This window comes from Citrobacter sp. Cf072, from assembly GCF_030334485.1.
In the GTDB taxonomy this organism is placed as follows: domain Bacteria; phylum Pseudomonadota; class Gammaproteobacteria; order Enterobacterales; family Enterobacteriaceae; genus Citrobacter; species Citrobacter freundii.
The window spans coordinates 57029-114699 of sequence record NZ_JAOWDX010000035.1; the positions used below are offsets into that span (position 1 = coordinate 57029).

General features: G+C 50.7%; 53 protein-coding genes, 1 tRNA gene and 1 pseudogene (2 of these 55 running past the window's edge). 19 read left to right on the top strand and 36 right to left on the bottom strand.

Features of this window, described 5'->3' with window-relative positions; all coding sequences use genetic code 11:
* Positions 1-676, bottom strand: the 5' portion of a protein-coding gene (gene gltS, locus OGX66_RS04310; protein WP_003024029.1) for a sodium/glutamate symporter. 530 nt of this gene lie to the left of the window's left edge; only the first 676 of its 1206 coding nucleotides appear in the window; its start codon is at positions 674-676; the stop codon falls past the left edge of the window.
* A 225-nt stretch (positions 677-901) separates the two neighbouring features.
* Between gltS and xanP the strand changes: the two genes are divergently transcribed.
* A complete protein-coding gene (xanP, locus tag OGX66_RS04315; protein ID WP_003024026.1) occupies positions 902-2293 on the top strand; it encodes a xanthine/proton symporter XanP in 1392 nt (463 codons plus the stop codon).
* Positions 2294-2414: 121 nt separating this feature from the next.
* Positions 2415-4124, top strand: coding sequence for an AsmA family protein (locus tag OGX66_RS04320; protein WP_136346023.1), 1710 nt, complete (start codon positions 2415-2417; stop codon positions 4122-4124).
* Positions 4125-4166: 42 nt separating this feature from the next.
* Here the strand turns inward: OGX66_RS04320 and OGX66_RS04325 are convergent, their stop codons facing one another.
* From OGX66_RS04325 to OGX66_RS04365, 9 genes are all read right to left on the bottom strand, one after another.
* The gene (locus OGX66_RS04325) at positions 4167-4844 is read right to left on the bottom strand and encodes a D-lyxose/D-mannose family sugar isomerase (RefSeq protein ID WP_003837587.1); all 678 of its coding nucleotides are present in this window, start codon (positions 4842-4844) and stop codon (positions 4167-4169) included.
* A 49-nt stretch (positions 4845-4893) separates the two neighbouring features.
* The gene (locus OGX66_RS04330; protein WP_003024018.1) at positions 4894-5754 is read right to left on the bottom strand and encodes a ketose-bisphosphate aldolase; all 861 of its coding nucleotides are present in this window, start codon (positions 5752-5754) and stop codon (positions 4894-4896) included.
* 80 nt (positions 5755-5834) lie between these two features.
* Positions 5835-6686: a class II fructose-bisphosphate aldolase gene (locus tag OGX66_RS04335; RefSeq protein ID WP_044714187.1), complete on the bottom strand. Its 852-nt coding sequence runs from the start codon at positions 6684-6686 to the stop codon at positions 5835-5837.
* A gap of 11 nt (positions 6687-6697) precedes the next feature.
* The gene (locus OGX66_RS04340; protein WP_003837581.1) at positions 6698-7789 is read right to left on the bottom strand and encodes a PTS fructose transporter subunit IIC; all 1092 of its coding nucleotides are present in this window, start codon (positions 7787-7789) and stop codon (positions 6698-6700) included.
* 26 nt (positions 7790-7815) lie between these two features.
* Positions 7816-8136, bottom strand: coding sequence for a PTS fructose transporter subunit IIB (locus OGX66_RS04345; RefSeq protein ID WP_003844521.1), 321 nt, complete (start codon positions 8134-8136; stop codon positions 7816-7818).
* Positions 8137-8155: 19 nt separating this feature from the next.
* Positions 8156-8626 (bottom strand): PTS sugar transporter subunit IIA, encoded by a 471-nt coding sequence (locus OGX66_RS04350; protein ID WP_008786490.1) that lies wholly within the window; start codon positions 8624-8626, stop codon positions 8156-8158.
* Between the two features lie 26 nt (positions 8627-8652).
* Complete coding sequence (locus OGX66_RS04355) at positions 8653-10206, bottom strand: BglG family transcription antiterminator (protein WP_270934148.1); 1554 nt, start codon at positions 10204-10206, stop codon at positions 8653-8655.
* A gap of 322 nt (positions 10207-10528) precedes the next feature.
* On the bottom strand, positions 10529-12847 hold the full coding sequence (yicI, locus tag OGX66_RS04360; RefSeq protein ID WP_088902940.1) for an alpha-xylosidase: 2319 nt from the start codon (positions 12845-12847) through the stop codon (positions 10529-10531).
* Between the two features lie 10 nt (positions 12848-12857).
* A complete protein-coding gene (locus tag OGX66_RS04365; RefSeq protein WP_286510948.1) occupies positions 12858-14240 on the bottom strand; it encodes a glycoside-pentoside-hexuronide family transporter in 1383 nt (460 codons plus the stop codon).
* A gap of 290 nt (positions 14241-14530) precedes the next feature.
* On the opposite strand from OGX66_RS04365, the gene OGX66_RS04370 reads away from it, so the two are divergent.
* Both OGX66_RS04370 and OGX66_RS04375 read left to right on the top strand, forming a co-directional pair.
* Positions 14531-14625, top strand: a tRNA-Sec gene (locus tag OGX66_RS04370).
* A gap of 118 nt (positions 14626-14743) precedes the next feature.
* Entirely contained in the window at positions 14744-16543 is a 1800-nt protein-coding gene (locus OGX66_RS04375; RefSeq protein ID WP_198682976.1) for a hypothetical protein, read from the top strand.
* 14 nt (positions 16544-16557) lie between these two features.
* Here the strand turns inward: OGX66_RS04375 and OGX66_RS04380 are convergent, their stop codons facing one another.
* Positions 16558-16749, bottom strand: coding sequence for a toxin-antitoxin system HicB family antitoxin (locus OGX66_RS04380; RefSeq protein WP_032937148.1), 192 nt, complete (start codon positions 16747-16749; stop codon positions 16558-16560).
* A 126-nt stretch (positions 16750-16875) separates the two neighbouring features.
* Between OGX66_RS04380 and OGX66_RS04385 the strand changes: the two genes are divergently transcribed.
* From OGX66_RS04385 to OGX66_RS04395, 3 genes are all read left to right on the top strand, one after another.
* A complete protein-coding gene (locus OGX66_RS04385; protein ID WP_044700468.1) occupies positions 16876-17166 on the top strand; it encodes a SymE family type I addiction module toxin in 291 nt (96 codons plus the stop codon).
* Positions 17167-17283: 117 nt separating this feature from the next.
* Positions 17284-17460: a hypothetical protein gene (locus OGX66_RS04390; RefSeq protein ID WP_003844487.1), complete on the top strand. Its 177-nt coding sequence runs from the start codon at positions 17284-17286 to the stop codon at positions 17458-17460.
* 476 nt (positions 17461-17936) lie between these two features.
* Entirely contained in the window at positions 17937-18239 is a 303-nt protein-coding gene (locus OGX66_RS04395; protein WP_225990927.1) for a Rap1a/Tai family immunity protein, read from the top strand.
* 115 nt (positions 18240-18354) lie between these two features.
* Here the strand turns inward: OGX66_RS04395 and misL are convergent, their stop codons facing one another.
* Both misL and OGX66_RS04405 read right to left on the bottom strand, forming a co-directional pair.
* Entirely contained in the window at positions 18355-21180 is a 2826-nt protein-coding gene (gene misL, locus OGX66_RS04400; RefSeq protein ID WP_136346024.1) for an intestinal colonization autotransporter adhesin MisL, read from the bottom strand.
* A gap of 74 nt (positions 21181-21254) precedes the next feature.
* Entirely contained in the window at positions 21255-21872 is a 618-nt protein-coding gene (locus OGX66_RS04405) for a helix-turn-helix transcriptional regulator (protein WP_003023988.1), read from the bottom strand.
* Between the two features lie 576 nt (positions 21873-22448).
* Between OGX66_RS04405 and OGX66_RS04410 the strand changes: the two genes are divergently transcribed.
* From OGX66_RS04410 to OGX66_RS04420, 3 genes are all read left to right on the top strand, one after another.
* A complete protein-coding gene (locus tag OGX66_RS04410; RefSeq protein ID WP_016151203.1) occupies positions 22449-23219 on the top strand; it encodes a winged helix-turn-helix domain-containing protein in 771 nt (256 codons plus the stop codon).
* The gene (locus OGX66_RS04415) at positions 23219-23683 is read left to right on the top strand and encodes a hypothetical protein (RefSeq protein ID WP_003840687.1); all 465 of its coding nucleotides are present in this window, start codon (positions 23219-23221) and stop codon (positions 23681-23683) included. Before OGX66_RS04410 ends, OGX66_RS04415 begins: the two co-directional genes overlap by 1 nt.
* 342 nt (positions 23684-24025) lie before the next feature.
* On the top strand, positions 24026-25522 hold the full coding sequence (locus OGX66_RS04420; protein ID WP_130715305.1) for a C69 family dipeptidase: 1497 nt from the start codon (positions 24026-24028) through the stop codon (positions 25520-25522).
* A 74-nt stretch (positions 25523-25596) separates the two neighbouring features.
* Here OGX66_RS04420 and OGX66_RS04425 read toward each other — a convergent pair whose 3' ends face one another.
* Complete coding sequence (locus OGX66_RS04425; protein ID WP_121572120.1) at positions 25597-26247, bottom strand: LuxR C-terminal-related transcriptional regulator; 651 nt, start codon at positions 26245-26247, stop codon at positions 25597-25599.
* A gap of 482 nt (positions 26248-26729) precedes the next feature.
* Here OGX66_RS04425 and OGX66_RS04430 point away from each other — a divergent pair, with 482 nt between their 5' ends.
* From OGX66_RS04430 to OGX66_RS04445, 4 genes are read left to right on the top strand one after another with little or no spacing between them, the layout of a single operon-like run.
* Positions 26730-27308 (top strand): fimbrial protein, encoded by a 579-nt coding sequence (locus OGX66_RS04430; protein ID WP_121540560.1) that lies wholly within the window; start codon positions 26730-26732, stop codon positions 27306-27308.
* Positions 27309-27361: 53 nt separating this feature from the next.
* Entirely contained in the window at positions 27362-28069 is a 708-nt protein-coding gene (locus OGX66_RS04435; RefSeq protein WP_049000705.1) for a fimbrial biogenesis chaperone, read from the top strand.
* Positions 28070-28087: 18 nt separating this feature from the next.
* Positions 28088-30550 (top strand): fimbria/pilus outer membrane usher protein, encoded by a 2463-nt coding sequence (locus tag OGX66_RS04440; RefSeq protein ID WP_270934135.1) that lies wholly within the window; start codon positions 28088-28090, stop codon positions 30548-30550.
* Positions 30541-31488, top strand: coding sequence for a fimbrial protein (locus OGX66_RS04445; RefSeq protein ID WP_044714215.1), 948 nt, complete (start codon positions 30541-30543; stop codon positions 31486-31488). Before OGX66_RS04440 ends, OGX66_RS04445 begins: the two co-directional genes overlap by 10 nt.
* A gap of 60 nt (positions 31489-31548) precedes the next feature.
* Here the strand turns inward: OGX66_RS04445 and OGX66_RS04450 are convergent, their stop codons facing one another.
* Together OGX66_RS04450 and OGX66_RS04455 are read right to left on the bottom strand one after the other, a co-directional pair.
* Positions 31549-32385 (bottom strand): helix-turn-helix domain-containing protein, encoded by an 837-nt coding sequence (locus tag OGX66_RS04450; RefSeq protein ID WP_057101848.1) that lies wholly within the window; start codon positions 32383-32385, stop codon positions 31549-31551.
* Between the two features lie 349 nt (positions 32386-32734).
* Positions 32735-33649 (bottom strand): LysR family transcriptional regulator, encoded by a 915-nt coding sequence (locus OGX66_RS04455; protein ID WP_057101849.1) that lies wholly within the window; start codon positions 33647-33649, stop codon positions 32735-32737.
* A 104-nt stretch (positions 33650-33753) separates the two neighbouring features.
* On the opposite strand from OGX66_RS04455, the gene OGX66_RS04460 reads away from it, so the two are divergent.
* The 3 genes from OGX66_RS04460 to OGX66_RS04470 all read left to right on the top strand — a co-directional run bounded on the left by OGX66_RS04460 (position 33754) and on the right by OGX66_RS04470 (position 36089).
* Complete coding sequence (locus OGX66_RS04460; RefSeq protein WP_032937145.1) at positions 33754-34761, top strand: zinc-binding alcohol dehydrogenase family protein; 1008 nt, start codon at positions 33754-33756, stop codon at positions 34759-34761.
* Position 34762: 1 nt separating this feature from the next.
* Positions 34763-35068 (top strand): putative quinol monooxygenase, encoded by a 306-nt coding sequence (locus tag OGX66_RS04465; RefSeq protein WP_044714222.1) that lies wholly within the window; start codon positions 34763-34765, stop codon positions 35066-35068.
* Positions 35069-35186: 118 nt separating this feature from the next.
* The gene (locus OGX66_RS04470) at positions 35187-36089 is read left to right on the top strand and encodes a carboxylate/amino acid/amine transporter (protein ID WP_003023973.1); all 903 of its coding nucleotides are present in this window, start codon (positions 35187-35189) and stop codon (positions 36087-36089) included.
* 28 nt (positions 36090-36117) lie between these two features.
* Here OGX66_RS04470 and nlpA read toward each other — a convergent pair whose 3' ends face one another.
* The 10 genes from nlpA to OGX66_RS04520 all read right to left on the bottom strand — a co-directional run bounded on the left by nlpA (position 36118) and on the right by OGX66_RS04520 (position 46125).
* Positions 36118-36936, bottom strand: a complete 819-nt coding sequence (gene nlpA / locus OGX66_RS04475) for a lipoprotein NlpA (RefSeq protein WP_044714225.1) — start codon at positions 36934-36936, stop codon at positions 36118-36120.
* Between the two features lie 124 nt (positions 36937-37060).
* Entirely contained in the window at positions 37061-37999 is a 939-nt protein-coding gene (locus OGX66_RS04480; protein WP_088902925.1) for an Rpn family recombination-promoting nuclease/putative transposase, read from the bottom strand.
* 210 nt (positions 38000-38209) lie between these two features.
* Positions 38210-38953, bottom strand: a complete 744-nt coding sequence (gene dagF / locus OGX66_RS04485) for a 2-dehydro-3-deoxy-phosphogluconate aldolase (RefSeq protein WP_032950565.1) — start codon at positions 38951-38953, stop codon at positions 38210-38212.
* A complete protein-coding gene (gene dgaE / locus OGX66_RS04490; RefSeq protein ID WP_088902924.1) occupies positions 38940-40049 on the bottom strand; it encodes a D-glucosaminate-6-phosphate ammonia lyase in 1110 nt (369 codons plus the stop codon). Before dgaE ends, dagF begins: the two co-directional genes overlap by 14 nt.
* Positions 40050-40052: 3 nt before the next feature.
* Positions 40053-40913, bottom strand: a complete 861-nt coding sequence (locus OGX66_RS04495) for a PTS system mannose/fructose/sorbose family transporter subunit IID (protein WP_005121522.1) — start codon at positions 40911-40913, stop codon at positions 40053-40055.
* A complete protein-coding gene (locus tag OGX66_RS04500) occupies positions 40910-41659 on the bottom strand; it encodes a PTS mannose/fructose/sorbose/N-acetylgalactosamine transporter subunit IIC (protein WP_003023960.1) in 750 nt (249 codons plus the stop codon). Before OGX66_RS04500 ends, OGX66_RS04495 begins: the two co-directional genes overlap by 4 nt.
* A gap of 25 nt (positions 41660-41684) precedes the next feature.
* The gene (locus OGX66_RS04505) at positions 41685-42170 is read right to left on the bottom strand and encodes a PTS sugar transporter subunit IIB (RefSeq protein WP_003023959.1); all 486 of its coding nucleotides are present in this window, start codon (positions 42168-42170) and stop codon (positions 41685-41687) included.
* Positions 42171-42182: 12 nt separating this feature from the next.
* A complete protein-coding gene (locus OGX66_RS04510; protein WP_003840671.1) occupies positions 42183-42608 on the bottom strand; it encodes a PTS sugar transporter subunit IIA in 426 nt (141 codons plus the stop codon).
* Between the two features lie 211 nt (positions 42609-42819).
* Positions 42820-45618 (bottom strand): transcriptional regulator DagR, encoded by a 2799-nt coding sequence (gene dagR, locus OGX66_RS04515; RefSeq protein WP_003840669.1) that lies wholly within the window; start codon positions 45616-45618, stop codon positions 42820-42822.
* Positions 45619-45708: 90 nt separating this feature from the next.
* Positions 45709-46125, bottom strand: a complete 417-nt coding sequence (locus tag OGX66_RS04520; RefSeq protein WP_003023951.1) for a GNAT family N-acetyltransferase — start codon at positions 46123-46125, stop codon at positions 45709-45711.
* Between the two features lie 130 nt (positions 46126-46255).
* Between OGX66_RS04520 and OGX66_RS04525 the strand changes: the two genes are divergently transcribed.
* Together OGX66_RS04525 and gmuD are read left to right on the top strand one after the other, a co-directional pair.
* Positions 46256-46549 carry a YicS family protein gene (locus OGX66_RS04525; RefSeq protein ID WP_003840665.1) on the top strand — a complete coding sequence of 98 codons (294 nt, stop codon included), beginning with the start codon at positions 46256-46258 and terminating at the stop codon, positions 46547-46549.
* A gap of 94 nt (positions 46550-46643) precedes the next feature.
* Positions 46644-48026, top strand: coding sequence for a 6-phospho-beta-glucosidase GmuD (gene gmuD / locus OGX66_RS04530; protein WP_103798235.1), 1383 nt, complete (start codon positions 46644-46646; stop codon positions 48024-48026).
* Between the two features lie 46 nt (positions 48027-48072).
* Here gmuD and nepI read toward each other — a convergent pair whose 3' ends face one another.
* The 10 genes and pseudogenes from nepI to fucP all read right to left on the bottom strand — a co-directional run.
* Positions 48073-49266 carry a purine ribonucleoside efflux pump NepI gene (gene nepI, locus OGX66_RS04535; protein WP_088902922.1) on the bottom strand — a complete coding sequence of 398 codons (1194 nt, stop codon included), beginning with the start codon at positions 49264-49266 and terminating at the stop codon, positions 48073-48075.
* A 118-nt stretch (positions 49267-49384) separates the two neighbouring features.
* Positions 49385-49684, bottom strand: a complete 300-nt coding sequence (locus tag OGX66_RS04540; RefSeq protein ID WP_003844470.1) for a helix-turn-helix domain-containing protein — start codon at positions 49682-49684, stop codon at positions 49385-49387.
* Positions 49671-50035 (bottom strand): annotated as a pseudogene (locus OGX66_RS04545) (type II toxin-antitoxin system RelE/ParE family toxin). Before OGX66_RS04545 ends, OGX66_RS04540 begins: the two are co-directional and overlap by 14 nt.
* Positions 50036-50135: 100 nt before the next feature.
* Complete coding sequence (locus OGX66_RS04550) at positions 50136-50588, bottom strand: DUF1198 family protein (RefSeq protein ID WP_003023933.1); 453 nt, start codon at positions 50586-50588, stop codon at positions 50136-50138.
* Between the two features lie 125 nt (positions 50589-50713).
* Entirely contained in the window at positions 50714-52105 is a 1392-nt protein-coding gene (uhpT, locus tag OGX66_RS04555) for a hexose-6-phosphate:phosphate antiporter UhpT (RefSeq protein WP_003023929.1), read from the bottom strand.
* Between the two features lie 142 nt (positions 52106-52247).
* Complete coding sequence (locus OGX66_RS04560; protein WP_270934119.1) at positions 52248-53576, bottom strand: MFS transporter; 1329 nt, start codon at positions 53574-53576, stop codon at positions 52248-52250.
* 9 nt (positions 53577-53585) lie between these two features.
* The gene (gene uhpB / locus OGX66_RS04565; RefSeq protein ID WP_003844466.1) at positions 53586-55088 is read right to left on the bottom strand and encodes a signal transduction histidine-protein kinase/phosphatase UhpB; all 1503 of its coding nucleotides are present in this window, start codon (positions 55086-55088) and stop codon (positions 53586-53588) included.
* Complete coding sequence (gene uhpA, locus OGX66_RS04570; protein ID WP_003023923.1) at positions 55085-55678, bottom strand: response regulator transcription factor UhpA; 594 nt, start codon at positions 55676-55678, stop codon at positions 55085-55087. Before uhpA ends, uhpB begins: the two co-directional genes overlap by 4 nt.
* Positions 55679-55831: 153 nt before the next feature.
* On the bottom strand, positions 55832-56845 hold the full coding sequence (locus OGX66_RS04575; RefSeq protein WP_088902921.1) for an aldose 1-epimerase family protein: 1014 nt from the start codon (positions 56843-56845) through the stop codon (positions 55832-55834).
* Positions 56846-56856: 11 nt separating this feature from the next.
* Positions 56857-57671, bottom strand: the 3' portion of a protein-coding gene (fucP, locus tag OGX66_RS04580) for an L-fucose:H+ symporter permease (RefSeq protein WP_003023919.1). It continues 502 nt past the right edge of the window; only the last 815 of its 1317 coding nucleotides appear in the window; its start codon lies beyond the right edge, outside the window; the stop codon is at positions 56857-56859.

The window sequence follows — 57671 nt, forward strand, 5'->3', positions numbered from 1 at the left end:
TAGCGATCAGCGCGATGGTTTCAATCAGCACCAGTGAGGTGATCATGCGTCCGACGTCCGGCTTTTCAAATGCGGTCGGAACAGCCTGATCGTCCGGCATACCGTCTGGCGTGGTGGAGTGTTTGACCAGATAGCGTGCCACCGGGCCGCCAATCAGCCCACCCAATACCAGACCAAACGTTGCGCAAGCCATCGCCACTTCAGTCGCATTGGTGAAGCCGTAACGTTCAATAAACAGCTTGCTCCATGCGGCCCCGGTTCCGTGTCCACCAGAGAGGGTGATCGAGCCAGCAATCAGGCCCATCAGCGGGTCCAGACCCAGCAGGGTCGCCATACCAATACCGATGGCGTTTTGCATCAGCAACAGGCCAACAACCACAATCAGAAAAATACCCACCACGCGGCCGCCAGCACGCAAACTTGCGATATTGGCGTTCAGACCGATAGTGGCGAAGAAGGCCAGCATCAACGGATCGCGCAGGGTCATATCGAAGTTAACTTCCCAACCCATGCTTTTTTTCAGCACCAGCAGCGCAATCGCCACCAGCAGGCCGCCCGCTACGGGTTCGGGAATGGTGTATTTTTTCAGGAAGGAAACAGACTGGACGAGCTTACGTCCCAGCAGCAACACAAGGGTTGCCGCAACCAGCGTTGATAACGTATCGAGATAAAACATTTACAGCTCCATTAGTGCGTTTAGCACAATCACGCACGATGCATTCCAGACCGATTTTTAGCTCTTATTGAGTTTTCGGGGTGGATTTTAAGCAGAAAATGATGAAAAGTTATATAAAAATGTTTGTTTATCCGTTTTAAATATTAAGAATACCTGCTAGCAAACGTTTGCTTTTCTGCCCTGGTCAGATAAAATCACCGCTTTTCCACCATGGGATTGCCTCTGATGTCCGTTAACGCCGTAGAGTCAACAAATGCGCAACCGGTTGCGCAGACTCACAACAGTGAACTGATTTACCGTCTTGAAGATCGCCCCCCGTTAGCCCAGACCTTGTTTGCCGCCTGTCAGCATCTGCTGGCCATGTTCGTCGCGGTAATTACTCCCGCTCTGTTAATTTGCCAGGCGCTTGGTTTACCGGCTCAGGATACTCAACACATTATCAGTATGTCGCTGTTCGCCTCCGGCGTAGCTTCTATCATTCAGATCAAAGCCTGGGGGCCGGTAGGCTCAGGGCTGCTATCCATTCAGGGCACCAGCTTTAACTTTGTTGCGCCATTGATTATGGGCGGTACGGCGCTAAAAACCGGTGGCGCAGATGTCCCAACCATGATGGCGGCGCTGTTCGGTACGTTGATGCTGGCAAGCTGCACCGAGATGGTTATCTCACGCGTACTGCATTTGGCGCGGCGGATCATTACCCCATTGGTCTCAGGCGTGGTGGTGATGATTATCGGCCTGTCGCTGATTCAGGTGGGTCTGACATCAATTGGTGGTGGCTATGCCGCAATGAGCGACAACACCTTTGGTGCACCGAAGAATTTACTGTTGGCAGGCGTGGTACTGGCGCTAATCATCCTGCTTAACCGTCAACGCAACCCTTACCTGCGTGTTGCGTCATTGGTGATTGCGATGGCGGCAGGCTATCTGCTGGCCTGGTTTATGGACATGCTGCCGCAAAATACCGCACCGGTAAGTCAGGACCTGCTAATGGTGCCAACGCCGCTGTATTATGGCCTGGGTATCGACTGGAGTTTACTGCTGCCGCTGATGCTGGTCTTTATGATCACCTCGCTGGAAACCATCGGCGATATTACGGCCACCTCTGATGTCTCCGAGCAACCGGTTTCTGGTCCGCTGTATATGAAACGCCTGAAAGGCGGCGTGCTGGCGAACGGCCTGAACTCGTTTGTTTCCGCTGTGTTCAACACCTTCCCGAACTCCTGTTTTGGGCAGAACAACGGGGTTATTCAGTTAACGGGCGTTGCCAGCCGCTACGTCGGTTTTGTGGTGGCGCTGATGTTGATCGCGCTGGGCCTGTTCCCGGCGGTCAGCGGTTTTGTACAGCATATTCCTGAGCCAGTACTGGGCGGGGCAACGCTGGTAATGTTCGGTACTATCGCCGCATCCGGCGTGCGTATTGTGTCCCGCGAGCCGCTGAACCGTCGCGCGATTCTGATTATCGCGCTGTCGCTGGCCGTCGGCCTGGGCGTCTCCCAGCAGCCGTTGATCCTGCAGTTCGCCCCGGACTGGGTGAAAAACCTGCTCTCTTCCGGTATTGCCGCAGGCGGTATTACCGCTATCGTTCTGAACCTGGTGTTCCCACCAGAAAAGCAATAAGCAAACAGCGGCGTTGATTCTGAATCAACGCCGCTGTAACGCTCTTTCACCATTCCCGCCTTGAGCATTGCGTCTAAATCGTGCATAACTTGACTATGTGCACTTCGCGGGATGGAAGACCATGAAATTTATTGGAAAGCTGCTTCTTTACGTGCTGATCGCCCTTGCAGTGGCGATCCTCGGCCTTTATTTTCTACTGCAAACCCGCTGGGGCGCAGAGCACGTCAGTGCCTGGGTTTCACAGAACAGCAGCTACCATCTGGCCTTTGATGCCATCGATCACCGGTTTTCTTCCCCTTCCCATATTCTGCTGGAAAACGTCACCTTTGGCCGGGATGGTCAGCCCGCCACGCTGGTCGCCAAAACGGTCGATATTGGACTCAGTAGCCGCCAAATCACCGACCCGCTGCATGTAGACACCATTTTGTTGCAAAACGGTACGTTGAATCTTTCCCAGCAAACCGCGCCGTTACCGTTTCAGGCCGATCGTCTGCAATTGCAGGATATGGCGCTTAACAGCCCCGATAGCGAGTGGAATCTCAGCGCCCAGCGCGTTAACGGCGGCGTCATTCCCTGGAGCCCTGAGGCAGGTAAAATTCTCGGCAGCAAAGCGCAAATTCAGCTCAGCGCCAGTTCGTTGACGCTCAACGATGTCCCGACCACCAACGTCTTGATTGAAGGCAGCATTGACCATGACAGGGTGACGCTTAGCAATATTGGCGCAGACGTGGCACGTGGAGCATTAACCGGCGTAGCGCAACGCAATGCCGACGGGAGCTGGGTAGTGGAGAATCTGCGCCTGAATGATATCCGGCTACAAAGCGACAAATCGCTGGCCGACTTTTTTGCCCCGTTAAGCACCATTCCTTCCCTGCAAATTGGTCGTCTGGAGATAACGGATGCCCGTCTGCAAGGCCCTGACTGGGCGGTGACGGATCTCGATCTGAGCTTGCGCAACATGACCTTCAGCAAGGACGACTGGCAAACTCAGGAAGGAAAATTGTCGATGAACGCCAGCGAGTTTATCTACGGCTCTCTGCACTTCTTCGATCCGATTCTGAACGCCGAGTTCTCACCACAGGGCATTGCGCTGCGCCAGTTCACCACCCGCTGGGAAGGCGGTATGGTCAGAACATCCGGAAACTGGCTACGCAGCAACAAAGCGCTGGTCCTCGATGATGCCGCGATTGCCGGTCTGGAATACACGCTGCCGGAAAACTGGAAGCAGCAGTGGATGAAATCTCTGCCAACATGGCTAAACAGCCTGACGCTGAAGAAATTCAGCGCCAGCCGCAATCTGGTAATTGATATCGACCCGAGTTTCCCGTGGCAGCTCACCGCGCTTGACGGTTACGGCGCTAACCTCGGGCTGGTACAGAACAATCAGTGGGGGATCTGGAGCGGGAGCGCCACCCTCAACGCCGCTGCTGCTACCTTTAACCGCACGGATGTACGTCGTCCTTCGCTGGCGCTGACGGCGAACAACAGCACCATCAATATCAGCGAACTGAGCGCCTATACGGAAAAAGGGCTGCTGGAGGCCACCGCCAGCATTTCTCAGTTGCCTCAGCGCCAGGCTCAGATCAGCCTGAACGGACGCGGCGTGCCAATGACGATCCTGCAGCAGTGGGGCTGGCCCGCATTGCCGCTTTCCGGCGATGGTAATATTCAGCTTACCGCCAGCGGCAATATTCAGGCCGATACGCCGTTCAAGCCAACGGTCAACGGGCAACTACATGCGGTGAACGTGGAGAAACAGCAGGTCACGCAGACTATGCAGGCGGGAGTGGTTTCAGGGAGTGAAGTCACAGCACCACCACCTGCGCAATAATTTATTGCCCGGTGGCGCTTCGCTTACCGGGCCTACTCACGCTCATAAACGAATATATTCACTGCACAACAGCCACTTCACCGGCTCATCCTCTTCAATCGCCGGGAAGCGACCGCCAGGTTCCAGAAAGTGGTTGTCATGCTGGTCGTCATTGACCATCGAGATTTCCCAGCCCAGCACGAACGCTTTCTCCGCCCAAAAGCGATGATACAAGCGCGGCGGCAGGCACACCCCCTGTCCCGGTTTCAATACCAGCGTCTCGCCAGCGTCAACGGTACGCCGCTGACCATCGACGCTAACTTCAACAATACGCCGTGCGTCATACCCATCATCAGGCGTGGCCCATGCCAGCTGCATACATAAGTCACCGCCGCCGCGATTCACGATATCTTCCATTTTATGGCGATGAAAATGCCATGGCGTTTGCTGATCCTGCTGAATTTGCAGCATCTTTTCAGCATACGGTTTGGGGTAATTAGCTGACCCTGGCTGACCATTGCGCAACGTCAGTAACGTCAGTCCCGTTTGCGCAAAATCTCCACGCCCAAAGTCGGTAATATCCCAGCCCAGCTGGAGATCGCGCACTTCACGCCACAGAGATTGATCCTGTTGCCGCCAGGCATCGATCGTAAAATACGCAAAATCAGGCAGACAGACCCGAAAAGTCTCGGCGATGGCATGCGCTTTATCGACGGCATAATTAATATGTGAACGCTTCATTCCACTTTTCCTTGTTGCGAAAGAGGCGGGTCGCCCCGCCTGCATGCCGTTAGTAAAGTGATGCTTTGCCGGTTGAACCGAACAATTTCATTTTGTGGCGGATCACGTCCCGCGCGGCGCTAATGGCTTCTGGGTAGATTACGTTCGGGTCCCACCAGGTTTCTTTCGCCAGGATTTCGCGGACTTTCTGGAAGTAGGCATATTTCATATCGCTGGAAATGTTGATTTTGCCAACACCCAGCGTGACGGATTCGGCAATTTCCGCATCCGGGTTCGCGGAACCACCGTGCAGCACCAGCGGAATATCCACACGCCCGGCGATGTCGCGCAGGATGTTCATTTGCAGCTCTGGCTGCATCCCTTTCGGGTAGATCCCGTGCGCGGTTCCAATCGCCACCGCCAGCGTGTCTGCACCGGTTCGGGCGATAAAATCCTCTGCCTGAGCAGGATCGGTATAAGTAACCTTCGACACGCCGCCTTCCACTGACGTCCCGGTCTGACCAATCGTACCCAACTCCCCTTCCACAGAAACACCTACCGCATGCGCCAGCTTGACCACTTCGCGGGTCAGCGCCACGTTCTCTTCATACGGCAGCAGCGAGCCATCAATCATCACCGAGGTAAACCCACACTGAATCGCCCGCAGCACATGCTCAACCGAAGCGCCGTGGTCCAGATGCAGAGTAAAGGGAACCGGGCTGCGCAGAGTGATATCACGGACATAGCTAAAAAACGCATCGCCGACAAAATCATGTTCACTGGGGTGAATAGAGATAATCGCCGGGGTATTGGTCGCTTCCGCTTCCTCCACTACTGCACGTACAAAGCAGCTGTCCGCCACGTTGAATGCGCCGATAGCAAAACCGTGCTGACGAGTAGGTTGCAGTAATTCTTTCATCGAAACTAACATGTTAATTCTCCAGTTTCAGGGTGTAGAAAGCCCTGCCAGTGCGTCATCGCAGAGGCATAGAAGGCGTTACAGAAAATGAATCAGGCTTTGCCGATAGCGCCGCTGGCCTGCAGGTACGGAATAATGGCTTCCTCGCAGGCCTGTTCCATCAGGGCCAGGGCATTAACGAGTTCACCGGATGTGTCACGACACAGGGTATGCAGTAGCGCAGCTTTTCCGGCTTCGAAAACCGCCGCACCAACGTTTATCTTGGCGACACCAAACGTCGGGCAACGCTGTAGCTGATCAAACGGCGTCCCGCTGCCGCCATGCAGTGCCAGAGGTACCGTTGATAACCGGGCTATTTCCTCCAGCCGCAGGAAATCAATAGCAGGTGTGATACCCGGCGCGTACATGCCGTGTGCCGTACCCACCGACACCGCCAGCAAATCGATCCCGGTCTGTTGGATAAAGGGTTCCACGTCGGCGGCCTGAGTCATCAAATCCACGTTAGTCACATGGTCATAGCGCGGAGCATCGGCCAGATGACCCAGCTCACCTTCCACGCACAGAGAAACGCTGGCTGCGAGCTCGACCACTGCACGGGTCTGGCGAATGTTCTCCTCCAGCGCAAAGGCGGAGGCGTCGATCATTAACCCGCTGAATCCGGCGCGAAAAGCCTGACGAATGCGTACAGGATCCTTTCCATGATCCAGCGCCAGCGCGACCGGTACTGAGGCTTCCTCTGCCAGCGTTTTGACGACCGCAGCGGCTATCGGGGCCGGAAAATGCTCCAGATGCCCCTGATACAGATTCAGGATGATGGGCGCACGGTGTTTCTCTGCCACCCGAACCGCCGCGCGGGCGCTTTCCAGGTTCATGCAGTTAATGGCCAGCAGCGCGTACTGCTCACGCCAGGCTTTCGTCACCATGCTTTTCATATCGGCAAACATACGGCCTCCGGTTATTCCAGGGTGAAGGTGATCTCTTCGTCTTTCAATTTTTGATCGCTGAGTTCATCAAACTCTTCGTCACGCTCGGTCACCGGTTTCTTCCACAGCGACAACATGACACCGCAAATCACTGTGCCGATCCCCAGCGCCAGGCAAAACAGCAGCGGATGCGTAAAGAGCGGAACCACAAACATGCCGCCGTGCGGTACCGGGCTTTCGACACCCCACACCATAATCAGGCCGCCCGCAATCGCCGAGGCCACCACGCAGGAGCCCACCACGCGCAACAGGTCACGCGCTGCAATCGGAATGACCCCTTCGGTAATCATGCAGATCCCCATCGGGAATGCCGCTTTCAGCGCCTCGCGCTCCGCACGGGTGTATTTGTGACGCGTCAGCAGGAAAGAGAGCGTAATGCCGAACGGAGGGATCATCGAACCAACAAACTTCACCGCTTCCGGACCGTACACACCGCTGACCAGCATGCCGTCAGCAAACAGCGACATGGTTTTATTCACCGGTCCGCCGAAGTCGAATGTCGCCATCGCACCGAGGATAGCGCCCATCAGAAAGCGGGATCCGCCCTGCATGGACTCCAGCAGATGAATCAACGCGTCCTGCAGCCAGGCTATCGGCTTGCCAATCAGCGTCATCATCAACAGGCCGCCAATGACGGTACTCAGTACCGGCAACACCATGATGGGCATCAGCCCCTGCATCGACTGTGGCAAACGGATATAGCGCTTAAGTAGCAGTACGGTATAACCGACCAGGAACCCGCCCAGCATCCCGCCGATAAAACCGGTATGAATTTCGCCGCAAACAAAGCCGACAATCAGGCCCGGCGCAAATCCGGGACGATCGGCAATGGAGTACGCAATCGCCGCACTAATCAGCGGTACGATTAACCCCATCCCCCAGCCGCCAATCTGGTTGAGCATCCAGGGTATGGTTCCTGTTTTTTCACCCACGTTAGTGCCGCCAAGTATTTGCCCGAGAGCAATACAGATCCCGGCGGCGACAATTAACGGGATCATCCACGAAATCCCCGTTAATAAATGTCTTTTTATTTCCTGAGATAGCGGAATTTTATTTTCACTCATGTGAAATCCCTCCAGAATGAGGATCGCTACTGGTTATTATTAACTAATGATTTTTCGACCTTTTCAAGAAACTGAATGGGCGATTTTATGACGATTTCGGTTTTCACTCGCACAATGCGTTTATTTGAAAATCGTTCCTCCCCTTTTATTTTGACATCGACAGCAAGAATTACGACATCAGCTGCAGAAATATCCTCTGTCAGCAGTTCGTTCTCCGTGCCGATAGTTCCCTGGGTTTCAACTCTTATATTATGACCAAGCGCTTTAGCACCTTTAATTAGCTTCTCACGGGCAATATAGGTGTGCGCAATACCCGCCGTACAGGCGGCAACACAAACAATATTCATAACATGCTCCACTTTTTATTTAGCAGACATTGGATTCAGCATATTGGCTAAAAAGCTCAATAATTTTCTGTGGACTGCTTTCGACTAACAGTTGTTCAATAATGTCGTCATCCGCCAACGCGCCGGCAACCTGCGAAAGCAGACGAATATGTGTAGTGTTTTGATCCTCAAGGCGTACGGCAAACAGAATGATGCAGCGCACGTTGCTGCCATCCAGGGTTTCCCAGGGAATATCCTGGCGGGTACGCCCAATTGCCAGCGTGGTATTGACCACCGCCGAGGATTTCCCGTGCGGGATCGCAATATGATTTTCGAAGCCGGTCGAGCCTTCTGATTCACGCTGCCAGACATCCTGAATAAACGTTTCCCGACAGCTAATTGCCCCATCTTTTTGCAGAATATCCGTCAGTTCCTCAATAGCCTCCGTTTTGCTTGTGGCCTTCATGTCCAAAATAACGCGATTTGTATTGAGTATTTTCGTGATGTCCATCAATCATACCTCATGGAGTTCAGACATTAATTTTCGACGACCAGCGACGTCGCCCGATGTAATTTTTCCGTAATAACCGTTTCTGTTACCCGCTTAATATCTGCATCATTGAAAAAGGCGGTGACATACACGACCGGCATAGCAACGGCAGGTAAATTTATCGTCGATACCACCAGTTCAATATCGTCAGTCAGTACGGAGGGCAGGCTGCCTGCCGATACCACGCCGACGATAGTCCAGTCCGGAAAGGCGCGCAGAATACGGCTTTTGAGTAAGTGAGAGGTGCCAATACCGGTTGAGCAGACCAGCAGCACGCGCTTACGCGCTATCTGCCGCTCCATTGCGGCTTGAAAATGCACGGTTAAATATCCCACCTCATCTTCCGACACGGCCCGCTCGCCCCAGCTGCTAAACACCCGATTCACCGCGCACTGGGTCAGACGCCACACGTCCTGCAACTCGCCTTTAATATCCTCCAGCAATGGATTGCGAATGCGGATCTGGTAGTTCAGGCGGTTAATCAGCGGCTTAATGTGGATCAGCAATCCGTCATAAAGCGCCGTGTCCTGGCTAAGATCGCTGTCGACCATCTCGGCAAAGGAGGCAATCAACCGATGGGTAATCAAACGCGCTTCTTCGCTGGAGTGCATATGGCCAATCACGCTCACGTCGTTATGCTCTTCAATTACCACGCCGGAAGAGATAATGTATTGATAAATAAACCAGACTTCGTCCTCCGGCAGCGGGTGGGCAATGCGTTTTTCAATATGCTGAATCATCCGGCTGGCAATGGAAAAAATATTCTCGTCACATGAGGTGATATTTTCATCTTTTCTCGGCAGCGCATTGCCCCGCGTGATGCGGTACATCATGATCAAAATATGGGTAAAGATATTGACGTAATAAGGCTCGCCCAGAGACCAGCACAGGTCGTTCTCCATTTCCTGCAATAACGTCTGGACAAATAAAACATCTTCTTCACCAAAGTAATGCACTAAGGCTTTATAACTGCCCGGGTCAAGGCGTGAATAAACCACGTTACCAGGTTCATTATGGTTAATCACGCCGTTAATCAGTGACGCCATCGCCTGGCGTACACCGCTCTCGCTGCCTTCGATATGCGTGCCGCTCTGACTGCGAATCAACGACAGGCCCAGTGGGGTAATCCAGGATTCAATTACTTTCAGATCGTTAACAATCGATGCGCTACTAATGAAATAACGTTCGGATAATTTACTGATCGACGTTTCATGCGGCGTTTCGCTTAATAACTGTGAGGCTATCTTGACTCGCCGTGAATTATTCATCATGCCGTCAGTATCATCACCTTCCGATCCTAATAACTGATCCATATATAAAAGGTCGGTAATATTATCGGAACTTAATATCACCCCAGCACCAGCACGTTTATCGATGGTTATTTTCCATTCTGATAACCAGGGTTCCAGTAAGCGCAGATCGCGCTGCACAGTTTTCTCTGAAACAGATAAATACTCGGCAATTTTCAGCAGCGTGACATATTCCTTCTTAGACAGAAGAAACTTTAATAATCTGTTTTGTCGCGAGGTAATCATTTGCATTATTTACCCTTATCACACACCAGATTAAATAGCTAAAGAAGCGCTTATGCTCCACGTGTAATCCGTGATGGTAAATATAAGAGGACTACGATGTGGCAACAATACTAAATCGTGTCCAGTAATCCGGACAGAAATAAGACAAAAAGAGGAAATAGTGAGATATTTACGGCGCAGATCACATTTTTCGCGGGAATCAGAGTGATACCGCTCGCAAATATGCAGAGATAAAAATTTAATTCAGGATGTTTTGGATTTTCAGATCTGGAATGCTGCTCGCAGCGTGGGCCGGATAAAACGCATCCGGCACCACCTCGACACATGCTTACAAGGTAATCGTCAGCTCACTGCCCTGTGGAGTAATAACTACACCCAGCTCGCTGCCCATATGCGACCCGCATTTAATGCCGCCAATTTCCTGAATATTTCGCAGGCACAGCGTCCAGTTACGTGCCTCACCGTTCCCTTTCACAGTGATGGTATTACCTACACGCGTCGCCTTCAGCGTGAAGATAACCGAGCCGTCCATCGCAGGCACTTCACACACCGCTTCCCGGCCCTCCTGCAGATGGAACAGCTGGAACGCGGTTCCTTCATGCCAGGCGTAGTCCGGCTTCTGGTTATTGCTGCCCAGCGCCAGCAGAGTGTTCTCGCGCACGTAGACTGGCAGACTCAGGAAGCCATGCTGCTGTTTATGCCAGCGACTGCCAGACACCTCGTCGTTACGCCACAGATGCGTCCAGTGTCCTTCCGGCAGGTAAAACTGCACATCGCCCGCCTCGCTAAACACCGGCGCAACCATCACGCTATCGCCCAACATGTACTGGCGGTCGAGATAATCACATGCCGGATCGTCCGGGAACTCCAGCATCATTGCGCGCATCATCGGCGTTCCTAGCTCATTGGCGCGCGCCGCTTCGCGATACAGATACGGCATCATGCGGCATTTCTGCTCGGTGAAGTAGCGCACCACATCGCAGGATTCGTCATCGTACGCCCACGGTACACGGTAGGATTTGCTACCGTGCAGACGGCTGTGGCTGGAGAGCAGCCCGAACGCACACCAGCGCTTGTAGACGTGCGCCGGGGCAGTATTCTCAAAGCCGCCAATATCGTGACTCCAGAAGCCAAAGCCGGACAGACCAATGGACAACCCGCCGCGCAGGCTTTCGGCCATCGATTCATAGTTGGCATAGCAATCGCCGCCCCAATGCACCGGAAACTGCTGCGCGCCGACCGAAGCTGAACGGGCAAACAGCACCGCCTCTTCTTCACCGACAGTCTCTTTCAGCACGTTCCACACCAGTTCGTTGTAGATGTACGCATAATGGTTATGCATTTTCTGCGGATCGGCACCGTCAAACCACTGAACGTCAGTAGGAATGCGTTCGCCAAAGTCGGTTTTGAAGCAGTCAACGCCAATATCCATCAGACCTTTCAGCTTATTGGCATACCACTCACAGGCTTGCGGATTAGTGAAGTCGTAAATCGCCAGGCCCGGCTGCCATTTATCCCATTGCCACAGGGAACCGTCCGGCCGCTTGAGCAGATAGCCTTTCTCTTTCAGCTCTTTGAATATTGGCGATTTCTGGCCAATATACGGGTTAATCCACACGCAGACCTTCAGCCCTTTTTCTTTCAGGCGGCGGATCATGCCTTCCGGGTCCGGGAAGGTCAGCGGATCCCACTCAAAGTCACACCACTGGAAGGCTTTCATCCAGAAGCAGTCAAAGTGAAAAACGTGTAGCGGCAGATTGCGCTCGGCCATGCCGTCGATAAAGCTGTTGACCGTCGCTTCGTCATAATTGGTGGTGAACGACGTGGTCAGCCACAGGCCGAACGACCAGGCGGGCGGCAGCGCGGGACGGCCAGTGAACTGGGTATAACGGTTCAACACGTCCTTCGGCGTTGGGCCGTCGATGACGAAATATTCCAGATACTCGCTTTCCACGCTGAACTGCACTTTCGACACTTTCTCAGAGCCGATTTCAAACGACACGCACTGCGGATGGTTCACCAGTACGCCGTAACCGCGGTTGGTGATATAGAATGGGATGTTCTTGTAAGATTGCTCGGTGCTGGTGCCGCCGTCACGGTTCCAGGTTTCTACCGTTTGCCCGTTACGCACCAGCGCGGTAAAGCGCTCGCCCAGGCCGTATACCGTTTCCCCGACGCCGAGATCCAGGCGCTCAAACATAAAGTTTTTCCCGCTGTTGGTATCCTGCACGTAGCCGTTGTTTTTCAGCTGGCTGCCGGTAATACGTTCGCCGTTACGCAGGAAATCCAGTGACCAGAATTCCCCTTTGGTTACGCGCACGCTCAGGTTACCGCTCTTCAGTTCGGCAATCTCAGCGGTGTTGCGCATCTCGACCTTCACATCCTGCAGCACATTGAGCGGGTAATGCGGACCGGTATCCAGCGCCCCCTGGAAGTGCTCCATACGCACACCGACCACGCCTTCCTGCGGCGAGAAGAAGCGCAGGGTAAACAATGGGGTATCCAGTTGCCAGGTACGTTCACGCACATCGCGCGGCGCAACGTAGACAATCATCTCATTGCCCTGCTGTTCAACCTCGAACACCTGAATCGGGTTAATCACGTTCAGACCGGGCTGAATCAGCCAGTTTCCATCGCTAATTTTCATCATCGGTTCCTTAGTCCTGTAATTCTTTCGTCGTGAAATCCTGCTGATTGCGGCGCGCGCCCTGCGCCAGTTGGCTCATGATTTCAGTCAGATACGGGGTTTTTAGGGTGTAGAAGCGTTTGGCGATCACGGCACTCAGCAGGTAGCAAATAGCCGGGACTATGGTGAACAGCGCGATGATGATGCTAATGGTGGCGCCGTTCTGGGTTTTCGCTGCGGCGTCGTAGCCCCCACCTGCCAGCATCCAGCCGATCAGCGCCCCGCCGAGCGCCAGGCCCAGCTTGAGCACGAACAACGTGCCGGCAAAGCTGATCCCCGTCAGACGTTTTCCGTTGCACCACTCGCCGTAATCCACGGTGTCGGACATCATTACCCACTGAATTGGCGTCACGAGCTGATGCAGTACGCCAATCACGAAGATGAAGACGAACATGGTAATGTTGGCGTGCATCGGTACGAAGAACATCGCCAGACTGACGGCCGCCAGCGCGGCGTTGGTCCACCAGAAGACGCTGACTTTGCATTTCCAGTCGGTCAGCGGCTTCGCCAGCGCAGAGCCGATAAGATTGCCGACGCAATAGGTGGTGAGGAAGGCGACAAACACTTCTGGCGTGCCCAGAATCCAGGTGACGTAATACATCATCGCCCCGCCGCGTACGCAGACAGCAAGGATGTTGAGGATGGTCAGCAGGCCGACGATGCGCCATTGATCGTTCTGCCAGATGTCGCGCAGGTCTTCACGCATTGAGTTGCTGCTCGGCGGCGCTTCCACGCGTTCTTTGGTGGTGAAAAAGCAAAATGCCAGCATCAGGAACGTCACAACCGAGAGCACGGCAATCCCGCCCTGAAAGCCGAACGCTTTATCCTCGCCGCCAATCAGATTTACCAGCGGCATCATCAGCACGGTGGAGAGCATGCCGCCCGCCGTCGCCAGCACGAAGCGCCAGGACTGCAGGGAGATACGCTGCGTGGGGTCATTGGTGATGACGCCGCCCAGCGCGCAATAGGGAATATTCACCACGGTATAAAGCAGGGTCAGCAGCGTGTAGGTGATTGCGGCATAAATCATTTTGCCATGCAGGCTGAGATCCGGTGTGCTGTAGGCGAGCACACAGACCAGACCAAACGGCAGTGCGCCAAACAGTACCCACGGGCGAAATTTCCCCCATCGCGACCGGGTGCGGTCGGCGAGCAGTCCCATGCAAGGGTCTGAGATAGCATCCAGCGCGCGGGCCAGCAGGAACATGGTGCCGACAAATCCGGCCGGAATACCAAAAATATCGGTATAGAAGAACATCATATATAACATGACGTTATCGAAGATAATGTGGCTCGCCGCATCGCCCATTCCGTAGCCAATCTTCTCTTTAACGGACAAAATCTCACTTTTCATTACGCATCCTTGTTAGCACTTTCACACGCACTGATACCGGTTACAGTTCTTGTAAACCATCCCTGTGAGCGCGGGTATTCCGATATCTCGTTATCAAATTACGATTCTTGTTTTCTGTGATCAGAGTTGCGTCGAAAAATGTGATGAAATGTAACTACCGGATTTATTGAGGATTTATATGAAACCGATCATGGCAAGACAAAAGGGAAGTTAAAAAAGTGAGTGAGGGGGTGTGGAAACCCCAGGAAGTAGCTATAATGCGCCCCGCCTCCATGTAGCAATCGAGGCGCGGAAGATCGTCATCTCCGGTGAGGTGGCTGGACTTCAAATCCAGTTGGGGGCGCCAGCGTTCCCGGGCAGGTTCGACTCCTGTGATCTTCCGCCAAAATAGACACCTTTTCAAAGCATGTCATATATCCTGCCTTTGTGATAATCATCACTACATCTTTTCAAAAATTCATATAATTATTACATTCTACATGCAAACAATGAATGAGATCGTTATGGACGATATTCAAAAGGAACATCTTTCACCTTTTTTTTCTATATTGATTGGCTTTAATAAATCAAACTACACAGCTAAATATTTACATAATTCTATAATGCAAATTATAGATACAAAAATATATAATGAAGGAGATATACAACAATACTTAACTAAATCTGAAGCAATCAACGATGCTACCGTATTTATCTCTCCTTACTCAATAAATAAAATACCCAGTTGGACTAAAAGAAACGATATACATGATATCGAGAACCACATTGCACTAACATTTTCCCTTGGAAGTTATGTAGCATTTTACTTTTCAGAAAAAGGAATGAAGGATTCAATAAGGGAACATTTCAAAAATTCGCCACTAACAAATTTGCTTCCTGTGGAGATATCACATTTAAATCACTTATTTATCAATGAAGATAATATCAAAATGCTCTGGCTCCTTGGCATTCATGGTAAAACAACTTTCAAGGCTGATTCAAAAGTTTTAGGCGGTAATAGTGTTGCGGAGTCGTTAGATCCTCTTGAAGACCAATCATATATGATGTCAGCAGTTAGAACTGAAATTGGAAGTAATAATAAAACCATAGGATTAAACCCGTTCAAATCATCGATCTGGAAAGGGCCATGTAAAGACTGGAATTCATTTGAAAAAAACGTTATAGAAATATTAGACATGTTAAACGCTAATAACCAAATCAACCTGACACCAATAGGTATTCTAGCAAGTCCGATAAATGAACTTAATGGTGTAAATGACGCATATGATTTTTCTGTAGTTGATCCTGACTTCGTTACTTACGAAATGAGCCCTACGAAAGTTGATCTACTGAGAAAAGTCGCCAATAAATATAGAATAGAAGTTTACCCAATCTTGAACTCAGCATTTTCGTTGAAAGTTTTTTATGAAAATGTTCATTGCGGAGAAATCAGTGTAAGGCTAACGGTTAAAGATTATGAAGTTTTCTTTGAAGTTTATAATCAACAACCTGTGTCACAAAAAAAAGAAATACTAAATAATTATTCTAAAATATTCAAGTATCCCGAGTTTATCAAGTGCTGGTACGAATCAGGACACGCAGTAGTTAATTCTTGGATTTTCAAAACTGATTATAAAGATGTATCTTATAATGGATTTATTTGGGCTGATTTCGAGAAATTTGATATTTGTAAAGAGAAACCGCTAATTGCAGATAAACTAGATCTGACAAAAATTGGAATGCAAAATTCTCTTTTTTGTTGGGTGAAAAATCGTTGGAATAGTCGTTGGGATTCATCAGAAAACTTTAATACAACCGAGAAACCTACTGGATGGCTGTATTGTGATGATGGATCTGGTGAAAAAGCAGACTTTATTCATATTGATGATTATAATGATAAAACCATAATTTCTCTTATCCATATCAAAGCCGCTAATAGTAGCAGTCATAACAGAAGAATATCAGTAGGTGCACATGATATTGTCTTAAGTCAAGCAGTTAAAAATCTCAGGTATTCAAATCGTAAAAATCTTATTCAAGATCTTACAGATAGAGCTTCAACCTCTCAAAATAAAATGTGTTGGCACGACAATAAACCAATTCAGCCTTCAGATTTCCTGATGCAACTTTCATCCTTAAATTCCAATCCTAATAAAATAAAAACAAGAGTAATAGTTATACAGCCTCACACAACTAAGAGCTATTATACAAAATCGCAAAATAACAATATTAAGCGACAGCTAGATGTATTATTAGTTAGTTCAGATAACGCAATAAAATCCTCTGGAGCAGAGTTTCATATCATTGGTCTTTATGATAATTGAGGTTATGAAAATGTCTAACCGTTAGGTTCTATTCCCTTGGCTCTTAATGCCTCCCTCGCCAGTTCCTTCAACCAACTGGCGAGACTTACCCCTTCTTCAGCAGCTACTGCATCCAACTGCTCCTTCAATGCCGGATCAATACGCATTTTGAACTGCGGTGACTGACCGCCGCCTTTTGGTTTTTTTTCGCGCGATATGATTGACATGGGGCCACCTATCCAATTACTCTCACTACATAGGAGGCCACCTAAAAGCCTACTACACTAGCAACGCCTCGTTGTGCGGGAACACAGCCGGAGCGTCTAACCTCACCAACTATCAAGGAGTTGATTATGGCTGATTCGCATTCTACCCCAGACACCGACCAATCTGGAACCGAGCGTTCGGTAATTGTGGGATATCGCCCGAATGTTTTCGACAAATCCACACCCAAAATTATTCTTTCCGGCAAGTGGCTACGCGAAGCGGGGTTTGATACCGGGCAACAGATTAGCGTAAAAGTGATGAATGGCTGTATCGTCCTGATGGTCTACGGCGAGCAGGAACAACGGTTGCAGGATGAGCTGCAAGAAGCAAATCAGAAGTTAAAAAGAATTGAGAGCACGTTGGCGACTCTCCAGTGAAGTACAGCTGAACCTGCAAGCAGTACTTACAGGTTCACTTGGTGCCGGATGGCGCTTGCGCTTATCCGGCCTACTCTCCTGGAAAATGAAGCCAAAGTGTAACGGGAACCCAAACAAATGAATCACCACGAAAAACCAGACACCATCTTTTCGATTGACGACGATGAAAAAGTCGAAGAAATAAAAATTCAGTTACTGAAAGCCAAGATTCAATGTGCACAATGTGATATTCATTCTGATAATATTGTTAACGGCGATAATTTCTTTGATGAATTAATGGAGCCTAATAAATGAAAAAAGCATTATAAACTTACGGGCAATAATCAATAATTATGATATTTGAAGCAGCAACTCATTATCCATGAATCAGAAACGCATTAGAAATCATTCAACCACTACACTAAAAATCATAATAAAAATACTATCCTGATGGCCTATGCCAAACGATAAACATGACAGCACAATAAACACCATATTATAATCCCGCTAAAAATACACAGGCATCCTTTTTCTTTAATCAGGAAGGGACAGCCTCGTTTCTAATAAATTAGATTATTGGGTTACATATGAAAAACGTATTCATGGCAATGGTTATCGCTCTCGTCACTATCACCGCATCATCTACTGTTTTCGCATGCCCGAAAGGAGAACACCCGCACGGCGGTACTGGCTCACACCATAAGGGCGGCTGGTGCTCGTATGATCAGTAAAATTGCCATTCCTGTCTTGTTATTGCTCTTTTTTCAACGCCTGTACTGGCAAAATCGACATTGAATATCGACGGCAACTCGCTTTATCACGGCTATCAGTTGTATGAGAAAGGTTTTGATTATTTGAATGTTCGGGATGAACAGACAGCAGTGATGTATATGTCTTTTGTTGCCGGTGTAGCGGGGACACTATCAAAAGAAAATATCATCTGTAATGAAAGCATAACCATTGGACAGGAAGCTGATATTGTTGGTAATTACCTCCAGACCCATCCTAAAGAACGAACAAAATACAGTCCTTCTGAATTGGCCATGATTGCTTTGGGCAAAGAACTTGCTTGTAACAAAAATAGTAATAGCTAGCGCTGTACGCAGCTTATTTACCGGATGGCGCTAACGCTTATCCGACCTACCGCCTCCCCAAAAAATAAAGCCGCTGACCCATTAATCAGCGGCTTTTCCATTACCAGCAACTACATCAGAAGTTATATTTCACGCCGAGCATACCGCGGGTATCGCTGTAGCCTTTGTCGCCGACCTGTTGGGCCACGTTGCTCCACACGTTGAGGCGCGGAGTAATTTGACCTTCAACGCCCACTTTCAGCTCGCCGATATTCTTCGTACCGCGCATATCGTTGCTCACATCATCCATCTTCACGCTGGTCGTCTGCGTGTTGTGGATCCAGTTGACTTCGACAAACGGCTGGAACTCGCGAGATTTACCGTCATCGATGGCGTTATGGCCGTTGATAAAGGCTTTCACGCCCAGACGAGTCATCAGGTTGCCATCGGTGTCATCCTTCACGCGGGTACCGTTCGCTTCGCGGTGGCTGTCGGCCTGCACGTCCATCCATACCACCTGCGCTTTTGGTTGCAGCCAGTAGCTGTTGCGCTCGTTCTCACCCAGTTTGAAGCTATAACCCGCTTCGACCGAAGCAGTAATCCCGCTGGATTTATATTTCTCTGTCGCCTGCTCCTGGCCCATCACCTTGTTATCAAACCAGTTGTACAGCATCCAGGTGTCCACGTAGGTGCCGGTTTTGTCTGCGTCATTGGCATACCATGTGCCGTACAGCCCTACGCTGTAACCGGTGACCTGACCACGTGAATGGTAGCCGGTCAGGCTGGACTGCGTGCGGTTCTGGCTGTTGGCGTAACCAGCCATTGCGCCGATGTGCCAACGGTCGAGGCCGTCGCTACTCCACTGCGCCAGATCACCGCCCAGCTGCAACACATAGCTGTTGCTTTGGGTTTTCAACTGCCCGCTACCGTCTTTAAAGCGGGTATGCGCCCCGACGTTACGCATCCACATACTGGTGACTTTTTTCTCGCCCGTCAGCATGTCGATGTACTGCGTTTCGCCCAGACGATCGTGCAGTCGGGTCATAAACAGCGTGTTAGCGGCGTAGTTGTTCGCCAGATAACTGCCTGCTTCCGGGCGGTATTGCTGCTCGGTGACCGGAGGTGCGACAGGTATTTCCGGCTCAGGGATTATCGGATCGACCGGGTCTGGATCGACAGGACCTGGGTCAATAGGGTCAACCGGATCCGGGTCAACGGGGTCTGGGTCGATGGGATCTACCGGGTCCGGATCGACCGGGTCCGGTTCTTCCGGATCCGGCGGAGCAGGAATAAAGCTGGTTAGATACCAGTTGCTGCCCTTTTGCACCACGTTATAGTCGTACGCACCAGCAACAATACGGCCTGCTTTCTCAAAAGTACCGTCAGAATTACCGGCTACTTCGATGATCTCAATACCTTCAACGGTCTGCGCCCCGGTTCCGCCAATGTTGTTCACCGCCACAAACGCATTACCTGCGGTGTTGCCGAGCACTTTCAGCTTGTCGGTTTCGGAGGTGTCGTCATTCAGGACGGTATTGAAAACCAGTTTGCCGCCGTTGCCGGTGAAATCTTCATTAATGGTAAGCGTCTGCCACGGTTCGCCGTCAGTATGCCCAAAGTTCACCACTGACCCGCCGTTCAGCGTCAGGTCGGTGAGCGTTGAGCTGTTGGTCATGTTCCAGGTCGCATCGCTCATTTGCAGCGAGATAACCCCCGTTCCGGCCGAGACGCTGGTGATGTATGACGCCCCACTCCACAACGAGTTGTCGGTCATGTTGAGCGTAATGGTACTGTTTTGCTGCGGCAGGCTGCTGGTCGCGGCAGTCGCGCCAGCGGCGTGAAGATCGCCGTCGATAAGGAAGCGCCCGCCAGCGGAGCCGTCTACGGAGCCGCCCGTTTCGGTGCTGATGGCATAACTTTCATTGCTGTGATTGCCCGCCATAGTAATGGAGGCGCCGCCAGCCAGGTTTATTGCCCCGCGTGAAGTCGCATACAGACCGCGTGGCGCTTTGCTGTAAGACGCCGCTTTCGCCGAATTGTTTACGTTGATCGTCGCGTTTTCGCCGAGATTCACGGTTGCATTGGTGGAATAAACCGCATGGGCGCTGACGCCGTTGACCGTAATCGTGGCATTGTTGCCCAGTTCCGTTTTGGAAGATGAGGCGGCATAGATCCCTGTCGAGGACGCGCCCGACGTCTCGATAGTGGCGTCATCACCAAGGCGGATCGAGGAGCCGCTCTGCCCGGTGCGAAGACCTTCTGAACTGTCACCGATCGTCACAATGTGTGCCCGATCGCCGACGACAATCGTATTTTTGGCCTGCGTAGCGTCTTTCATTGCGTTTGCAGTGATACCACGCCCCTGATAACCGGTGGTTTGAATATACAGATCGTCGCCGACGTATATGTTGGCTGAACCTTTCCAACCCTGGCTATAGGAGTTGTAACCGGCGTTAATACCGTCACCATCCTGACCGTCCACATAAATGCTGGTGCGATCTCCGGTGATGATAAAAACCGGGTTATCCGGCGTATTGGCCCCGTGCGTACGAATACCGTCAACATCTTTACCATTATTAGCGGCATTCTTCGACTGTGTGCGAATCGTCAGGTCGTCACCGAAAATAACGCCTGGGCTACCCGTCGCGCTATTCTGAATAACGGTAATGGAGTGCTCGAAGGCTTCTGCTCCTGGCCCATTGAGCGTTAACCCATTGCCAAAAACCGGAATGGTGCCAGCACTCCATTGATAAACATAATTCGGCGTAGCGCTGGTTTTAGCGAAACTGGCATTCGCCTGTGCAGGAAATAAAGCCTGCAACTCCGGGGGCAGACTACTAACCAGACCGCTGGAAGGAAGACTATCAACATCAATCCAGGCTGCATGGGCCGAAAATACCATAGAAGTTAATGCGGCTGAAACCGCGATGGCAATACGAGAGTAAGATTTGGGATTTGGCATATTAGCCTCCTGCTATTAGGCGTAGAGCGTCCACCACATCGCAAGGATGTGAAATAATAAAAATCAGAAATGCGTTATAAAATATTCGATAGTATTTTATGAATACTATGGCCCAACTTATCTTCAAGCCGGAGCTTATAGACATATATTTTCTTAATATCAATATTATCTATTTGGGTAATTTGCTGAATACTTTTTCCTGAGACAAATCGCTTCAGTAATATCATTTCTGTATAGTTGAGTGTGCGCCCACGTTTACTGTTAGCGAGATGACCGGTAAATAATCGTCTCATTTTCTGATGCTGTACGTCATCATCATCATCAGAATATATAATCCCTTGTATTTTATTGCTTTTCGACAGCCAGTAGTTGGCTAACGGCGCCAGGTTCCGGTCCGCTATCAAAACAATATGCATACCGCTATAAGCCAGACGATCAACCCATTGCGGGTCGGCAAACAGGCGCAGGTTCGGGAAAGAGAAGTCCACAAAAATAAACCCGCGCGACAAATGGTTTTGATTATTAAGCAGAAGTTTTTCAATAATTCCTTTTTGCAGAAAGCCATTTCCCTCAGGCCAGATAGCAAAAGCGGCACGGTGACAGTAACTGGCGCGAACCGCAGCATCCGGAAATAATTGACAGGATAATTCACAGCTTATGCAACGAACACTCTGTGATGGTGATCTCTTCATCAAAAATGACTCCTGTTATTTTTCCATAAATATTTCATTGGTAAATAAATGTGTCAATCCGACACGTACAACATTCCTTGTCAGCTAATAACAGTGGCGCTAATAAAATGTAATAAACTCCTGATGTGCTAATAAGTATGGACTGTGATTAATACGATTGCGCTAAGCTTTTTTGTGCCTTATCTCAGAATAACAGTCTGGGCATTAGGAATTTTATGCATAAATTAAAATCCTAGGATAAATCTTAAAAAAGCACTATTTGCTAAAAAACAACCGATGTAAACGATGCTCATTAATTACACAATACTGATAACTCAATCACCCTTGAAGTGCTGTGTATAAATATAATGATAATTCAGATAAACCTGTAATGAATTCTCATTATTTAACATTAGTTAATTTTACCTAAGAACTTGATCAGCTAACACGTTGTATGTAAAGAACATTTAAATCTTAAGTGAAATTCTTATCTGCGATCACGTACAAAGAGTGAGGCATATTATCAATTTGGATGTAAAATTTAAGGTAAGTGTTGGCACATGCGGTGATACGTTTAGGTTACTGAGGGCTGGGCAATTGTACCTTATCAATCAGTTGGTCGAATTTAATCCTGATAACAAAAGCCTGGTCAATCGACAGACAGGGCGAGCAATTCAACTACAGATACCAGCCTCGCTCTGTTTTCTCTATTTAATTACTCACGCAAGTGACATTGTTTCTCAGAACACGTTGATTAAAGTGGGCTGGGGTGAGAGAAATAATGTGACCACCACCAACACATTTTACCAGGCTATTCTGACGCTACGTAATGCTCTGGCGGATGTGGGTCTGCCGAGAGATACGGTAAAAACAATTTCCCGGCGCGGGCTTGCATTAAATGAAAATACGCAGGTTGAGGCGATAACACATCCTCAAAGTGAAGTTTACCAGCCACCGGTTATAGAGGATTACGCGCCCCCAAAGATAATTGCTCCCGCGCCTCAACAAACGACGCGGGGACCCTGGTGGTACATTATATTTAGCACGGGCATCGTTATTGCCACCCTGATTATCTGGCTGGTGTGGTATCAGACGCGTCCTGTTATGCCGTTTAGTAAATTCGTGTCTGTTTCTATGCAAGTTCCCTCTCGGCAAAACTGTAAAATTTATTACTCACCAAATGAGCACGACCAGGAGAATTATTTCAATCTGATGCAACTGCATCCCTATCTCTGCGAAAACAACAAGCACGTCTTCCTTTCCGGCTACCGCAAAGCGGAGAGGATCGTGGCGTTTGTCTGTGATAAAGATGCGCGGATAGATGCTAACGCGTTTTGTACTACCCACTATTACTGGATGCGCGGGTAATGAAAAAAATACATCACCTTATTCTGCTGGTAATCGGTCTGGCGACGTTGCTCGGTTCAGGCGGGTGGCTATGGTATTCACGCTTTGCCGAAAAGCCGCTGAGTTGCATCGGCAACGTGGAATGGAATATTGGCAGCAATCGCTTTGCCGGTACGTTAGCGTTTCGGATGTACGATAATGCAGGTTTGGCCACCATTACCGGAAAACTGTACGGACGTAATACCTCAGACATCAGCAGGAACATTTATTTCAACTACACCAGACAGCACGAAGCCCGGGTGCTACAGGCGATGCAGGTGGTCAAAACCTTCGCAGACAGCGCCGATGAAACGGATATTAACAATACCTTACCCGGTTTTTACCGCCAAAGCGGACGAACCCTCAGTCTGGTCATGGAAGAGTATAAGGGCACATGGATCTTTGCCAGCTCCAATGTACCCTCGTTGTATTGCCGCAAGAGGTAACGTCATATCCGGAAACAAAAATCGCGCCCCCTCAATGGAATTCATATTTGCCATCATCGACTTACGCGACATGGGTCACTGAATCCTCTAATAACCCATTGCTATTCTTCATCCCGAATCAGGAAACATCCTGAATATCACGATATCCATTGCGTAATAATTAAGCGAAATGGGCGTTTTATTTTGTCCAGAAGACTTCAATCTACGGATGGATATTTGGAGAAGGCGTGGGCAGGGGCGTTTATCTCTCTCGCGAGCAATGTCTGAAGGTTCAGGCGTTATCGCATTTCAGGAAACGGTATGTTTCCGGTGTATTTTTGGCGTACATATGAGGGATACGTAATGTTTACTTTTAAAAAGTGCCTGATTGCACTTTCTATAAATTTGGCCGTTGTTTCATCAGGTTTTGCTTGTACGACCCTGCTGGTCGGTAACGAAGCATCAGCGGACGGCTCGATGCTGGTTGCCCGTAGCGCTGACAGCGATGCCCTGAAAGCGCAACATTTTGTCATTCACCCGGCAAAACAGAATCAGACCGGGGTATACAGCACCAAAGCACATAACGGTGCGAATGACTTTACCTGGCCGCTACCCAAAAACTCGCTGCGTTATACCACTGTTCCAAACTGGAAAACCCAACTGCACGGCGCGACCGGATTTAACGAGCTGGGGGTTGGCGTGAGCGGCACAGAATCTATTTTTGCCTCACCAAAAGCGCTGGCCGCCGACCCGTACGTTGAGGATAAAGGGATCACCGAAGACGATATTCCGGATATTCTGCTGTCGCAGAGTAAAACCGCGCGTGAAGCCGTGGCGCTACTGGGCCATATCGTTGAGACCGTCGGCGCAGGCGAAGGCTTTGGCGTTGCCGTCGTCGACGATAACGAGATCTGGTATCTGGAAACCGGCAGCGGCCATCAGTGGATGGCGCAGCGTCTGCCAAATAACCAGTATTTTGCCACCGGTAACCAGGGCCGCTTACAGGATTACGATCCGAAAAACCCGGACATGATGGCGTCAAAAAACCTGATTCAATTTGCGACCGAAAAGGGTCTGTACGAACCGGCAAAAGATGGCAAATTCAACTTCTCCAAAGCCTATACCCGTGATGATGAGCGTGACCGCACGTATAACGACCCTCGCGTTTGGACCATCCAGAAAGAGTTCAATCCTTCCGTAAACCAGGATATGGCCAAAGGACGTGAATTCCCGGTCTTCATGACGCCAGAGAAGAAAATGACGCTGGACGATGTGAAGGCCGTACTGCGTAACCATTATGAAGGCACCAGCCATGACCCCTACACCAACGGTCTGAACGGCAAAGAGCCATGGCGTCCGGTCAGCGTCTTCCGCACCTATGAAGCGCATGTTATGCAGGTCCGTCCGTGGTTGCCAAAAGAGATCGGTGAAACGACCTACATTGGTTTGGGCATGGCTGATCTCACCGCCTTTGTTCCGTACTACAGCGGCCTGAAAGCGTATCCGGCTAACTATACGATGGGTACCGATAAAGCGGACGATCAGTCTATCTACTGGAAATATCGTAAATTACAAACGCTGACGATGACCGATTATCCGAAGCTCGCGCCAATCGTCAAAAATGCCTACAAAGCGTGGGAAGACAAAGTGGCCAAGGAGCAAAAAGAGGTTGAAGCAGAGTATCTGAAGATGGCGAAAACCGATAAACCAGCCGCCGATAAGATGCTGAATGACTTCAACCTGCGCATCATGGCCGACGCCGAGAAGCTGACGGAAGATCTGACTAATCAGCTATTTACCATCCGCACCAAAGACATTCAGTCTGATATCTTCTTTGCAAACGCTGCGAAAAAAGACTGAGTAACGACGCGATAGTATTCTGGCACAAAGTCAACGTTAGAACTTTGTGCCAGCAGTATGGCTTACATTTCTTGTCAGGGTAGTTGTTCTAGAACCGGGCTTCTAAGATGCGAGTTGGCCCAGCAGGCGGCCTGTGTTCGGTTATTCACAGAGATTTTTTTAAAAATATTATAAATATGCGTTCTCACTGTATTTTCACTGATAAAAAATGCGTTAGCAATTTCAACATTTGATGCCCCTTTCGACAATTCAGTCAGAACTTCATATTCTCTTTCGGTTAAAACTCCGTTGTCATTATAGGATGGCATGAGGTTTATATTTTTTTGCGGCGGTGATAGTGAGCGTGGTGGACGAGAAGTCTTACGCCCCTCTTTAAGAAGAGTTAATAAATGTTCAATAGAGCAATTATTTGGTACGATCGACTCAAAATTTGGCCATAGCATGTTCTCATATAGCGGGAGCGATCGCAGGCAATTAATAATATAAACACGCAAACCACATGCGCTTTCATTAAGTAGTTTTGACCAGATATTTTTTAATTTACGACTAGATGCCTGAATATCATAGAGGATGATACTTTCCTCAGTGATAAACGACATATCCGGTCTGCTAATGTTAACAAAATCAACCAGTATATTGCTTTGCTTATTGAGATAATCCAGCAACAGCTGCGTTTGTATTGATTGGTTACTAATCAGTATTATCTTACTGTCCATGTTAAGCATATGTGGCCTTCATTCAAATGAGGATTGACAATATTCCCTATTGTTATTGCATGGAAAACCAATAACAAGTCATTACTTAAGATTAAAGATAATCTGATTGAATTACGGAAATTTAGCTAATTGTGCAATACGATCATTCGCTTTTTCCGAATGCAAAGTTCGATTTTTGTTTGCAGTAATTTGAAAATTTTAAAATCAACAACTTAGCACATTGTATTTTATATGTTTTAACTTCACGCATTGAGTTAAGAAGTATCTTAGCTACAATCATCTTACTGATGATAACAATTCATTAAGACTCATATTTAACGATCATTGTTAATATCATAGGATTAGTGAAATACGTCCAATCTACGATGTACAACAATAATTTATCTAACATAATTGATAGCGGGCGACAGCCTTATAGGGTGCAAGACAAAATGTGCCCGAACAATGTTACTGATAATAGGGACGATTTATCTCTAAATGAGGAATGCATTATGAATAAATTATTAAGTGTGATGTTAATTACATATGCAGTATCAATTCCTTCAGCAATGGCAATAGGTTTGGGCAGTAATAACCATGATCCGCAAGGCAAAGTGAATTTCACAGGTCATGTTTATTCCAGTTCTTGCAAAATTACAAATGACGATGATAATAAAAACGTTAGATTAAACCCGGTATTAAATAATAACGTTAAGCATATAATTTCAGTGCAGGAGCAGAATTTTACCATTAAGGTTAAAGATTGTTATACCCACGCAAAATTAATCCCTAAATTAGCATGGGTTAATAACATTAATTTGACGAGTGAAGGTTATCTAAAAAACACTGATACTGCTGGTGCAAAAAACGTTGCATTAGTGTTAATAGATAAAAATGGACGCAAGATTAACTTAAACGAAAAAGCTAATCGTTTTGAGCCAGATAATTATCAATCAATCGGTCATAATGATTCCCCACTAACATACACATTCAGTGTCGGCTATATCAAACCGCGTGATAGCAATTTGTGGGATCGTGTTACTACAGGGCCGGTCACTGCCCAAGCAAACTACAGCATTACCTATCTCTAACCACATAATGCCGTAGCACTTGTTGCTATGGCATTTTTTTTGCCAGAGGTCATATGAAAATAATCTTTTCTCTGCTTGCTCTTTTTTATATTTCTTTTGCACATGCAAATAACATCATCGTAAATGGTACCCGATTCATTTACTCTGAAGAGACTACTGAAATTACGATACAAATGTCCAATTCGGGAGACTCACCTTCACTGGCTCAGGTATGGTTGGATAAAGGGGACGCTGGGAAATTACCCGAAGAAATTTCCACTCCATTTATTATCTCACCACCGATTGCTCGCATTGATGCAAATAATGGACAATCAATAAGAATCAAAAAAGCTATTGATAAACGCATTGCAGCTACCGATCGAGAATCATTATGGTGGTTAAATATTCTGGACATCCCCTCCATAGATAAAAACCACGCTACGGAAAATGCAGCCATTCTTAATTTGGCCATTCGTTCTCGATTTAAATTTTTTTGGCGCCCGATCGGTTTAGGAGATCGTCAAAATGCCGAAAGCAAGATGGAGTTTATAGCTACTTCTGACGGTATTACGTTGGTAAACCCGACGCCTTTTTTTATCACAGTTGTAGATATTGTTAGCACCTCAGGAAACGGGTTGTTGCAAGAAAGCATCATGGTTGCACCTAAAAGTAAAATTCAGGTCAATTCAAAACAAAAAATAAAACCTGGAGAACCTATTATTTTACAGGCGGTCAGCGATTACGGCAGCGTCGTGGAATTTAAAAAGGCCATCAATAAATAGAAGAAAAAGGAATGCAGAATGAGTTTACGTAAACGGAGCTTAGCATTACATGGCTGCGTAGTTTTATATGGCTCGTTATTTTCAGCCATGCTTCATGCAGACAGCACTAACCGTTATGAATTTGACAATGCTATTCTGATGGGAAATGCCACACTTAACGATTTACAATCATTCAATGCCGCAGGATTATTACCAGGAAAATATATCGTAGATATTTATATTAATGATAGCTGGCGAGGACGCCGTGAACTCTTATTCAAAAAAGATAATAACGGCGATTTGGTTAGTTGCTATCCAAAAGCATTTCTTAAAAGTGTGGGAATTAACCCTGAAAAAATGAGTCAAACGCTGACAACACACCCTACACGCTGCGGCGCCATTGCGGATTGGGACACCAGCGGGAAAGCAACGGAGAGGCTCAATACCAGCCAACTTGAACTGCACATCACCGTCCCCCAAGCCTATCTCGACAGTATAGAAACTAATTATATCCAGCCTGAATTATGGCAACCGGGAGTTCCGGCGATTAATTTCGGCTACAACGCAGATTATTACAGTACTCAGCAACGCGGTAGCAATCGCTCAAGTACGGACAGCGCCTGGCTGGGAATGGATATCCGCAGCTCCGCTGGCGGGTGGCTAATTGAACATTTTGGTAGCCAAAATTGGGACAGCAAAATGGGCAGCCATTACACGAATAATCGTACAACGCTAAAGCGGCCAATCACTAGTTGGAAATCCATGTTCAGCGCTGGCAAGTTCTATACTGATAGCCAGATGTTCGACAGTATTGCTATTCTCGGGATGGGGTTGGCTTCTGAGGATTTAATGCGCCCGGACAGCACACTAAATTGGGCGCCAATCATTCGTGGCGTAGCAGAGACCAATGCCCGCATCACCGTTACCCAAGATGGCCAAACTATTCATCAGTCTTCGGTTCCAGCTGGGCCATTCTCGATTGAATCAGTGTTGCCCGCGAATACTGGCGGCGAATTGCTGGTCACGATTCAGGAATCAGACGGACGTATCCGCCGTTTTACCGTTCCATACTCTTCAGTACCACAACTACTAAAACCCGGCGTTTCGCGCTATGGCATCACCCTTGGGACCGTCAATGAAGATAATTATGATAAAGATCCGTTTGCCGCACAGGCCTACTGGCAGTATGGCCTGAACAACTATTTAACGTTGTATACGGGGGCATCCGGATTCGAGCGCTATCAGTCAGCCCTCATCGGTAGCGGCCTCAATTCCCAGCTTGGCGCATTCGCCCTTGATGTCACCCAATCTCGCCTGAATCTTGAGGACGATCGCCAACAAGGACAACAATATCGTCTGACATGGAATCGCACTCTCCCTTGGTCAGAAACCTCGTTTTGGCTGGAAGCTAAATACAGTTCACATCACTTTTACGGTCAACGCGATGCGCTGGATGCCCTGGATACACAAGCATCCGTCAACCAATACCTCTCATTACGCGAAAAGCAGTCGTTTAGCGCCAGTATTAATCAGCCGTTATCCGACACCTGGGGCTCATTCTATTTATCTGGCTCTCTTAAGACGTTCTGGGATCAACAGGATAACTATCGCCAATATGCCATGGGTTACACCAATGCCAGGGGCAACCTGACCTGGAGCATATCCGCCCAGCGTTTATGGAATGAGGACCAACAGGGCTCCGTCACCAAAGACGACCAAATCATGCTCTCATTCAGCTATTTCCTGCCCCGGGATAACGCCGGTTTTACGCAAATCTCCTCTGATAGCTACAGCAATAACGGCAAAGCGAGCAATACACGCCTCGGCTTCACGACGTCGTCTGATGAAGAAAACAATATCGTTTGGGGCGTAAATACTGGCTATGCCCGTGGTGGTGATGTGGAATGGGGGACAAACGGCATGGTACGTACGCCTTATACCTCTCTGAGCGGAACGTGGAGCCAAAGCAACTCATGGCATCAGGTCAGCGGGGGAATGAGTGGAATGCTGGTTGGCCACGCGGGGGGAATAACGTTCTCTCCAGAGCGCTCAGATACCGTCGCATTAGTCCATGCGCCTGATGCGTATGGCGCGCATCTTGATGGCGTGCCTGGAACCCGCTTCGATAAAAATGGCTACGCTATTCTGCCCTGGCTTCGTCCATGGCGCGTAAACGACGTCACTATCGATCCAAAAGGTTCAACTGAAGGCCTGAATTTTACCAAAACCCAGGCCAAGATTGCGCCGTATGAAGGTAATGTCATTCCAGTCACTTTTGAAACGATACTAAGAAAACAGAATATTATTTATCCTCGTCTGCAGGGTCAGCAGAAAATGCCATTCGGCGCCATCATCCGCGACAAAGCTAATAATCATGTCGGCTACGTTGGGCAAGGTGGTGCGCTTTATATTGATGAAACTACCTCACCAGAAGTGTTCGTTTCACTGGAAACGGGGAAATGCACGATCGTGTTAAAAAATCAGGAGGCCACATGTCGATAATACGTATCGTTCTAATTCTGGGGTGTGTAATGGGCATTCATCAGACAGCTAGTGCTGCATGTACCCTGAACACACAAAAGATTATCTTGTCACCGGAAATCGTTAACGATAAACAGTCAATCCAGTCCGGAGGGGTTATTCAGACGCGCACACTTTCACTACAGAATATTCAGTCGTCAGGTTGTAATGACAGCCATCCTTTTTCTGCCCAGATTATTGGGGATCTGTCCGCAATGAAACAGCCCGGTATTATACGTAGCAATGTGAGCGGTATTGGCATTAAAGTCACCCTGGAAACCTCAACCGGACGAAAGATCCAGTGGCCATCAGATTTCAAAGCAACGGCAGATGAGTTCAGAAACAGCAAAATTAATATTGAGCTAATCAAGCTGGATAATCAGCTTGCGGCCGGGCCTGCTGCGGGTGCGATCAACCTGCAAATCAGAAGTGCAACTCAATCGTTGCCCGTGGTGGATATTATTGTGCCGGCAAAATATATTACTATGCTCAACCGGTCATGCACGATCAAAGGTAACCGTACAATCAACGTAAAACTCCCCAGTGTAGCACTTGAGCAGTTTAGCGGCCCTGGCAGCACGGCAGGAAGAAAACCATTTACTATCGACCTTTTTTGTAAAAGTGATTTTACAACACCATCTCAGATTATTCTAAGCTGGAGCGGCATAGAGAATAATCACAGCAGTAATAGTGGTGTACTACAGAATATCCACCCCAAAGGTGCGGTTGGTATAGGTATTCAGGTTTTGGATCAACAACAAAGAGTTATCAACTTAAAAAATACCACGTATATCCATTTAGCGCATCAGAATAAAGGAAACCACTCTATCCCATTTTATGCACAATATTATCAAACAACTAACAAAGTTAGTCCTGGAATTGTGCGCTCAGTCTTGTATTTCAATGCTGAATACCAATAATCGTTCCTAATTTAGGCGTACTGCGTAGTCTTTGCTCCACGTAAGTGGAGCTTTTTTACATTACATATCAATGGGAATGTAATGTTCACAGGTAATTGTTTTATTGTTAATATCTTCTTGATTATATTTAAATATTTCAATATCATAACCTGTTTTTCTTTTTAATTTACTCTCTGGCAGCATTTTCAAATAAATATATCTTGAATAGAATGGATAGTCCTCTTTCTTAAACCTGAATGAAAAACAGGCATAAACCCCCGAAGGACAGTCATAACGATTATAGATATTTGGCGAATGATGATTTTTATTGCCAATGATACTCTTTACTTTCAATCGCATCATTGAGTTTGGATTGGAAGAGAAATCGGTTAATGCCCACACATTTTGTTTTGAACTGGTAAGTTGCTCAAATATCAAATTTAATCGATGCAGATGCGAATCACTGGCGGGTGGGATTGGTGTATCATAGTTATACTGAAATCCGTGAACGATATCAGCAGGCAAGGTACGAAGTTGTAATTCGCTGACAACAACATCACAGCGCTGTACAAATGACAGTAATGGTGCGAGATCCCAACTGGAATTTTTCCGGTATTCTGTGGGAGTATAACCTGTTAGTTTTTTAAATTCACGACAGAAAGATTGCTGGGAATCGAATCCTACCCGCACTGAAATATCAATAATATCCATATAGGTAAGACGTAACAAGTTTGCCGCTTTGGTTACGCGTCGCTTACGAATATACAATCCAACGGGCATATTGATTCGCTGTTTTAAAACACTCTGAATATGCCTTCGACTATATCCAGAAAACCGTGAAATATCATCAATATCGATGCCCGAAACAAAATTATCTTCTATATAATACAACACATCATTTATAGTCTTTGTCTTCAATGGCCCCTCTCCTACCTAATAACCATAAAAAACGCAATAACAAAAAGCGTCAGTCCATTTAACAATTAGGTAAAGAAATAGTTATATAGCAGGGCGATTATTTCTTATATCGTAGCAACAGCATGTCGTCAAATATATTTTGATAAATATACAATTCATTTAACCAATGACCGGGAATTTATTAACCAGCATATTATAAATGCCTCATTAATTAAAAGAATAATATTTATCGAGGTTACTATAATCAAGAATAATTATCATAAACTGATCGGAGTTCCGATCAGTTTAATGCTAAAAATAGAGAGTAGCTATTATTTATGAGTATCGATAAAAAATAATACTCCTTCAGTTAGACACGCCCAGGGGAAATGCTCAGCATTTCACACCGCGCCTTCACTGCGTCGTGCAGCAGACGGACTGCTCTTGAAAGCTGCTTCCGATGGGGACAAATCATATTCAGCGGGACTTTCTCCCCCTGATAATCCGGCATCAGCAGTTGTAATCGACCGTCACGCACATCTTCGCTGACATCCAGCCACGACTTGTACGCCACACCTTCCCCGGCAATTGCCAGCCGTCGGATCACTTCCGCATCGTCGCTCATAATGGTGCCGTTAACCTGCACACTACTGACCTCGCCGTTGCGCGTAAACGTCCAGCGATCGTGCAGACGGCCGCGTAAAACGAAGGTCATGGCGTTGAGCTGTGTTAAATCATCCGGGGTTTGCGGCGCGCCGTTTTGTGTAACCCATTCCGGTGATGCCACCAGCACACGTCGGTTACTCGGTGCAACGGGCAGCGCAATGTAAGACGCGTCTTCGGTATTGCCATAGCGAAACGCAACATCGACGGGGTCTTTAAAGACATCCGTCACCTGATCAGAGAAAAAAATCCGCAGGCGCAGCGCGGGATAGCGGCGTCGAAACGATTGAAAGACCGGCAGCAGCAGGTTACGGCCAAGATCGGAAGGCACGGCGATTTGCAGCGTGCCAGAAACTTCATCTTCTGGGGTCTGAATTTTCTGCAGCCCGGCATGCATCACGTCCAGCATCTGGCGGGCATAGGGTAGCCAGACCTCGCCCTCCGGCGTCAGGCGTAGGCTGCGCGTGGAGCGGGCGAACAAGCGGATAGCCAACGTAGACTCCAAGCGTTTGATAGCTGAACTGACCTGAGCAGGCTGAACGCCGACTTCGCGCGCAGCATCGCTAAAACTATTCAGCGCCGCGGCGCGGACAAACAACGTGAGATCTTCAAGCCGGAACATTTTCACTCCCCGAGTATAAGTCCTGTCGCCGTAGGGCTATTTTTCCCGTTCTGCTACCGGTTTACCATCGAATTATTCAACTGATTCCTGTGACCGGAGAGACCATGAAAGCCATCGCTATTACCCGCGCCGCGACCGACGGCAATAACATTGAATTTTTACAAGAGATTGACCTGCCCATGCCAGTCGCTACCGGGCACGATCTGCTGGTTGAAGTGAAAGCCATTTCCGTCAATCCCGTTGATACCAAGGTTCGCGAAGGTTTTAACGCCGATGTGCCGCGCGTTCTGGGCTGGGACGCCGTTGGCGTGGTGAAGTCCGTGGGTGAAGCCGTCACCCTGTTCACACCTGGCGATGAAGTCTGGTATGCCGGAGCGCTGGGCCGCGCTGGCAGTAACAGTGAATTTCAGCTGGTTGATGAACGTATTACCGCGCTGAAGCCAAAAACACTGGATAATGCTTCTGCTGCGGCGCTGCCGCTGACCGCCATCACCGCCTGGGAAATGCTGTTCGACCGTCTGGGCGTTGAGGAAAATAGCAATGAAGATGATGTGTTATTGATCGTTGGCGCGGCTGGCGGCGTCGGTTCTATTCTGACGCAACTGGCCAGTAAGCTGACCAAAATGACCGTCATCGGTACGGCATCACGTCCGCAGAGCCAGAAATGGGTTCGTGAAGCGGGCGCTCATCATGTGATTGACCACAGCAAGCCGTTGACGGAAGAGCTGGCACGGATAGGCATTAAAGAGGTGACGCACGTTGCCAGCCTGAACAATACCGAGCAGCACTATTCGCAAATTATTGCCGCCCTGGCACCGCAGGGCAAACTGGCGTTGATTGACGATCCGCACACTCTCGATGCGCGTCCGCTGAAGGCCAAAAGCATTTCGCTGCACTGGGAGTTTATGTTTACCCGTTCGATGTTTACCACCCACGACATCATTGCGCAGCATCAGTTACTGACCCGCGTGGCACAGCTGATCGACAGCAACACCCTCCGCACCACGCTGGGCGAACATTTTGGCGCGATCACCGCGGCAAATCTGCAAAAAGCCCACGCGCAAATTGAAACCGGTCGTTCGGTCGGCAAGATTGTGCTGGAGGGGTTTTAACATGTCAGATTCAGAAGTGATTTCAATTATTGCGGTACTGAAAGCCAAACCAGGGAAAATCGATGCACTGAAACAGGCACTGCAGGCTCTGTTACTGCCTACTCGCCGGGAGCCGGGCAATATTGAATATGCCCTGTTCCAGTTACGCGACACGCCGGATGTGTTTTACGTGCGCGAATCCTGGCACGGTCAGGCCGGTCTGGACGAGCATATCGCTCTGCCACATTTCCAGACGTTCATTCTACAAATGAACGATCTGCTAGCCGAACCGCTACGGCTGGATTATCTGACGCCGATTGCGCCATAAAATAACTGCCGAAGCCCCCTGCCGCGCGGGGGGCTACACCAGTCATGTCTCACTCGCTTCGCTATCTCTGCTATGATGCCTGCACACAAATAAAACAAAACAACATGCCGAGGGAAAGATGAGTTCCACCAGAAGAGGGATGATGAACGTCCTGATTGCCGCCGTATTGTGGGGAAGTTCAGGCGTTTGCGCGCAGTACATCATGGAGCAAAGTCAGATGTCGTCGCAGTTTCTGACCATGACACGTCTGATTTTCGCCGGGCTGATTCTGCTGATGCTCTCTTTCGTTCACGGCGACAAAGTGTTCTCCATTATCAAAAACCGCAAAGACGCCATCAGCCTGCTGATTTTTTCCGTAGTTGGAGCGCTCACCGTACAGCTCACCTTTCTGCTGACCATTGAAAAATCCAACGCCGCTACCGCGACGGTGCTGCAATTTTTGTCACCGACCATTATCGTGGCGTGGTTTTCCGTGGTGCGCAAAGCTCGACCGGGGATTTTAGTGCTGACCGCAATCTTCACCTCGCTTATCGGCACCTTCTTACTGGTCACCCACGGTAACCCAACGTCGCTGTCTATATCACCTGCCGCGCTGTTCTGGGGAATTGCCTCGGCGTTTGCCGCCGCGTTCTACACCACCTACCCCTCAACGCTTATCGCGCGCTACGGCACGCTGCCGGTTGTCGGCTGGAGTATGTTAATCGGCGGCATGATCCTGCTGCCGTTTTATGCCGGACAGGGCACTAATTTCGTGGTGAATGGCAGTTTGATTCTGGCGTTTTTCTATCTGGTGGTCATCGGCACGTCGCTGACGTTTAGCCTGTACCTGAAAGGCGCGCAGATGATTGGCGGACCGAAAGCGAGCATTTTAAGCTGCGCAGAACCGTTGAGCAGCGCGTTGCTGTCACTACTGTTGTTAGGTATTACCTTTACCCTGCCAGACTGGCTGGGCACGCTTTTAATCCTCTCATCGGTAGTACTGATCTCAATGGACTCACGTCGCCGCGCCAGAGCGGTTTAACCCCAACCGGCGCGGCAACGGGTCATGATTACCAACCCGGAACCGCGCCGCCGTTAAAGATAGTTTCTGCCGCCTTTGCCACTTCCGGTGACTGATAAGATTGCAGGAATTCTTTCACATTCTCGGCATCTTTGTTGTCTTCTCGCGCCACCAGGATGTTCACGTACGGTGAGTTTTTGTCTTCGATAAATACGCTGTCATGTACCGGGGAAAGCCCGGTTTGCTGGATGTAGGTGGTACTGATAATCGCTACATCCACTTTCTGATCGTCCAATACGCGCGGCAACTGCGCGCCTTCCAGTTCCATAATTTTCAGATGCCGCGGGTTATCAGTGATATCCAACGCTGTTGGCAGCAGGCCGGTATCCGCTTTCAGCGTAATTAACTTCTCTTTTTGCAGCAGCAACAGCGCCCGCCCGAGGTTGGTTGGATCGTTAGGTATCGCAATCGTTGCACCGTCTTTTAGTTCAGCGACGGTTTTGATTTTCTTCGAATACCCTGCCATCGGGAACACAAAGGTATTGCCCACCGCAACCAGCTTATAGTCGTGTGCTTTATTATCTTGTTCGAGGAACGGACGATGCTGGAAGACGTTGGCATCCAGCTCACCATGATTAGTGGCATCGTTGGGCAGCAGAGAACCGCTAAAACCCACCAGCTCCACCTCAAGGCCATATTTTTCTTTAGCGACTTTCTTCGCGACCTCCGCCACATCCTGCTCGGCACCGTTAATCACACCCACTTTGATATGCTTTGCATCACTGCTCTGTTGATCGCATCCTGCCAGCAATAACCCCGCCAGTAATACCGCCGCCCCGGCCCCAAAAAAAGGTATCTTCAGCTTCACGTTCTATCCTTTTGCAATAACCGCCTGATGAGTAATGAAATGACTATAGCGGCAAGGTCGCTGCGGTTTAAAAAACGAAAAAGCATCAGCAAGAAGAAAAAGGCATAACAGGGAAAGAGAAGGATTAGTCTGAATGTGCCGCCAGTTCGTCCAACGAAAGTCCGGTAATAATCAGCACCAGTTCACGATCAATACCCTTCTCCAGCATGGCATGGGCTATCCGCAACGCTTCGTCTTGTTTACCTTCAATCTTGCCCTTTTGTAATCCCTCTTGTAAGCCACTGTAATGACCCGTTCTTCGCCCTGATTCACGTAAACATTCTGCAATCGTCATTAATCTCTCCTTGTGTTGGGGAACGCGTAAAGCCACCTCGCGAATAAACGCCTCGAAACGCGGTGCGCTGCCAGACTGCATCAGATAATTAAATAGCGTTTCTACCTGGCTGTCATTAGCGTATCCCTTAACCAGCAGAGCAACCAGGTTATCCACCAGCACCATCAGGTCACGTTCACGTATATGCTTCTGGACAAGTTCAAGTAGCGCCATCCGCCGATGCTGCATAATCTCATCATCAGACACCACCGTGATGTCTACCAGCGGGAAGGCAGAACCATAAAGCTGCCGTGCGGTTTCTGGATCGTCAAATTCATCCAGCCAACACAGCGAGTATGGATACGGGCTGTCAACGCCATGATAAAAAAGTATCGGCACCACCAGCGGCAGCGTTTTGTGTCCTGCATCAAGATGCTTCTGCATCGTAGCAATGGCATAACGCATCATCCTGAATGCCATATGAGCATCTGGCGAGCTTTGGTGTTCAATCAACGCGTAGATATAGCCTTTACCGGTTCTCGTTTTTAGCGACCACAGAATATCGGAATAACTGGCACGCAGGTCTTCCTCAATAAAACTCCCGGATTCCAGCTTCAGTGTATTCAGATCGCAAAGTTCACGTAATGGTGCGGGGAGATAGGTATCAAGAAAATCCCGTGCCGTTTCTGGATGGCTTAAGAATTTTTTTAATACGGCATCATGCGGCGTAGAGGTTGTTGGTTTTTGCATGGCGATCCGTCACCGGAAGAACAAGATGACGGGACATTACTCGCCAGTGCTACAGACGACATCAGGGAAATTACCCCTTTGCGAGGCGTTTTCGAGGATAAATAGATGCTGCTGCAATGCATTCATTTTCCATGAATGATGTTCGCAAAAATGCCCGGTAGGCGAGATCACCTTCGGGCATTTTTTGTGTGCCATCCGGCGATAGCAACATCACACCAGGGCTTTGACTATCTCCATCAACCTGATGATATCTGCAGGCCGGGTATTACCGGTCTGTGGGTCGATAATCGAGCTGTAAACATGCGGCATGACGCGCGATACTCCTGCTTCCAGACAGGATTGCAGGATAATGCCGAAGTTATCGAGATCGATACCGCCGGTCGGCTCAATCAACGTCATGCCGTTGCGTGCCGCTGTCGTCGCCAGTGCGTACAACTCAGGCAGGGACTGCTCACCGCCCATTGGGAAGAACTTCGCCGCATGCGCGCCAGAGTCCAGCATCATACGTACCGCTGCATCACAGGAAACGTGGGCTGGCGTGCCCTGGCTGCTGCTGACGCCAGTGGAGATCAACACTTCCCCCGGCGTGCCCGTGGGACTGACTAACGCGTTGATATGGGTCTGTTCACCGCCCGTTGCCGCCAAGGCGCCTGCCGCAAACCCACAACCGGTAAAGGTCTGGTTGACGTGTGCCGGATGGACCTGTGAGGCAATCATCGCCGCTTTGTAATACTGCGCCGGGTCGCCCGCCCCCAGCCCCACGGAAATCGACGGCACGTCGACCATCCAGCGTTTTACTTCCTTAACCCCTTCCTCAACCGAGGAGAACTGCGCCGAAAGAATGCCGATCACCGCGTGACCTTCGGCAGCGTCATAGATTTCCCGGGCGTTGGCGATATCCTTCGCCAGCACGTTAATAGCCACTTTATTGCGATAAAAATTAATGTGCTGCATGGTCTGCAATCTCCTTTAGTCGGGCCACGATCAGTGCCATTTCCCCTTCTGCAACCGTACGCGGGTCAAGACTAAAGACGCCCTGATGAAGGTTGTAACGGCGAGCGTAAATCGCGATATCACCCTCTCGCAGCTGCGCTTCTACGGCGTAAGCATCCATCCCCAGCTCTTGTGCATTCACCCGAATACGAATCCGCCAGATGGCGCGCCCGGCTTCGTCCTGCTCAATATCCGCATCCAGTCCGCGAATCGCTGAAATCGCCTGCGCCACAGGTTGCAGTTCTTCAGCGGTGACCACAGTTTGCCCCTGATGATAGTTTTCCAGGGCATACACCAGCCCGACCATATTCTCTTTGCCGATCTTCATCGCCCGGGCAATTCCGTGGTGCTGCGCTTTACACGCGGCAATCCACTTTTTCTTTCCGGTGATAAACCCGGAGGTCGGTGCGTTAAAGGCTTTTGCCCCGCTGTAGACCACCATATCCGCCCCGCTCGCCACCCAGGCGTGTAAGTCTTCCTCGGCGGCGGCATCGACAATCAGCGGCAGGTTATGAACCTGCGCAACCTGTACGAAGTCTGCAATGCTCAACATGCCTTTCTGCACGCAGTGGTGCGATTTCACGTACAGCAGCGCGGCGGTGTTATCGGTAATCGCGCTCTCCAGCTGCCAGCGGGCCGCCAGATTACTTGAGCCAACCTCCACCACGCGTCCGCCGCCTAAGCGGATCGCGCTGGTGATGGGCGCACCGTAGTCAACGTTATGCCCGCGCAGCATGACCACTTCATTGGCCATACCCGCGCTGTCCGGCATCAGCGTGACACTAGCCTGGTCACCGCGGGTAATGGCGGCGGCAACGGCAATCGCAATACCCGCCGAGGCGCACGAAGTAACATAGCTGTCCTCCGCGCCGGTGTAGCGGGAAACCAATTGACCGGTACGGTCCACCAGCCGGTCAATTTCAACAAAGGCCGAAGCTGCCCGCGCGGTGGCTTGCATCACTTCCGGCGCGACGCTGGAAACGCCCAGAATCGTCATCTTGCCACAGGCGTTAATCACCTGTTTTAGCCCCAATTGTTGATAGATATTCTGTGTCATGGCTTACAACACTCCCAGCAGCGAACAGACCACGCTGAGTGCGACAATCGACAGCAAAATCGTGGTGTAACGCGGCCCTTTCTTCACCAGATAGAAATAAATGGCGAACACCGCCGCCAGCGGCAACAAACCGGGGGCAATAGAGTCGAGGATTTGCTGAACCACCACTTCAGAGCCTTTCAGGGCGCTGAGTTTTAACGGCGTGGTGATCTTGACGTAGCTCGCAGAAAGCGCGCCCATCATGATCAGGCCCAGCACGTTCGCGCCGTAGATAAGTTCCTTTATTCGCCCTCCCTGCAGCAGACCAATTATCGAGTCACGTCCCAGCGTATAGCCTTTGTGCACCATACCGTAGCTGATTGCCAACGTAATGGCCGGGTAGAGGATTAACGGTACAATTCCGCCCATCGCGCTGCCATTTGCCGCGAATGGGATAAAAATAGCAATTAACAGCGGCATCACGGCGGCCCAGATGATCGAGTCCCCCATCCCGGCCAGCGGTCCCATTAGCCCGGTTTTAATCCCGGTAATTGAAGCATCGCTGATCGGCTCGCCGCGGGTTTTCTGTTCCTCCATCGCAATGGAGATCCCCTGAATCACCGCCCCGAACGTCTGCTCTGAGTTGAAGAAGTTCAGATGGCGTTTCAGCGCTTCTACCTGTTCCTCTTTTTGCGGGTAGAGCTTTTTGATGATCGGCGTCATCGAGGCGCAGAAAATCAGGCTCTGCAAACGCTCATAGGAGCTGGAAACTTCTGCACCCAGCCAGTAGATAAACCAGGCTTTGGTGATATCGGCTTTGGTCAGCGTGCCGCTTTCACGCGCACGCTCCACCAGTTCATGTTGCATTACGTCGCTGCTCATCATGCTGCTCCTTCATTTTTCGCCAGACCTTTAATCAGGAAAGCCACGCAGGTACCAAAGATTGCCATCGCCATGATGTCTACCTTCAGGTACAGCACCGCAAAGAAACCGCCGATAAACCACGGCAGCAGGCTCTTTTTACCGATCACCATAATGGTAATGGCGAAGCCCAACGCTGGCAGAATGCCGCCCATAATTTCAAAGGAGTGCGTCAGCCAGTGCGGCATCAGCTTGAGGAAGCTTTCCACCACGTCCTGACCAAAATAGTTGGCGGCGAAAACCACCGGGAAACGCAGTACAAGGCCAAGCAACGCCGGGTAGAGGAATGCACAGCGCATAATGCCCGCCATATTGGCCGTTTCCGCATGCTTGTCGGCCATATGCACCCACGCTGCGTTTAACGTGCGGCGCAACTGGTCGAGGAACACGCCGATGACGCCAAACGGGATCGCCAGCGCGATAGCCAGGTTCGGGTCCATTCCGGCCTTCACAGCGATAGGAATTGAAATACAGGCGGCCAGCGCAGGATCCGACGGGACGTTACCGCCTGGCGTAGAGGTCACGCCGAGATAAACCAGCTGCATACCGGCACCGATGATCATCGCCGTTTCCATGTTGCCTAACAGCAAGCCAACGAATACGGCAATCACTACCGGTTGCAGCAGCATAGCGGAGAAGGTGTAGCCAAGGCGTAATCGGGCAAACCAGTAATACAACCCCATCAGGCTTGCAAAGACTAAAGTATCCATAGTTAAGTACCCTGTTATCAAAGAATTAGAATTTTTTCAGGATATCGTCCAGCGACTGAGGCTTATCTTCCGGGATAGTCTGGAAGAACACCTGAATCCCACGATTTTTAAGGTCGCTCAGAATGCCGACGTCTTTTTCATCCAGCGTAATGTTCTGGAATACCGCTTTGCGGTTTGGCCCACCGCCCAGCCCACCGACCTGAATGGTAGTGACGTCAAACCCCAACTGGACCGCTTCCTGAACCGCCGCCAGAGAAGGGAACAGCACCAGCACTTTGCCGTCACCAAGCTGGTTTTCTTTCCAGGCGGCCGCAAAACTTTGGTTACCGAAACAATCCACTTTGATGTTTGGCGGCGCGGCCATCAGGTAGATGTTTTTCATAAACGGATCGGCATCCAGCTCATCGCTAACCACCGCAATCCGGTTTGCCTGAGATTGCCCAACCCATTTGGTCACCACTTGTCCATGAATCAGACGGCTATCGATACGACATAAGACGATGTTTGCCATGATGTTTATTCCTTATTGTGATTGTTGTAATTGACGCACGTGGGCGACAACGTCCAGGCAACTGCTACGCCCGGCGTCGACCAGTTCAGCCACGCAGGTGGTCAACCGGCCATGCTCGCGTTTGTCGAGCGCCTCCAGCAGCAAAGAGGCGTTGAGCCCGGAAATAACAGCCACCGGGTAATCGGCGCTCAGCCGCGCCGCCACGTTGGAGGTGGTGCCGCCAATAAAATCAGTCAGGATCAATGAGCCTTCCGGCATGGTTTTCACTACGGCTTCAACGCGCTGATAAAACTCGCCGAGCGTATCAACGGGCATCAGCGCAATTTCCGTCACGCCTTTGATTTCACCCATCACCATGCGCAGGCTGTTGCAAAGCTGTTGCCCCCAGCCGCCATGGGTCAGCAGCAGGATCTGGGGCAAGGATTCAGTGGTAGTCAAAATGGCCTCCTGGCTCGATTACATGAGACTTGCAATGCCTGATGGCGCTTCGCTTATCAGGCCTACGGCAAGTGCTTTGTAGGCCGGATAAGGCGTTTTATGCCGCCATCCGGCAAACTCATCAAAGTAAGAGCAAAGGCTGTGCCAGAATTTGTGTCACGCGGGGAAGAGAGGAGCGCTGGCGAGGCAGAAAGCCGCGCCAGTAAAGGGATTAGCTATACAGCAGTTCGTAGATATAAAAATATTCCGCGTCCGATAAGCGAATGGCATAGGCTTCTTCGATCGGCAGGAAAGCGGATTTAATGACACTAAACGCGCGATTATCCAGATCCGGCTTGTTCTCCAGCGCCATCTGTAACGGTTTGCGGTTAATCACGATACGCTCGACCATACAGCAGCAGTGGATCAGGAAGCGCAGTGTCACCTGACGGCTCGGTTTGAGCGAAAGCGCGGTGGTCAGATGATTCAGCACGCCTTCCATCTCTTTGAGAATACGCTGCGGGTTGAGCACCGAAATATGGTTAATGATGCTCTCCATAGTCAACGCGCTGATAAAGCGCATCGCGCTGCGCTCCATCTCCAGACGGCGTTCGCTGCTGGAGAGATCTGGCGTCAGCAGGCTGAGTACCAGCTCGGGGCCTTGCTCAGAGAACAGCTCCTCGAGCGAGATAAACGGAATATCCGGCAGTCCTGGCTGGAAAGTGCCCACTATTCCCGCCAGGCGTTCACTGGCGTTAATCGCCTGCTGAACACGCTCCAGGCTGCGAACTTCGTTGTAATCGAGGATCACCATCCGCGTATCCTGCGACATCAACTCACCGAAGCTCTCCTCCAGCACCTTTTTGATTTTCTCTGCCGTTCCCATCCCGGTGATGCAGGAGATAACCAGCACTTTACCGCTGTTTTCCTGCTGCGGAGTACAGAGCTGACAGGGAATATTTTTGCTCTGCATCAACGCCGCCAGCTGCGGCAAGTCGCTGGTTTCGTAGCTTAAATCCAGCCCAATCTCCAGCAGGCTGGTGAGCGTGATATTGGGCATTAGCAGTACGTCTATCTGGAATAACTTACTGATCGTGCTGCCAAAATGGACCAGTGAGCCAATATCCACCATCAGGATCAATCGGCGATATTGCCGGGTCTGGATCATCTGCGTCAGGGCTTCCAGCGTGTCATGCACCGACTGCTCGAAAGGCATATCGATAGCGCTGAACACCTCGCGCTCCAGCACGCGATTCACGTACTGCGCCTGACTTGTGGCGGTCGTCGCACCGTGGGCAATCAAAATCACCCCGCAGTCAGGACTGGCGTCAATCCGTTGGCGGTAATGGCGACACTCTTTGAGGAACAGGCACAGCCAGACCACCTCCGTCGCCGGACACTGAATATGCAGCAGTTCATTGATTTTTCGGCATAACAGCGTCGCGTTTTCGTATTCATCTTTGCAGCGATCGAGGATCAGGCTGGAAGAATAAAGTTGCGGAATAAGGCCGCGCTGCACATAGCCAATCAGCGCCAGGAAGTGTTTGCGCAGCGGGTTAACCAGATTTTCCGGCAGCGTAAAACCAAGCACCTGCTCAACACAGCCGATCAGCAGCGTTACTCGCTCTTCAATCTGATCGCCATAGCGCGGAGGATGCGCCACACTGTCGCGGCTGTAGAGACCATATTCAAATATCGAACTGAGCTTGTTTTTGAGGATTGCCAGCGTTTCGGCTGGCGGCACGTTGCTGTTACGCAGGTTGATATATTCGCGGGTCAGGAAGCTGTAGAAAAGATCGCTCTCTTCAATTTCGGCTCCGGTGGCCAACGAATTTTTCAGCGCGGGCAGCGTGCGGGCATCGATGCTCAGGTGTTCTTTGCCTTCGAACAGCGCTCCAACCAACAGACGTTGTTCCGGCGTGGCGTTAAAGGGGATCTCGGTCAGACGTTTATCCAGTTGTAGCGTGTCGCTGTGCTCGGTCATCCCCGAGGCCCAGGCCTGGGCGCAGAGAAACTGAATGTCGCTCTTAAGCTGACCAATGTTGCCTTCCAGCGGCTTGTTCAGCAGCCAGAGCAGCAGAGTACGGTCGATGCTTATCGTACGCTCGATTTTGCGGCTCTCACGCTGTAAGAAGCCAACGATCAGTTCAACCTGCTCTTCCACTGAACGCTGGCGGATGCCGGGCAAATCGATACACACCTGAATACGTCGCTGGAAGGTACGCAGCAATGCTGAACTCACCGGTTCGGTGGTCGCACATATCAGGCGAACCGAGATTGACCGCGCCACGGCGCTGGAACCCAGCGGCCGGTATTCGCCTTTGTCGAGAATAGAAAATAGCTTTTCCTGACCTTCATACGGCAGACGATGCACTTCGTCGAGCAGCAAATAGCCGCCGTCGGCTTGCTCGACCAGACCGGGTTTATTTTCATTTGCGCCGGTAAATGCCCCCTGTCGATGACCAAACAGGTGCGAAGAAAGCAGCTCCGGGTTATGGGCGTATTCCGCGCAGTTAAAGTAAACCAGCGGCGGCGACGCTCCCACTGCGCGTTCGCAGGCGAAACGGTGCATCAGTTCGGCAAAAAAGGTTTTGCCGACGCCGGAGGGACCGGTCAGCAGAACGTGCAGCCCGTGGGGATACAGCACCGCCGCGCGGCCTTTTTCCACCGCGTCGCGCAGGCTGCGATCGTAACCAATCAGGCCAGAAAAGGGATCGTCTGTCGCCTGGTTTTCCTGAACAGGTAACAGGTCGGCAACGGTTTGCACTTCGCGCTCGGACTCATCGAGTTTGCGCCCCAGCAGCGTTTCAATCGCCTGACGATGCAGAAAGAATACCGGGCGTCCGCGGCTTTTAATCGCCAGGCCGTCGTTCCAGAGCTGATTGAGATCTTTACTGACCGAGTTGCGCGCCAGTCCGAGGTTAAAGCCGATAGCTTCTGCTGTGAACGCCGTTTCCTGCGCCAGATGGGCAAGATTCAGTCCTCGCGTCAGCCGTTCCAGCTCCCCCAGTATTATCTCAATCCGTCTCATCTCTTTACCGCTTAAGAAATAAATGATTGTTCAGAACATACACTATTCTGCTGCGCAAGAAAGTGAGGCGGCGTCCAGACCTTCCGGTCATCAAAACGTTTTCGACAAATAATGCCGCGCGGAGCCGGTTTCCGGAAAGTTATCGAGGGTCATTTGCAGCTGATAGCCGTTTTTCTGATAAAACGGCAGCGCCTGGAAACTCATGGTATCCACCAATGCATGCAGGCATCCTCTCTCACGCGCTGTCTGCTCGGCAGCCTGCATCAATTTTGTGCCGTAACCGCCTTTGCGCAGCGAATCATGCATCCACAGGAAATCAATACACAGCCATTCGCCTTTGATTTTGCCAATCAGCCCGCCCAGAATTTCATTGCTTTCATCGCGCCAGTACACCGCCAGGTCGCCAAAGTTGGTGGTTCGCAGGAACTGGCGGTTGTAGGCGCGCAATCCGGCAAGCAGGGCATTTTGATCGTCTTCGGTAATGGTATCTGTAATCTGTATTTGCATCCTATCCTCCTGAAAAACTACAACTTCTGGCTGATTATTTGTTTAGAAATTAACACAGGCTGATGAGTGAGACGCATGCCGTCTACACTTACTCTTGAGATGATGCGCATCGACAACAAGGATTATTATCATGAAACGAGCCGCTTTACCGCTTATTGCCATTCTTTTCACGCTGCCGGGTTTAGCGCAGGCCGATTCGGCTTACGGCTCTCTACAGTCCGTTCATGAAAAAAATACTGTATTGAAGGACTTACGCAAGATTTGCACCCCACAGGGGTCGCCATCCGATGACGTGTGGGAAAAAACGATTATGTCTGATACACGTAATCAGCAGCATATCCGCGAGGCTATTCTGGCAATACAAAGAAATAACCAGAACAACTACTGGGAAGCACTTGGCAAAGTTGAATGCCCGGATTTATAAGCATCTTGTTGTAAAATGAGCACTGTAACCGGTTTCTGTGTCGCAAAAACACGTATTGTTGCCAGAACGTATAAATAGCAATGGAGCAATAACAATGCGATACCGTTTTCCAGAAAACTTCTGGTGGGGCAGTGCCTGCTCGGCACTGCAAACCGAAGGGGATAGTCTGAACGGCGGCAAAAGCCAGACCACGTGGGACGTGTGGTTCGACCGTCAGCCAGGTCGTTTCCACCAGGGGGTTGGTCCGGCAAACACCTCAACCTTTTATCAGCACTGGAAACAGGACATCGCACTGCTCAAGCAGCTGAAGCACAACAGCTTCCGTACGTCTCTGAGCTGGTCACGCCTGATCCCGGACGGTACCGGCGATGTTAATCCGGAAGCCGTCGAATTCTATAACAACGTCATCGACGAGCTGCTGGCGCAAGGCATTACGCCATTTTTCACCCTGTTCCACTTTGACATGCCAATGGTGATGCAGGAGAAAGGCGGCTGGGAAAACCGTGAGGTGGTTGAGGCGTTTGGCCGCTACGCGCAGACGTGTTTTACATTGTTCGGCAACCGGGTGAAGCACTGGTTCACCTTTAACGAGCCTATTGTCCCGGTGGAAGGCGGCTATCTGTATGACTTCCATTACCCAAACGTGGTGGATTTCAAACGCGCGGCCACCGTGGCATATCACACTGTACTGGCGCATTCCACGGCGGTGCGGGCGTATCGCGCCGGAAACTACGGCGGTGAGATCGGTGTGATCCTAAATCTGACACCCTCTTATCCACGCTCTCAGCACCCGGCGGATGTGAAAGCCGCGCACCATGCGGACCTGCTGTTTAACCGCAGCTTCCTTGACCCGGTACTAAAAGGGGAATATCCGGCGGATCTGGTCGAATTGCTGAAAGAGTACGATCAGCTACCAACCTGTCAGCCAGGCGACAGTCAGCTCATCGCCGAGGGGAAAATCGACCTGCTCGGTATCAATTATTATCAGCCGCGTCGCGTGAAATGTCGTGATACTGCGGTCAATCCAAACGCGCCGTTTATGCCGGAGTGGCTGTTTGATTATTACGAAATGCCGGGGCGTAAAATGAACCCTTACCGTGGCTGGGAAATTTATGAGCCTGGTATTTACGATATTATTACTAATCTTCGTGATAATTACGGCAACCCACGCTGCTTTATTTCTGAAAACGGTATGGGTGTGGAAAATGAGCAGCGTTTCGTTGAGCATGACCAGATCAACGACAGCTACCGCATTGAATTTGTTTCTGAGCATCTTAAATGGCTACATAAAGGCATCAGCGAAGGTTGTAATTGTCTTGGCTACCATATGTGGACTTTTATTGATAACTGGTCCTGGCTCAACGGATATAAAAACCGCTACGGTTTTGTTCAGTTAGATTTAGAAACGCAAAAACGTACGGTGAAAAAGAGCGGCGAATGGTTTGCCCATACTGCCGAAAACAATGGTTTTAATTAAAAATAACCAGGATGCCGGATAGCGATCCGGCATACCGAGCTTTAGTTTATTGCATACCCTTTATGCGAACTTTTGCTGCCACCAGAAGCGCTGTCAGCAGCATCAGGCTGCCGGAAAGCATCAGGGGCGACAGCAGTCCGAGAGTATCGAGCGCATAGCCTCCCACCGCAGCCCCACAGGTATTGGCAAGCTGGATCACGGCGACCTGCACCGATCCGGCTTTTTCTGCCTGATCGGCAAGCGAGCGCGTGATCCACGTCGACCAGCCGACCGGTACCAGCGCAAACAACAGTCCCCAGATAATCGCAATCCCCGCCGCCACCACTTTGTCACTGCCCCACAGAATCAGGACCAGTGCACTGAGCGCCAGCACCAGTGGCGCACCGGCTAACGCCAGTTTGACCGAACGCTTCAAAATCATCGACGAAAGCGACGTACCAACAAAACTGGCAATACCGAAGCTCAGCAGCACCAGCGTCAGGCCATCAACGTCAAAGCCCGCCAGATTCATATAGATCGGGCGAATATAGGTAAAGAAGGCGAACTGCCCGGCAAAGGACATGAAGATGGCAATCATCCCGGCCATCACCCCCGGTCTCTGCAACAGGCTGAACATGTTTTGTTTCTGATGCGAAGGCTCGCCAGGCAGCGAAGGCAACGCTCTCACCACCCAAATTGTGCACAGCACGCCCATCACCGCCGCCGCATTAAACACATTACGCCAGCCGATAATGCCGCCTAAAAAGCTCCCCAACGGCGCGGCAATCACCAGCGCGATTGAGACTGCGCCAAAAATCACCGACAGCGCTTTCGGTACCGTACGTGCGGGAACCAGACGCATGGTCAGCGACGCCGACATCGCCCAGAAGCCACCAAGCGCCAGACCGAGACAGGCGCGGCCAACGAGCAGCAGCGAAAAAGAATTGGCAAAGGAAACCAGCAGACAGGAAAGCGTCAGCAGCACCGAAAACAGGATCACCACATAGCGACGATCGGTCGCCTGAATAATTTGCGTCACAAACAGGCTGGCGAACATGGCGACAAATGCCGTCACGGTCACCGATTGCCCCGCCACACCTTCAGAAATCCCCAGATCCTGCGCCATCGGCGTTAACAGGCTAACGGGCAGAAACTCAACGGTTATCAGGCAGGCAACACAGAACGCCACGGCAAATACCGCCGACCAGTTAGGTCGGGAATTTGCCTCAGCGCGGAATTTTTGTTCAACAGCTTCACTCATTTTGTTACCTGCGTGGGGTTATTGTAGAAAAGTTACGCAGTGTAACATTAAATTTGTGACGTATTTAACGTTTCAGCAACTAGTTTCATTTAACAAAGAATATCGGTTACTCGGATTTTTAAAGATAGAACGCGACTCTTTTACCTGTAGGTAGCTTAACATCAATGCTAAGTTCACCACCCAGTGCCGTGACATAACGCTTGAGCGTCGACAGACGAGGATCGTTATCTGACTGCTCCATTTTTGCGATTGTTGGCTGCTTAACACCCATTGCCGAGGCAAGTTCAGCCTGAGAGAGATTCAGTTCTTCCCTTAACATATTTAACGCAACCGCCTGACGTAGTATTTCTACTTTTTCGGTAATACGCTCCTGGCTTTCCGGGCTTTGTTTCGCCATCAATTCTTTAAGGGTAGCCATAATTTTCCTTACTTATTAGGTGATTTCGGTACTCAGCATCCGCAAGCCTGATCATCTCTTTATAGAATTTCTTTTCGTTTAACCCTGTTTTATCTCCAGCGCATAGCGCGCGATGCCATGGCGAGAAGGATCAAACGCGAAGAACGCCCGAATCGGACTACCCTGATGCTGTACTCGCAACTCTTTCATATTTGAAAAAGCAGAAGCATTTACCGTATCAGCAAACGGCCTACCTAACTGAGGACCATACTCGGATAAAATCATCATTGCTGCGAGCATATCTTCCTTGAGCGCTTCGGTCTGTACGTCAAACCATTTATCGAAAGCATCCGTTGTTTCCACTTCCCACATCAACGATCCCTCATAGCTAATAAGCTATAGAGAAATTATAGCTTATTAGCTATTGAATCAATCGTTATTTGCATAATTTATTCGCCATCAGACCTGATTCTCAATGCAACCAATGCACACCATCTTCGGGCTGGAAAAAGGCGTTATAGCGCATTTGAAACGCATTAAGCTCCTGCATATCCGGCTCCATTTCGCGCAAAAAACCGAGCGCCAGACGCACCTGCGCGTCAGTAATCGGCGCTGCCAGCCGAGCTTTTTGCAGCCAACGGTGCCACTGCAGCAGATTCGGCTCACTGCCGTCGACAATCACGATTTGCCAGATCAACAGCACCTGGGCCGCATTTTGCAGATGTGATTCATCAGGGCGGTGGAGGTACTGTAAAAAAGCCTCACCCTGTACTTTTCCCATCTGATCGATCATCGATTCTACTGGCACGACATCAATGTTCAGTCGCTCGCTCAGACGGCGAATTGCCCGCCGTGAACCGGACGTCAGCACCCGAAATCCCACCACAAAAACAACCACCAGGGTGGCCAACATTATCCAAATCATGCGCACATCCATTACCAGACAGGATGCCCATCATAGCGGCAAATTTATCGCTGTCGATGGATGAACGCCACGGCATAAAAAAGCCCGCCATTAAGGCGGGCAAAAGTTACCAATGCACACTTAACTTAAGCGACTTTCAATTGTTGAATCTTTTTCTCGCGGCGAATTTTACGTTCTTCAAACACGGCCACGATGGCCATCAGACAGATACAACCGATGGCGGCGGTGTCCAGCGCGGCGAAGGTTCCTGCCCAGCCGGTGAGGCCGAAAATCGGCGTGCCGTCGGCAATCATCCCCAGACCAAGCTTGGCGAAGCTGTCACCAATCAGATAAGCAAAGGTGCCTTTAATCCCATCGGCTGCGCCGATCGCTTTTTTCGGTACAAATCCGACTGCAGCAACGCCGATTAACAGCTGCGGACCAAACACCAGGAAGCCCAGCGCAAACAGCGAAGCCAGATAAACGTACTGGTTGCTGGCGTGCTGATAAACGCCCAGGGTGGCGATAATCAACGCCAGCGCCACGCAGGCCACCAGCGCACGGCGGCCATTCGCCAGGTCAGAGAGCCAGCCCCACAGCAGCGTGCCGACCAGCGCGCCCACTTCAAACAGGGTAAAGCCCTGAATCGCCACTTCTTTGGAGAGCTTTAGCTCCTGGAAAGCGTAGACGGTGGACCACTGGTCAATACCGATACGCACTACGTACAGGAAGATGTTCGAGAAACATAACAACCAGATCACTTTGTTTTTCAGCACGTACTCAACAAAGATCTGCCATTTCGTCATCTCGTTTTCTTCGGTCTCTTTGTCTTCTTCGCTGATCTCCTCGCCAAACAACTCTTCAGCTTTACCAAGACCATAAGATTCCGGGGAGTCACTGCCGTAGCGCAGGCCGATAAAACCAACAATCAGCGCGATAATCGACGGGAAGATAAACATCCCGATGACGTGACCGTCGAACAGATAGTTAGCGCCAAACAGCGCCACGCCTGCCGCACCCGCACCGCCGAGGTTGTGGGAGATGTTCCACATACCGAGGTAAGAACCCCGCTTGCGACGCGGCGTCCATTTGGTGATGGTGGAATAGCTACACGAGCCGCCGGTACTCTGGAAGAAACCACTCAGCGCATAGAAGGCGATCATCAGAAACAGGCTGGTTGAACCCGCGCCCATGCTGGCGCTGAAGCCGAGCATACAGATGGCAGAGAGGATCAGCATAAACGGCAGGAACTGCTTGGTGTTTTTGCCGTCCGCGTAGTAGGAAACCAGCGTTTTTCCCACGCCGTAGGTGATGGAGAAGCCCAGGCCAATCATCCCCAATTGCGTCATGCTCAGCCCGTAGGTGGAGATCATGTCGTTCTGCGCGATGTTGAAGTTTTTGCGGATCAGGTACATGGTCAGGTAGCCGATAAAGACCACCAGATAGGACTGCATGAACGGTTTGAACCACATTTTGCGCCGCACATCGAGCGGCAGATCCAGGGTCGGCTTGCGCACCTGGTTGAGAAAGGCCAGCATTTGACACTCCCGAGCTAATTTTTATACCTGCGAATAGCAGGCATTGTAAAAATCAGCCGGGAGACGTGCCTGAGACAGCGTCCAGGTGAAACCGGGAAAATTTCTTAGTTTTGCCCCACTCAGGGCAAAAAGGTGAGGTGCATCACGCTTCGTTGAGATCGCGCGGAGCCTGGGCGTTTAAAAACGGCAGGAGCAGCAGCGCGGAAATCCCCGCCGCAATGGCGATCACCACAAAAAACCCGGTCCAGTGCCAGACCTCCATCACCTTCGCCAGCGGCCAGCCGGAGAGCGATGCCCCCAGATAGGCAAACAGACCAACAAAACCGGTTGCTGCACCTGCCGCCTCTTTGTGCGAACACTCCGCTGCCGCCATGCCGATCAGCATCTGCGGGCCGAAGACGAAGAATCCGGTGGTGAAGAAGCACGCTGCCTGCATCACGTAGCTGGCGAACGGCATCAGCCACAGCGAACCAACGGAGAGCAAAATTCCGGCGGCAAAAATCAGGTTCATTGGACCGCGGTTGCCGTTAAACAGCTTGTCCGAGCCCCACCCCGCCACCAGCGCACCAACAAATCCGCCCAGTTCGAACATGGTCACGGCGGTATTGGCAGTCACCAGATCCACGCCGAGCGTCTCAGACATGTACAGATTGCCCCAGTCATTAATCGCTGCACGGACCACGTACACCAGCACATAACACAGTGACAGCAGCCAGATATAAGGATTCAGCAGCACATAGCGGGTGAGGATCTCTTTGCGGCTCAGCCCTGCACCTTCCTGCTGCTGAGCAATTTCCAGCTCATCATGCCGCCTGTCGCCAATCGGCGGCAGACCAATCGCCTGCGGCCTGTCGCGCAGCCGCCAGCAGAGGAAAACCCCCACCACAATCGCCAGCAGCCCGGCGATCATCATCCCGGCACGCCAGCCGTAGTGCAGCGCTGTCGCCGCCATCACGATAGGGATCAGCGCCCCGCCGACGTTGTGCGCGGTATTCCACAGCGCCCACCAGCCGCCGCGCTCGGTACGCGAATACCACGCGGTCAATAAACGCGCGCAGACCGGCGACCCCCAGCCCTGGAAAAAGGCGTTCAGCGCCCACAGCACCGCAAAGGCCCACAGTGAGGTAGAGAATCCAAACAGAATGTTCACCACGCCGGTGGCGATCAGCCCGATGCCCATAAAATAGCGGGCGTTGGAGCGGTCGCTGACGATACCGGAAACAAACTTCGACAGGCCGTAGGTGATGTAAAACAGCGTCGCCAGTAGCCCAATATCGCTGCGGGTCAGCACGCCGCTGGTGAGGATATCCGGTACGGCGGCATTGAAGCTTTTGCGTGTGAAATAGAACAGCGCGTAGCCGAGCCAAATGGTGGTCAGGATATGCCGCCGCCAATAGCGATAGCGGGCATCCACTTCCTGCTTGTCGGTGATGAGCGGCGCATTGGCCGGGGCTTTTAAAAACGCAAACATGGCCGCTCCTTACACATAACGTTGAGGCAGTGACACGCTGACCCGCGTGCCGTGCGTACAGGAAATCGACAGCGATCCTCCGAGGGCGCTAATCCGTTCACGCATCCCGGTGAGGCCAAATCCATGCTGATTCGACCCCGGCGGCAGGCCGCTGCCGTCGTCCTCAATCACCAGCATCAGCCGTTCATCCTGTTGCCAGCCCTGAAGCGTCACCGCGCTGGCGTTGGCGTGCTTAACGATGTTGTTCAGTCCTTCCTGACAGACGCGGAACAGCGTCACCCGCTGGCTTTCGCTGAGTGCAGATTCGTCAATTCGCCAGTCCAGATGGCTGACGATGCCGCGGCTTTCCAGTTCCATTTCGCGCATCAATGAGCGGATGGCCTGTTCCAGCGTGAGATCGTCCAACTGGCGTGGTCGCAGGCGGCCTAACAGGCGACGCACCGAATCGTACACGCCGAGAGAAAGTTGTTCGATGTGTGCCCCGCTACGCTTCACCCCTGCGTTTTCCGGCGCCAGGCGCTGGACAATACCCGCCTGGGTACGAATGGCGGTGATGGTTTGGCCGATATCATCATGCAGTTCGCGCGCCACGTCCCGGCGCACGCTCTCTTCGGTCTCCAGCAGGCGTTCAGCCAGACGATGGTTGCGCGCTAATTCGTTTTGCAGCGACTGGTTAAGCTCACGCAGACGCTGAATGCCCGCGCCGAGCAGCAGCCCGGTCAGGCTTTGCACCAGCAGCGAGAGCAACAGGTCGACGGGATGATCGTGCCAGGTCTGGCTGGCAATCAGCGCGATGGCGTTCATCAGCGTCGCAATCAGCGCTCCCTGCCAGCCGTAGTGCCAGGCCAGCGCAATGATCGGCAACGCGAGGCAAAACGGCGTGAAGCGCGAAAGCTCGGCGGGTAAACCGAGCTGTAGCCACAGGCTGACGCTAAACAGCAGCAGGTACCAGACCAGATGCCGCCCGCGCCAGTTCACCGGCTGCGACACCACCGCAGGGCCCAGCGGCAGCCAGGTGGTGCTGGTCAGATAGTGCCAGAACACCAGGCAGATCGGCGCCAGCGTTAATCCGCCGGTGAGCGTCAGCAACAGCGCGTTCCATGCCTCTTCACCCTGCCCAAGCCAGGGCAGCGATTGCAGCAATGCCGCCGCCGTAAGCGCCGCGCCCTGCAACAGCAGCGTACGCCAGTCACGCTGGTGGCGGTATCGCGATATCAGCATCACCGGGAGTAACGTGAGGAAGCTGCCGATCATCAAAAGTGGCAAATGGGCCAGCACCACTTCCTGTGCCAACCAGAAAAGAAGCAGCCATTCCGCGCCCAACAGCACCGGCCAGTAGTCACGTGGACATTGCAGCATCAGCCCCAGACGCAGGCCAAACGGAAACAACAGTACCGCCAGCTCCGGGCGCTCAACCAGATGCAGGCTGATGCTCCACAGGCAAAACCACGCGGCAGAGAAGATAAAGAAGCAGGCAACAACGGTGATTAACCGGGAACAGAGCGTGTTCATTGCCAGCCGTCAAACATCCGGCGGGCCAGTTCGACGTCGTTACTGACACCCAGCTTTTCCATCAGGTTGGCGCGATGCACGTGCACCGTTTTCGGCGACAGACCCAGTTCAGCAGCAATCTCTTTGACCGCCATACCTTGTGCCAGTTTTTCCGCTACCTGACGTTCGCGTTTGGTGAGCGGATCCTGACGACCAGCCGCCAGTTTGACGGCGATGTCCGGCGTCAGGTAACAGCCGCCGGTCGCAACGGTATGCACCGCTGCGATCAGCTCATCCGGGCTACAGCGTTTAGAAAGGAAACCACGCGCGCCCGCGTTGAGCGCCTGCTCCACCAGCGCCGGGCTGTCGTGGACGGAGAGCATGATAATCGCCATTCCTTTTGGTAACTGGCTTAACAGTTCAAGACCGGAGATATCTGGCATCGAGATATCACAGATACAGACCTGCACGCCGCGTCCCGGTAATCCCGCCAGCGCCTCACTGCCTGAGCCAAACTCAGCCACCACCTGCAAATCAGGTTCCAGCCCCAGCAGTTGAGCAAAGCCGGAGCGGACGATAAGGTGGTCGTCAATAAGGGCAACGGTAATCATGGGTTCATCCTGGCGCTAAGACATGCCTGATGGCGCTGCGCTTATCAGGCCTACGGGCAGGTGCCGTTGTAGGCCTGATAAGGCATTAATACCGCCAACCGGCAAAAGCGCTTACCTTAACGATAAGTGCTTTGCTGTTCAAGCCTTGAGCGATCAGGCTATGCCCGTTGTGACGGTAAATGTGCGGGTGTGTTTCGGTTCTATCTGAATCAACGTCCCGTTTCGTTCCGCCGCCAGGAAGCCTTCAGGTCGACAAGTCGCGGGTAGGGCGAAGGCTGCCACCTGCTGATCGCCGTTATAGAGGATCCAACGGGTGACATAATTCAGCTCCGCGCTGGAGAAACGCGTCACGAACGTGGTGCCATCAGGTGCGATCATGCTAAATTCAGGCTTATTTGTGTATCTATCCAGTTGGTCAGCAAAGAAAACGATTTCCGGATCGTAAAAATCGGGTTCATTAAGGCGCGCCAGCGAAGCCTCACCCTGAATAATCCGCTGATTAAACGCCAGCCACTGCTCGGTAGGCTTAACATGTGCGGGTACCGATTCACGCAGCGTTATGGCTTCATCCGGGATATTCTGGCTGAAGGTCGCTTCCGGGACGTAGGCATAGTTCATATGGCACATGTACTGCAAAGGCATTGCCACTGAGGCGAGGTTAGTGACCGCCATCTGAATATCAAACAGCGCGCTCGCCTTACGCATAACCACCGCAGGATACGCCTGATAATGATGACCGAACCCCATCACATACTCGTAGCATCCGCTCACGCGTAAATTCTCGCCTTCCAACTCCAGCCAGGCCTCATCCATCGCAGCACAGGCCATTTCACCATGCAGCGGGTGAGAATCCTCCGGCGACGGGCAGCCATTAGCCAATAACCCCGAGTGGAAAGCAAAGCAGCCGTAGGTCGCGACCACTTCTGCAGCCGGTTTTGGCTGACTGAACATGTTGCGCATGGTCAGATCATGCCCGTCAAACTGCGCATCCCAGATCATCTGCCCCATCCAGGGCAGAATAACCAGATATCCACGACTGTTTTCTATCTTCAGCCCTTCCACTCCGCTGGCGTAACGAAACGCGGTAACCGTGAAATCGCTATTTTTCAGTAAGATTCGCGGATGCTCTGCAAAGAGTTCCCGCCACAGCGTGATACGTGTTGTCATGATCGTTCTCCTCAGGAAACCGTCGCTTCAGCCAGATTGTTGCGTACTTTGCTCTCACGCCAGAAGTAGATTCCGACGTACACGAAGCACAACATAGAAACCAGGAACGAAAGTTGCAGCGAGTGGAACATATCAGCCACATAGCCCTGAATTGCCGGAACCACCGCCGCACCGACAATCGCCATGACAATGACAGCTCCCGCCATTTCAGTATGCTCGTTATCCACGGTATCCAGCGTACCGGCGTAGATTGTCGCCCAGCAGGGTCCAAACAGGACGCTCACCAGCACGGCGACGTACACGGCGCTGAAGCTTGGCGCCAGCGCAACATAGACGAGGAACAGCGCGCCAATGATGGAGTATAGGATCAGCACTTTTTCCGGATTGAAGCGCGTCATCAATATGTTGGCGATAAACTTCCCGATAAAGAAGCAGGCAAAGCTATAGACCATGAAGGTTGAGGCATCACGCTCGTTGATATCACCCAATTCCAGTGCCAGACGGATAGTGAATGACCACACCGCAACCTGCATCCCCACATACAGGAACTGCGCAACAATCCCACGGCGGAAACGGGCATTGCTGGCCAGATAACGCAGCGTATCCATCGCTGACGGACGCTTATGACTCGCCGTTTGCGCGACTTTGCAGGTCGGGAAGCGGGTCAGCAGGAACAACACCATCACCACAACCAGTACCATAATCATGTACTTGTAAGGCTCAAGGGTATTTTCCAGCATCAACACTTTAAAGTTGTGGATCTGTTCCGCGTTCATCCCAGCCATCTGTTTTTCCAGACTCTCACCTTCAGAGAAGACCAGATATT

Coding starts and splice junctions, on each gene's coding strand:
- xanP (WP_003024026.1), top strand. CDS start 902: ATGTCCGTTAACGCCGTAGAGTCAACAAATGCGCAACCGGTTGCGCAG.
- OGX66_RS04320 (WP_136346023.1), top strand. CDS start 2,415: ATGAAATTTATTGGAAAGCTGCTTCTTTACGTGCTGATCGCCCTTGCA.
- OGX66_RS04325 (WP_003837587.1), bottom strand. CDS start 4,844: ATGAAGCGTTCACATATTAATTATGCCGTCGATAAAGCGCATGCCATC.
- OGX66_RS04330 (WP_003024018.1), bottom strand. CDS start 5,754: ATGTTAGTTTCGATGAAAGAATTACTGCAACCTACTCGTCAGCACGGT.
- OGX66_RS04335 (WP_044714187.1), bottom strand. CDS start 6,686: ATGTTTGCCGATATGAAAAGCATGGTGACGAAAGCCTGGCGTGAGCAG.
- OGX66_RS04340 (WP_003837581.1), bottom strand. CDS start 7,789: ATGAGTGAAAATAAAATTCCGCTATCTCAGGAAATAAAAAGACATTTA.
- OGX66_RS04345 (WP_003844521.1), bottom strand. CDS start 8,136: ATGAATATTGTTTGTGTTGCCGCCTGTACGGCGGGTATTGCGCACACC.
- OGX66_RS04350 (WP_008786490.1), bottom strand. CDS start 8,626: ATGGACATCACGAAAATACTCAATACAAATCGCGTTATTTTGGACATG.
- OGX66_RS04355 (WP_270934148.1), bottom strand. CDS start 10,206: ATGCAAATGATTACCTCGCGACAAAACAGATTATTAAAGTTTCTTCTG.
- yicI (WP_088902940.1), bottom strand. CDS start 12,847: ATGAAAATTAGCGATGGAAACTGGCTGATTCAGCCCGGTCTGAACGTG.
- OGX66_RS04365 (WP_286510948.1), bottom strand. CDS start 14,240: ATGAAAAGTGAGATTTTGTCCGTTAAAGAGAAGATTGGCTACGGAATG.
- OGX66_RS04375 (WP_198682976.1), top strand. CDS start 14,744: ATGGACGATATTCAAAAGGAACATCTTTCACCTTTTTTTTCTATATTG.
- OGX66_RS04380 (WP_032937148.1), bottom strand. CDS start 16,749: ATGTCAATCATATCGCGCGAAAAAAAACCAAAAGGCGGCGGTCAGTCA.
- OGX66_RS04385 (WP_044700468.1), top strand. CDS start 16,876: ATGGCTGATTCGCATTCTACCCCAGACACCGACCAATCTGGAACCGAG.
- OGX66_RS04390 (WP_003844487.1), top strand. CDS start 17,284: ATGAATCACCACGAAAAACCAGACACCATCTTTTCGATTGACGACGAT.
- misL (WP_136346024.1), bottom strand. CDS start 21,180: ATGCCAAATCCCAAATCTTACTCTCGTATTGCCATCGCGGTTTCAGCC.
- OGX66_RS04405 (WP_003023988.1), bottom strand. CDS start 21,872: ATGAAGAGATCACCATCACAGAGTGTTCGTTGCATAAGCTGTGAATTA.
- OGX66_RS04415 (WP_003840687.1), top strand. CDS start 23,219: ATGAAAAAAATACATCACCTTATTCTGCTGGTAATCGGTCTGGCGACG.
- OGX66_RS04420 (WP_130715305.1), top strand. CDS start 24,026: ATGTTTACTTTTAAAAAGTGCCTGATTGCACTTTCTATAAATTTGGCC.
- OGX66_RS04425 (WP_121572120.1), bottom strand. CDS start 26,247: ATGCTTAACATGGACAGTAAGATAATACTGATTAGTAACCAATCAATA.
- OGX66_RS04430 (WP_121540560.1), top strand. CDS start 26,730: ATGAATAAATTATTAAGTGTGATGTTAATTACATATGCAGTATCAATT.
- OGX66_RS04435 (WP_049000705.1), top strand. CDS start 27,362: ATGAAAATAATCTTTTCTCTGCTTGCTCTTTTTTATATTTCTTTTGCA.
- OGX66_RS04440 (WP_270934135.1), top strand. CDS start 28,088: ATGAGTTTACGTAAACGGAGCTTAGCATTACATGGCTGCGTAGTTTTA.
- OGX66_RS04445 (WP_044714215.1), top strand. CDS start 30,541: ATGTCGATAATACGTATCGTTCTAATTCTGGGGTGTGTAATGGGCATT.
- OGX66_RS04455 (WP_057101849.1), bottom strand. CDS start 33,649: ATGTTCCGGCTTGAAGATCTCACGTTGTTTGTCCGCGCCGCGGCGCTG.
- OGX66_RS04460 (WP_032937145.1), top strand. CDS start 33,754: ATGAAAGCCATCGCTATTACCCGCGCCGCGACCGACGGCAATAACATT.
- OGX66_RS04465 (WP_044714222.1), top strand. CDS start 34,763: ATGTCAGATTCAGAAGTGATTTCAATTATTGCGGTACTGAAAGCCAAA.
- OGX66_RS04470 (WP_003023973.1), top strand. CDS start 35,187: ATGAGTTCCACCAGAAGAGGGATGATGAACGTCCTGATTGCCGCCGTA.
- OGX66_RS04480 (WP_088902925.1), bottom strand. CDS start 37,999: ATGCAAAAACCAACAACCTCTACGCCGCATGATGCCGTATTAAAAAAA.
- dagF (WP_032950565.1), bottom strand. CDS start 38,953: ATGCAGCACATTAATTTTTATCGCAATAAAGTGGCTATTAACGTGCTG.
- dgaE (WP_088902924.1), bottom strand. CDS start 40,049: ATGACACAGAATATCTATCAACAATTGGGGCTAAAACAGGTGATTAAC.
- OGX66_RS04495 (WP_005121522.1), bottom strand. CDS start 40,913: ATGATGAGCAGCGACGTAATGCAACATGAACTGGTGGAGCGTGCGCGT.
- OGX66_RS04500 (WP_003023960.1), bottom strand. CDS start 41,659: ATGGATACTTTAGTCTTTGCAAGCCTGATGGGGTTGTATTACTGGTTT.
- OGX66_RS04505 (WP_003023959.1), bottom strand. CDS start 42,170: ATGGCAAACATCGTCTTATGTCGTATCGATAGCCGTCTGATTCATGGA.
- dagR (WP_003840669.1), bottom strand. CDS start 45,618: ATGAGACGGATTGAGATAATACTGGGGGAGCTGGAACGGCTGACGCGA.
- OGX66_RS04520 (WP_003023951.1), bottom strand. CDS start 46,125: ATGCAAATACAGATTACAGATACCATTACCGAAGACGATCAAAATGCC.
- OGX66_RS04525 (WP_003840665.1), top strand. CDS start 46,256: ATGAAACGAGCCGCTTTACCGCTTATTGCCATTCTTTTCACGCTGCCG.
- gmuD (WP_103798235.1), top strand. CDS start 46,644: ATGCGATACCGTTTTCCAGAAAACTTCTGGTGGGGCAGTGCCTGCTCG.
- nepI (WP_088902922.1), bottom strand. CDS start 49,266: ATGAGTGAAGCTGTTGAACAAAAATTCCGCGCTGAGGCAAATTCCCGA.
- OGX66_RS04540 (WP_003844470.1), bottom strand. CDS start 49,684: ATGGCTACCCTTAAAGAATTGATGGCGAAACAAAGCCCGGAAAGCCAG.
- OGX66_RS04550 (WP_003023933.1), bottom strand. CDS start 50,588: ATGATTTGGATAATGTTGGCCACCCTGGTGGTTGTTTTTGTGGTGGGA.
- uhpT (WP_003023929.1), bottom strand. CDS start 52,105: ATGCTGGCCTTTCTCAACCAGGTGCGCAAGCCGACCCTGGATCTGCCG.
- OGX66_RS04560 (WP_270934119.1), bottom strand. CDS start 53,576: ATGTTTGCGTTTTTAAAAGCCCCGGCCAATGCGCCGCTCATCACCGAC.
- uhpB (WP_003844466.1), bottom strand. CDS start 55,088: ATGAACACGCTCTGTTCCCGGTTAATCACCGTTGTTGCCTGCTTCTTT.
- uhpA (WP_003023923.1), bottom strand. CDS start 55,678: ATGATTACCGTTGCCCTTATTGACGACCACCTTATCGTCCGCTCCGGC.
- OGX66_RS04575 (WP_088902921.1), bottom strand. CDS start 56,845: ATGACAACACGTATCACGCTGTGGCGGGAACTCTTTGCAGAGCATCCG.